Raw genomic sequence first — 57,671 nt, 5'->3', positions numbered from 1 at the left:
CGTGTCCGAAGCCGAGAATGGCGCCCTTGACGCCGGGAACCTCCCCGATCACCGGAATCGAATCCGCGACCGACGGCCGGTGGCCCATCCACTCGGTGGTCTCTTTCCAGCGTATTCCGGGGATCGCGGCCTCCACGTTCCGCTTGAGCAGCGCGAACGCGGCGCGTGACGGGGCGGCCGTCAGTCCGCCGAACTCGACGATGCCGGCGAGTCGCAGGCGGCCCTCCATCGGGGTTGCCACGAACTTGCCGGACGCGATCATCACCGGCGCGCGGGGCATGATGCTGGGCTCCCACAGGTCGAGATGGTATCCGCGTTCGGTTTCGAGCGGGACGTCGATGCCGAGCTTGCCGGCGAGCGGTCGCGACCAGACCCCCGTCGCGACCACGGCGGCATCGCAGGCGATCGTCTCGCCGCCGACGCGTACCCCGGTGACGCGGCCGCCCTCGCGGGCGATATCGCTCGCCTCGCCGATGACGATCCGTCCGCCGCCGCGCTCGACATGGGCGGCCAGGTCCTTGACGTATCGCCCCGGGTCGGCGATGCGGCCGTGGTTCTTCAGGCGCACCGCGTAGTCCATCGCCGGGCCGAAGGCCGGATCGTAGTCCGCGAAGGCCCCGCCCTCGAGGATGTCCCACGCGAAGCCATGCTCCTTGCGGACCGACCAGCCGAAAGCATCGCCCTGGAAGTGGGCGCGGTTGTCGTAAAGGAACACATAGTCGGACGGCACGACCCACCTTTCCGCGCCGGTTCCGGCGGACAGGGCCTGATGCTCGGCCAGGCTGTCGCCGATGATCGGCGCCAGCGCGGCGGCGCGTCGCTTCACGGCGGTGGCGTTGGCGTGAGAGAGATAGCGGATCAGCCACGGCGCGAGCCTGGGCAAATAGCCCCATTTCAGGAACAGGGGCTGGCTCGGATCGAAAAGCATGCGCGGCGCCTTGCCGACGAGGCCCGGCACCGTCACCGGCACAACGGAACAGGATGCCAGCACCCCGCCATTGCCGAAGCTGGTTCCTTCGCCGGGGCCGGCCCTGTCGATCAGGACGACGTCGTGGCCGTCGCGCTGCAGCCAGATCGCCGCCGAGACGCCGACGATGCCGGCACCGATGACCGCTATTTTCCTGGTCCCCGCCGTCATGCCGTTATCACCCCGGACCGCGAACAGCGTACTTGAGCACTTCTTCCATGCCCGGCGCCATCCCCGGGCCCGGCGCGTCGGTAACCGTCACCTCGCCCTCGACCGAGCCGATGCCGTGGTCGCGCCGTCCGGTGACGGGCAAGGCGCGGTGCCAGACGTCATCACCGGTCACCGTTTCGTCCGGCAGTGGTGGCGTCGTGGTCAGGCTACCCATTCGGAGACCGGCGCCTCCGCCTCGTGAAGCGGCTGCGAGACGATGTCGACCAGGGTCGGTCCGTCATGCGCCAGCGCCTCGGCGAGAACCCGGTCGAGATCATCGGGGTCCTCGACCCGCCAGGACCTGACGCCGAACGCGCTGGCGACCGCCGCATGGTCGGTGCGCCCGAAATCGACATTGTAGAACCGCTTGCCGAAGCCGGCGTTCTGTCCGGCCTTGATCCAGCCGAAGGTCGAATTGGAAAAGACGATCGAGGTGATCGGCATGCGGTAGCGGGTGATGGTCTCGAACTCGCCGCAGCAGAATCCGAAGGAGCCGTCGCCCATGGCCGCGACGGTCTTCACGCACGGCCGCCCGACATGGGCGCCCATCGCGGCCGCCAGCGCGTATCCGAGCGCGCCGTGGGCGCGGTTGGTGATGAAGCCGCGGCCGGGCCGGCGCCAGCGATAGTGGGCGGAGAAATACGGGCAGGGTGTGCCCGGATCGGCGACGACGATGGCGTCGTCGTCGAGGTGGCGCGCAAGCGACGCGATCACCCGTTCGGGGCGGATCGGTGTCTCGAGGCTCGCCGCCAGCGGATCGAATGCGGCGCGCTTGCCCCGCCAGGCGGCTTCGGCGCGTCTCGTGCCGGCCTGGCCCGGACGCTCGCCGCGGGCTTCCAGTTCGGCGACTAGCGCCGCGAGCGCGAGCCTGGCGTCGGCGCAGATGGCGACTTCGGTCGCGTAGTTGGCGCCGATCACCATCGGATCACTGTCGATATGGACGACTGTCGTCCCGGGCGCGGGGGAGCGCCAGCGTTCCGTCGTCACAGAGCCGGCCCGGCATCCGATGAAGAGCACGACATCGGCCTCGTCGACCGCCGCCCGCGTCGATGCCACGCCGCCGTTCGATCCGACGACGCCCACCGCCCGGGCGTCGGTCTCGGCGATCGCGCCCTGGCCCGATACCGTCGTCGCGACGGGCATGTCGAGAAGCGCCGACAGCGCCTTCAGTTCGTCGAATGCGCCGGCGATCACCGCGCCGCCGCCGCAGATCGCGATCGCCGATCGTGCCCGCATCAGACAGTCGGCGGCGGCGCGGACGGCGTTCGCGTCCGGTGCCGCGCGTTCGGCTGGGAACTGCCGGTGGCGTTCGTCGGCCCAGATCTCGGACTCGTCGACGGGTGCCTTCTGGGTATCGAAGGGGAAGGCGAGGTGGGCCGCCCCCGGCCTCCCGGTCGCCATCGCCCGGAAGGCCGCGCGGACCATCGCCGGCAGACGGCGCGCGTCGTCGAGGCCCGCGTTCCATTTGGTCAGGGGACGGAACAGGGCCGGCTGATCGAGTTCGGTCAGCGGATAGCGGCCACGGGCGGCCGTCGAAACGTCGGTGGTGATCGCGAGGATCGGCACCGAGCTCTCGTTCGCCTCGACGACGCCGGGCAGGATGTAGGTCGCGCCACCGCCCGAGGGGCCTTCGCACACGCCGGGCTTGCCGGTCACCCTGGCGTAACCGTCCGCCATATACGCGGCATGGCGTTCGTCCCGCGTCAAAAGATGGGTGATGCCGTGATCGAGCCGCGCCAGGGCGTCGTAGAACGGCAGGGTCGTATCCCCGCACAGTCCGAACATGTGCTCGACACCGTAGGCCTGCAGCATGCGGACCATGGCTTCGGCGCCGGTGAGCTCGTTCGGGCGGTGTGATGACATCGGGGCTCCGTGCGGTGTCTAAGGTCGGTTCGCAGCCCGCGCGGTTCGGCATCGAAAAGCTGCGTGCAAATCTGTATACAGGATTGTATGTTGATAACGTCGCCGTAGCGAGTCAACGATGTTGTCGATACCGATTGGGAGCCAGATGAGCGAAGGCCGCGTTGAAGCGCTGTATGACCAGCTCAAGGCGATGGCGGTCGATTTCCGCTTCCGGCCCGGAGAACGGATAAACGAGGTTGCCCTGGCGCGGGAGCTGGAAGCCAGCCGGACACCGCTTCGGGAGGCGCTCAACCGTCTGGTGGGAGAGCGGCTGATCGACTTCCAGCCGGGCAAAGGCTTCTTCTGCCGCCACCTGGACCCAGATACGGCGTTCGCGCTGTACGAGCTGCGGCGGATCATCGAGGAGGCGACGGTCAGGCTCGCGTGCGAGCGCGGGGAGAGCGAGGCGATCGTGGCACTGAAGCAGGGCCTTTACGCCGACGGTCTGGCCTATGTCGGCAAGACGGTGCGCGAATTGACGGCTTTCGACGAAGCCTTTCACATCGGGATCGCCGAACTGTCCGGCAACGCGGAAGTGGTTCGCCAGCTGCGCCGGATCAACGAGCGGATCCGCTACGTGCGCTGGGTGGACATGGCGGCGCGGGTGACGGAAACCAAGGCCGAGCACACGGCGATCATGCGGGCGATCGAACGCAGGGACGGCGATGGTGCCGTCACAGTCATGCGCGCCCACATCGCCAAGCGCATGGACCAGATCGTCGCCGCGGTGAAGGAAAGCTACTCCACCATCTACATGCCCGGCGCGGAGACGCTGTTTGACCGTCCCCTCGTCGCCGAGGAGGCGTGACGTGAAGGCGGTCGGCGGAAAGGCGATCTACGGTGCATCGGTCGGTATCCTCATGCTCGACGCCCGATTTCCGCGCATCCCGGGCGATATGGGCAACGCGCTGACCTGGCCGTTTCCGGTACACTACCGGATCGTCCGGTCGGCCTCGCCGGACCATGTCGTGCGCCGTGGCGGCGAAGGGCTTCTCGGTGCCTTCCTGGACGCCGCCCGTGCGCTCGCCGAGGACGGTGTCGACGGCATCACCACCAATTGCGGATTCCTGTCGCTGTTCCAGGACGAGATCGCCGAGGCGGTGCGGATACCGGTGGCGACGTCGTCGCTGATGCAGGTGTCCCTGGTGAACCGGTTGCTGCCGCGGGGAAAACGTGCCGGCATACTCACGATCTCAGGATCGACGCTCACGCCCGCGCACCTGGAGAAGGCAGGCGTGCCCGACGGCACGCCGATCGGCACGACCGAAGGTGGCCGCGAATTCACCCGCGCCATTCTCGACAATCACCTGGAACTGGATGTCGATGCCGCCCGGCAGGACAATGTCGATGCGGCCCTAGCCCTGGCACGGGCAAATCCCGACCTGGGCGCGATCGTTCTCGAGTGCACCAACATGGTGCCCTACGCCGTCGCGATCAGGGAGGCGACCGGTCTGCCGGTCTATTCGATCTACACCTTCGTCTGCTGGTTCCAGGCAAGCCTCGCGCCGCGCGGCCAGTGGCCGTGACGCACGGCTAACCATCCCGCGTGGCCTCCATCGCGAGATCCGGCCGACCTCCCGGATCGGCGGGAAACCCCGTGGTCCTCAGGACTCCACGGCGAAACAGGCCACCTGCGACCGGCCTCGGGGTTCCAGGAGAGGCCGTTCGACGCGGCAGCGATCGAAGGCGAGCGGGCAGCGGGGATTGAACGAGCAGCCCGGCGGCGGGTTGATCGGCGAGGGCAACTCGCCCTTCAGCGTGATGCGCTCCTTGCGGCGTTTGGGATCGGCGACCGGGGTCGCCGCCAGCAGCGCCCGCGTATAGGGATGGCGCGGATGGTCGAAGATCTCGTCGCGCGGGCCGACCTCGACCGGCCGGCCGAGATACATGACCATGATGTCGTCGGCGACATGGCGGACGACCGACAGGTCGTGCGAGATGAACAGGTAGGCGAGGCCGAATTCCTCCTGCAGCTCGGCGAGCAGGTTCAGGATCTGCGCCTGGATCGACACGTCGAGCGCGGACACCGGCTCGTCCAGCACCAGGATGCGGGGCCTGAGCATCAGCGCCCGGGCGACGGCGATGCGCTGGCGCTGGCCGCCGGAGAACATGTGCGGGTAGCGGCCGTAGTGCTCGGGCCTGAGGCCGACCCTAGCGATCATGTCGAGCGCCTTCTGCCGGCGGGTGGCGGCGTTGTCGCGGGTGTTGATCTCGAGCGGTTCCTCCAGCGTCGCGCCGATCTTCTTGCGCGGGTTGAGCGACCCGTAGGGATCCTGGAAGACGATCTGCACGGCCCGGCGCAGCTCGGCGGAGCGGGCGCCACCGGCCTCGTCCACGTCCTTGCCGTCGATCTTCAGGACCCCTTCGCTCGGCAGTTCGATCATGGTGACGAGGCGGGCGAGGGTGGACTTGCCGCAGCCGGATTCCCCGACCACGGCGAGGGTCTTGCCCGGTTCCAGCGTGAAGCTCACGCCGCGCAGCGCCTTGACCTCGGCAGGCTTGGAAAACATGCCGCCGCTGACCGTGTAGTTCTTCTGCAGGTCGTGGGCTTCGAGGACGGCCATGTTCATGCCATCGCCTCCTTGATCTCGCCCGGCGCCGGGTGGCCTAGGGGGACGCCGTGCTCGAGCGGATAGTGGCACAGGGCCGCCCCGTGCGCCGCGTCGGCATGCGGCGGAACGGTCGTGCGGCACAGATCGGTGGCGAAGCGGCAGCGCGGGTTGAACAGGCAGCCATCTGGCCGGTCGCCCTGTCCGGGCACGACGCCGGGGATCGACGGCAGATGGCGGCCGGTGGCGCGTTCAGGCAGGGCGGCGAGCAATGCGGCGGTATAGGGATGGTGCGGGTCCTCGAACAGCCCTTCGACGCCCTGCTGCTCGACCTGCTGGCCGGCATACTGGACGACGACACGCTCGGCCGTCTCGGCGACGACGCCCATGTCGTGGGTGATCAGGACGAGCGCCATGCCGGTGTCGCGCTGCAGGCCGATGAGAAGGTCGAGGATCTGCGCCTGGATGGTGACGTCGAGCGCGGTGGTCGGTTCGTCGGCGATCAGGAGCTTCGGCCGGCAGGCCAGCGCCATCGCGATCATGGCGCGCTGCGACATGCCGCCGGAGAGCTGGTGCGGAAAGGCGGCGAGCCGCCGCTCGGGCTCGGGGATGCCGACCTCGTTGAGGAGCTCCACGGCGCGGGCGCGGCGGTCCTGCCGGTTGAGGCCGAGATGCACCCTCAGCGTTTCCATGATCTGGAACCCGACCGTGAAGCACGGGTTGAGGCTCGTCATCGGCTCCTGGAAGATCATGGCGATGTCCTTGCCGACGATCGAGCGGCGCTGGGCCGGCGAGATCGTCAGCAGATCGTGGTCGCCGAAGCCCATCCGGTCGGCGGTGACGGTCGCCGTCCATGGCAGCAGCCCCATGACGGCGAGCATGGCCACGGACTTGCCGGAGCCGGATTCGCCGACGATCGACAGCACCTCGCCGGTGTCGACGGCGATGTCGATACAATCCACGGCGCGGAACGTGCCGACCGCGGTCTTGAACTCGACGGTGAGGTTGCGGATGTCGAGCAGAGGCATCTCGGTCAGCTCCGCTTCAGCTTGGGATCGAGCGCGTCGCGCAGGCCGTCGCCCATCACGTTGATGGCGAGCACGGTGATCAGGATCATCAGGCCGGGGAACGTGACGACCCACCAGGCGCGCAGGATGAACTCGCGCGCCTCGGCGAGCATGGTGCCCCATTCCGGCGTCGGCGGCTGGGCGCCCATGCCGAGGAAGCCCAGGGCGGCGGCGTCGAGGATGGCGTTCGAGAAGGACAGCGTCGCCTGCACGATCAGCGGCGCGGTGCAGTTCGGCAATATGGTGCGGAACATCAGCCGCATGCGACCGGCGCCGGCGACGCGCGTCGCGGTGACGTAGTCGCGGTTGCGCTCGCTCAGGACCGCGGCCCGGGTCAGCCGGACGAAGTGCGGCTGCAGGACGACGGCAATCGCGATCATCGCATTGGTCAGGCCGGGCCCGAGGATCGCCACCAGCACCAGGGCGAGAAGCAGGCTCGGGAAGGCGAGGATGACGTCCATCACCCGCATGATGACCGTTTCCACCGCGCCGCGCATGAAGCCGGCGACCAGGCCGAGCACGATTCCGACCGACAGCGCCAGGGCGACGACGAAGGTGCCGATGAACAGCGAGAACCGGGCGCCGTAGATCAGGCGCGAGAGAAGGTCGCGGCCGACGGCGTCGGTACCGAGGATGAAGCGCGGGTCGGAGCCTTCCTGAAAGAACGGCGGCTTGAGGAAGGCGTCGCGGAACTGTTCGTCCGGATTGAAGGGGGCGATCAGCGGCGCGAAGACCGCCATCAGAACGAGGGCGATGACGACGAACAGGCCGATCACCGCGCCGCGGTTTTCGCTGAAGTAATGCCAGAACTCGGCGAGGACCTGGAATTCCGCGCGGCGGCCGTTTCGGGTGATATCCGACATCGCCTACCTCTCGTAGCGGATACGGGGGTTGATCAGGCCGTAGAGCAGATCGACCATCAGGTTCACGATCATGACGATCGCGGCGATCATCAGCAGGCCGCCCTGGACGGAGGGATAGTCGCGCCGCGAGATCGAATCGACCATCCACTTGCCGACGCCGGGCCAGGAGAAGATCGTCTCGGTGAGGATCGCGCCGGCAAACAGCAGGCTGGTCTGCAGGCCGATGACGGTGACGACCGGGATGAGCGCATTGCGCAGGGCGTGGACGCCGATGACCCGCGCCGGTGCCAGCCCCTTGGCCCGGGCGGTGCGCACGTAGTCCTCCGACAGCACCTCGAGCATCGCCGAGCGCGTCTGCCGCGCGATGACGGCAAGCGGGATCGTGCCGAGCGCGATCGAGGGCAGGATCAGGTGCGACACGGCGGAGGCGAAGGCGCCCTTCTGGCCGGAGAGCAGCGAGTCGATCAGCATGAAGCCGGTGACCGGCTTGAAGAAATAGATCAACGAGATGCGCCCCGAGACCGGCGTCCAGCCGAGCCAGCCGGAGAAGACGATGATCAGCAGCAGCGCCCACCAGAAGATCGGCATCGAATAGCCCACCAGCGCCGTCGACATGACCGAATGGTCGAAGGCGGAACCGCGCTTGACGGCGGCGACGATGCCGGCGGGAAGGCCGATGAGCGTGGCCAGGAACATGGCGCACAGCGCCAACTCGACGGTCGCGGGGAACAGGGTGAGGAATTCCTGGAGCACCGGCTTCTTGGTGACGATCGAGGTGCCGAGATCGCCGTGCAGGAGCTGGTTCAGATAGGACAGGTACTGCTCCCACAGGGGTCGGTCGAAGCCGTAGGAATGCAACAGCTCGGCATAGCGGTCCGGCGTGATGCCGCGCTCGCCGGCGAGCAGAAGCACCGGATCACCCGGGAGCATGCGGATGAACAGGAAGGCGACGATCGTCACGCCGATGAAGGTCGGGATCAGGAGGCCGATACGGTTGATCAGGAAGCGCAGCATGGCGGTCGGGCGGCCTCGCGTGGCATCGGGATCATAGGCATACCGTGGCCGGGACACCCGCCGGAGGCGTCCGGCGCATCTGCGTCGCCCTGAACACCGCCGCGGTCGTGCCGGCCTTCGCTGAGATAGAAACGGAAGACATGGCCGTTGTCGACCGAGTACCGGAGGGACGCATCGGTCTTGTCCGCAATCTTCGGTCGGGCCGGTCGGTTGGTCTGGCGCATGGTGGCAGACGGAAAATCGGGGCGCCGGTCATCCCGGCGCCCCGCGAATGATGTCATCACTCGGCGAGATCGACGCCGTCGAAGCGATGGCTGCCAAGCGGATCCATCTTGTAGCCGGTGACTTCCTTGCGCATCGGCATGAACACGACCGAATGGGCAATGGTCGCCCAAGGCGCCTGCTCCTTGAACACCACCTGGGCGTCCTCGTAGAGCTTGGCGCGGGCTTCCTGGTCGCTCACGGTCTTGGCCTTCTGGACCAGCGCGTCGAAGTCCTCGTTGCACCAGTGGGCGCGATTGGCGCCGCCGACTCCGTCGCAGCCCAGCAGCACGGCCAGGAAGTTGTCCGGATCGCCGTTGTCGCCGGTCCAGCCGAGCAGAACCGCGCCGTCGCGGTCCTTCTCCTTCGACAGGTTCAGGTACTCGCCCCACTCGTAGGAGACGATCTCGACGCCCACGCCGACCTTGTCGAAGTCGGCCTGGATCAGCTCGGCCATGCGGCGGGCGTTCGGGTTGTAGGGCCGCTGCACCGGCATCGCCCAGATCTTCATCTTGAGGTCCGTCACGCCGGCCTCGTCGAGCATCGCCTTCGCCGCGTCAGGATCGTAGGGGTCGTCCTGGATGGCGTCGTTGTAGCCCCACATGGTCGGCGGGATGGGATTCTTCGCCTTGGTGCCGGCGCCCTGGTAGACCGCCTCGAGGATGGCGTCCTTGTTGATCGCCATGTTGAGCGCCTTGCGGACCTTCGGGTTGTCGAAGGGGGCCTGCATGGTGTTGTAGGCGAGGTAGCCGATGTTGAGGCCGGGCTGTTCCATCAGCTGCAGGTTCGCGTCCTGCCCGATGTCGGCGATGTCGGCGGGGTTCGGAAAGGGCATGACGTGGCATTCGCCGGCCTTCAGCTTCTGAAGGCGTACCGCGGCGTCGGTGGTGATGGCGAAGACCAGGTCGTCGATCGGCTGCTTGCCGGCCCAGTAGTCCGGATTCGCGGCAAAGCGGATCACGGCGTCCTTCTGGTAGGCCACGAACTGGAACGGACCGGTGCCGATCGGCTCCTGGTTCAGCATCGCCAGATTGCCGTCCGCGTTGAGCTTCTCGGCATACTCCTGCGACAGGATCGAGGCGAAATCCATCGCCAGATTGGCGATCATCGGTGCCTCCGGCCGGTTCAGCACGAACTTGACCGTATAGTCGTCGACCTTGTCGATCGACTTGAGCAGGTCGGGCATCGACATGGCGTTGAAGTACTCCCAGGTGCCGCCGGCATAGGAGAAGTACGGGCTGCCCTCGTCCATCTGACGCGTGAAGGTGAAGATCACGTCGTCGGCGTTGAAGTCGCGGGACGGGGTGAAGAATTCCGTCGTGTGGAACTTCACGCCCTTGCGCAGGTGGAAGGTGTACTCAAGGCCGTCCTCGGATACGTCCCAGCTCTCGGCGAGACCGGGAATGACCTTGGTGCTGCCGGCTTCGAACTCGACAAGGCGGTTGTAGACCGGCTTGGAGGAGGCGTCGAACGTCGTGCCGGCGGTATACGGTGCCGGATCAAAGCCCTCGGGGCTGCCTTCGGAGCAGTAGACAAGCGTTTTCGCCTGCGCAGCGCCCGCGAACAGGGCGGCCATGGCGGTGGTGGCAAGCAGAGTCCTCACAATACCCATTGGTGCAGATCCTCTCGTGTGGTGCGACGCCAAACCTGGGCAGACTGCCAAGCGGCGCTTCTGACCGATTTGGTAGCACGTCGCCGCGCGTGGTGGAATGGCGCGATTTTGCAAATTCAACCTCTGGTTTCGGTGTCGCGAGGGCAAGTGCATGGCGATTGCCGACCCCGGGTCTCGGCGAACGTCGAGGGGTGGCGGTTGACCGGTTGGCGGCGGTGAGTTCGTTCGATGCGCCACGCAGCCGGCCCAAGCGGCGATGCGATGGGGGCCTTCAAGGCATCCTGTTTGACGATCCTGCGGGACCACGACGCGGCAGCTGTGTGCGGCACCACCGTTGTGACCGATCCCGGCGGCGCCGATCCGGTCGCCACCGATGCGCGCAATGCGCGACGTCTCGTCGCGGGGATTTTCCGGACCCGTCGAACCCGGCGGACACGCCGCGCCAATGGCTTGTTGGGCGGAAGGGGCGGTCACCCGGTGCCAGGCCGCCGGACGTCCGCGTCAGGTCGAATAGTCGTCGATCAGCGGGCTCGGCTTGGCGAACTGTGCCAGATCGTCCACGTCGCGCAGGTGGATTGTCGGGCCGTCGACCTCGACGCCGTAGGCGCCCAGTGTCGCGAAGGCGCGCGAAAGGTTTTCCGGGGTCATGCCGAGGCGGGAGGCGAGCACGCGCTTGCCGACCCTGAGCTCGACCGTTCCGGACGCGCCATCGGTGCGGTCGGCGCGCAGCAGCCAGTTGGCGAGGCGTTCGGTTCCCGTACGCAGTTTCTGGCACTTCAGATCCTTGACGACGCTGCGATAGCAGGTCGCGAGTTCCGTCACGATCGCGTTCATGAAGGCGTTGTCGTCGCGCATCGCCGCGCGCACGTTCTCCGCCGGGATCATCAGGACGCGGGATTTCTCAAGCGTTCGGGCGGACTGCAGATAGACCTGATCCTTCAGCACCGCGGCGAGGATGAAGGTGCCGATCGGCTCGATGAAGCCGATCGTCGTCTCGCGCCCGGCCTGGGTGGCGAACATCTCGACCATGCCTTCGACGACGATATAGAGGAAATCGGCCGGATCGTTCTCGTGGATAAGAACGACGCCGGGCGGGAACCGCTGGAGGAAACCGGCCCGGATCAATGTGTCGAAGGTGTCGTCGCCGCAGTCGCGGAAAAGCGCCAGCCTGCGGATTTCGTCGGTGTCCTCGAGTCGCATCCCTATCGCCCCGCCCCCAATTCGATTTTCCTGATCTTGAAATACTTATTGATAAATGTCAATTGAAAAGCATAATTTCGTCAAAATTACGAATCTTCTGCATCAATTAGAATAAATGAATTTCTACGCCATGTATTTATTTCGGTCTCGTCCGGTTGAATCTTGACATACGTCAAGTTCAACTCTCTCCAAACGTAGCGTCGTTGTATCCGCATTCCCGCGCGGTCGTGTCCCGCGGTCGCCGATGAACCGTCAAGAACGGGGACTGAAACGATGCACAATCTAGAAGGCGTGAGCCGCAGCCAACAGACACAGATCCTCGGCATGAGCACGTTCGCTTTTGCCGTCTGTTTCGCCGTCTGGACCATCTTTTCGATCATCGGCGTCCGCATCAAGGCAGACCTGGGGCTGAACGACAGCCAGTTCGGCCTGCTGGTCGCGACGCCCATCCTCACCGGGTCGCTCAGCCGGATCTTCCTCGGCATCTGGACCGACCAGTATGGCGGCCGCCGCGTCTTCACGCTGGTCATGCTCGCCTCCGCGGTGGCGGCGTGGCTGCTCTCCACGGTCTCCACGTATCCGATGTTCCTGGTGGCCGCGCTCGGCGTCGGCCTCGCCGGCGGCTCGTTCGCGGTCGGCGTCGCGTACATCTCGAGATGGTATCCGCGCGAACTGCAGGGCACGGCGCTCGGCATCTTCGGGGTCGGTAATGTCGGCGCCGCCGTGACCAACTTCGCCGCTCCGTTCGTCCTCGTCGCGGTCGGCTGGGAACGGACAGCGCAGGTCTATGCGATCGTGCTCGTCATCACCGCGATCATCTTCTACCTGACCACCAAGGAAGACCCGGTAATTCTCCAGCGGCGCAAGAGCGGCCAGAAGGCGCGAAGCACGCTGCTCGAGTTGGCGCCGCTGCGCAATCTGCAGGTCTGGCGCTTCGCGCTCTACTATTTCTTCGTCTTCGGCGCCTTCGTCGCGCTGGCGCTGTGGCTGCCGCGCTACCTGATCGGCGTCTACGGCCTCGACATCAAGACCGCCGGCATGCTGGCCGCCGCCTACTCGGTTCCAGCCAGCCTGTTCCGCGCCTATGGCGGCCACCTGTCGGACAAGTTCGGCGCCCGCGCGGTGATGTACTGGACGTTCGGTGTGTCGCTGCTGCTGACGTTTATGCTGTCCTATCCGAACACCGACTACGTCATCCACGGCATCAATGGCCCGATCACGTTCTCGACCAGCATGGGTCTGGTGCCGTTCGTGGTGGCGATCTTCGTGCTCGGCTTCTTCATGTCGCTGGGTAAGGCCGCCGTCTACAAGCACATCCCGGTCTACTATCCCGACCACGTCGGCGCGGTCGGCGGCCTCGTCGGCATGATCGGCGGCTTGGGCGGCTTCGTCCTGCCGATCGCGTTCGGCGTGATGAACGACGTCACCGGCGTGTGGACGAGCTCCTTCATGCTGCTGTTCGCGATCGTCGGCGTCTCCCTGCTGTGGATGCACTTCGCGATCCGCAGGATGGAGCGCGGCGCGCTGGAAACGGAGCTCGGCGCGCTTCCCGAGTTCCCCGAGATGCAGGAGATCCATACCCCCGAGACGGCGATGCGCTCGCATATCCTGGAGGAATGGGCGCCCGACGATCCGACCTTCTGGGAGAAGACCGGCCGGCGGATCGCGCAACGCAACCTCTGGATCTCGATCCCCTGCCTGCTGCTGGCCTTCTCGGTCTGGCTGGTGTGGAGCGTGGTCGTCGCGAAACTGCCCGCGATTGGCTTCGACTACACCACTGGCCAGCTGTTCTGGCTGGCGGCGCTGCCCGGCCTGTCCGGCGCGACACTGCGTATCTTCTACTCCTTCATGGTGCCGATCTTCGGCGGCCGACTGTGGACGACGCTGACGACCGCGTCGCTGCTGGTTCCGGCTTTCGGCATCGGCTACGCGGTGCAGAACCCGGACACGCCCTACCTGATCTTCCTGGTGCTGGCCCTGCTGTGCGGGCTCGGCGGCGGCAACTTCGCCTCGTCGATGGCCAATATCAGCTTCTTCTTCCCCAAGAACCAGAAGGGCAACGCCCTGGCGCTCAACGCAGGTCTGGGCAATGCCGGCGTCAGCGTGATGCAGTTCCTGGTGCCGATCGTCATCACCGCCGGCGTGTTCGGCATGCTCGGCGGCGAGCCTCAGTCGACCAGCGACGGAACACTGCTGTGGCTGCAGAACGCCGGCTTCATCTGGGTGCCGTTCCTGATCGTCGCAACGATCGCGGCCTGGTTCGGCATGAACGACATCGCCTCGGCCAAGGCGTCGTTCCGCGAGCAGTCGATCATCCTCGGCCGGATGCACAACTGGGTGATGTGCTGGCTCTATACCGGCACGTTCGGTTCGTTCATCGGCTATTCGGCCGGCTTCCCGCTGCTCGCGAAGACGCAGTTCCCCGAGGTGAATTCGCTGCAATACGTCTTCCTCGGTCCGCTCGTCGGCGCCCTGTCGCGCGCGGCCACCGGCTGGGTCTCGGACAAGTACGGCGGCGGCCGGGTGACGTTCTGGACGTTCATCCTGATGATCGCGGCGGTCGGTGGGGTCCTGTACTTCATCGCCATCAAGGACCAGCCGGGCGCGTTCTGGGGCTTCTTCGCGATGTTCATGGTCCTGTTCCTGGCAACGGGCGTGGGCAACGCGTCGACCTTCCAGATGATCCCGGTGATCATGCGCAAGGACATGGATCGGCTGATGCCGGGCGCCCCGGTCAAGGACCGGGTGCGGCAGGCGGAGAAGGAATCCGCGGCGATCATCGGGTTCACCTCGGCGATCGCGGCCTACGGCGCCTTCTTCATCCCCAAGAGCTACGGCACATCGATCGCGATGACCGGCGGTGCGTCGGCGGCGCTTTGGGGCTTCCTGATCTTCTACGTCACCTGCGCCGTTGTCACGTGGTGGTTCTACACGCGCAAGGGCGGCTTCCTGCACGACATCGAGCGTGGCGGGACCCGCCCCGCCGCCCGCACCGCGCCCGCCGCGTAAACAAAGGAATTCAACGATGTCCCACTTTCTCGACCGCCTGACATTCCTGGAGAAGAACGTCGATACGTTCGCGGACGGGCACGGCGTCACCACCCGCGAGGACCGAAGCTGGGAGGAGGGCTACCGCCAGCGCTGGCAGCACGACAAGATCGTGCGGTCCACGCACGGGGTGAACTGCACCGGGTCGTGCTCGTGGAAGATCTACGTCAAGGGCGGGATCGTCACCTGGGAAACCCAGCAGACGGACTATCCCCGCACGCGGCCGGATCTGCCCAACCATGAGCCGCGCGGCTGCTCGCGAGGGGCGAGCTACAGTTGGTACCTCTATTCCGGTGCGCGGCTGAAGTATCCGCTGGTGCGCTCGCGGCTGATCAAGCTGTGGCGGCAGGCGCGCGCCACGCGGACGCCGGTCGCCGCCTGGGCCTCGATCGTCGAGGATCCCGAGAAGCGGGCCGACTACATAAAGGTGCGCGGGCACGGCGGCTTCGTCCGGTCGACCTGGGACGAGGTCAACGAGCTGATCGCCTCGGCGAACGCCTATACCGCCAAGGCCCACGGTCCCGACCGCATCTTCGGCTTCTCGCCGATCCCGGCGATGTCGATGGTCTCCTATGCGGCGGGCGCGCGCTACCTGTCGCTGATCGGCGGGGCCTGCGGCTCGTTCTACGACTGGTATTGCGACCTGCCGCCGGCGAGCCCGCAGACCTGGGGCGAGCAGACGGACGTTCCGGAATCGGCCGACTGGTACAACGCGGGCTTCCTGATGATCTGGGGCTCGAACGTGCCCCAGACGCGGACGCCGGATGCGCATTTCTACACGGAAGTCCGATACAAGGGCACGAAGTCGGTCGTCGTCTCGCCCGACTACGCCGAGGCGACCAAGTTCGCCGACCTGTGGCTCAACCCGAAGCAGGGCACGGACGCGGCGCTGGCGCTCGCCATGGGCCATGTCATCCTGCGCGAGTACCACCTCGACCGGAAGGCGGCGTATTTCGAGGACTACGTCCGCCAGTATTCCGACTTCCCGATGCTGGTGCGGCTGGAGAAGAAGGGCGACAGCTACGTTCCCGGCCGGCTCCTGCGCGCCGGCGAGTTCAAGGACGGTCTCGGCGAGACCAACAATCCGGACTGGAAGACGGTCGCCTTCGACGAGGAGACCGGCGACCCCGTCGCTCCGCAGGGCTCGGTTGGCTATCGCTGGGGCGAGACCGGCAAGTGGAACCTCGAGGAGAAGGACGGCAAGGGCCGCGAGACCAAGCTCAGGCTTACGCTTGCCGAGGACCACGACGAGATCGTCAGCGTCGGATTTCCCTATTTCGGCGGCCGTGCGACGGAGAACTTCGTCGCGACCGATCACGGCGAGGTGCTGGAGCGCAACCTGCCGGCCAAGTCGGTGAAGCTGGCCGATGGAAAGGCGCTCGTCTGCACCGTGTTCGACCTGTTCTGCGCCAACTACGGCCTCGACCGCGGCTTCGGCGGCAAGAACGTCGCCAAGTCCTACGACGAGGACGAGCCGTTCACGCCCGCCTGGGCCGAGCGCGTGACCGGACTCGACCGCGACAAGATCATCACCGTCGCCCGCGAGTTCGCCACTAACGCCGAAAAGACCAACGGCCGGTCCATGGTGATCCTCGGCGCCGGCCTTAACCACTGGTACCACATGGACATGAACTACCGGGGGATCATCAATCTCCTGGTCATGTGCGGGTGCATCGGCCAGTCGGGTGGCGGCTGGTCGCACTATGTGGGGCAGGAAAAGCTGCGTCCGCAGACCGGCTGGCTGCCGCTCGCCTTCGGGCTCGACTGGAGCCGGCCGCCGCGCCAGCAGAACTCGACGAGCTTCTGGTACGCCCATTCCGACCAGTGGCGCTACGAGGCGCTGAACGTCGACGAGATCCTGTCGCCGACGGCGCCCGAGGGCGACTGGTCCGGCACGCTGATCGACTACAATATCCGTGCCGAGCGCATGGGCTGGCTGCCGTCGACGCCGCAGCTCAAGCAGAACCCGCTGACGATCGCCGGGATGGCGGAGAAGGCGGGGATGGAGCCGAAGGACTACATCCCGAAGGCGCTGAAGGACGGCGAACTGGATCTGTCCTGCGAGGACCCGGACGATCCCGCCAACTGGCCGCGCAACCTGTTCGTCTGGCGCTCCAACCTGCTCGGCTCGTCGGGCAAGGGTCACGAGTACTTCCTCAAGCACCTACTCGGCACCTCGCACGGGGTGCTGGGCAAGGACCTGGGCGAGGAGGGCGCGCAGCACTCTAAGGAGGTGAAGTGGCACGACAAGGCGCCCGAAGGAAAGCTCGACCTGCTGGTCACGCTCGACTTCCGGATGTCGACCACGTGCGTCTATTCCGACATCGTTCTGCCGACAGCCACCTGGTACGAGAAGAACGACCTCAACACCTCCGACATGCACCCCTTCATCCATCCGCTCACCGCGGCGGTGGACCCGGCCTGGGAGGCGCGCAGCGACTGGGATATCTACAAGGGGATCGCCAAGGCGTTCTCCGAGGTGGCCCCCGAGGTGCTCGGCGTCGAGAAGGACGTCGTGATGGTACCGATCCAGCACGACACGCCGGCCGAGATCGCGCAGCCCTATGACGTGAAGGACTGGAAGAAGGGCGAGGTCGAGCCGATCCCCGGCAAGACCATGGCGCAGGTGGTGGTTGTCGAGCGCGACTATCCGAACACCTACAAGCGCTTCACCTCGCTCGGCCCGCTGATGGAGACCGTCGGCAACGGCGGCAAGGGCATTTCCTGGAAGACCGAGCACGAGGTGGAGAACCTGCGCGCCCTCAACGGCGTCGTCACCGAGGACGGCGCGTCCAAGGGGCTGGCCAGGATCGAAACCGATATCGACGCCAGCGAAGTGATCCTGATGCTCGCGCCGGAGACCAACGGCGAGGTGGCGGTCAAGGCCTGGGACGCGCTGTCCAAGGCCACCGGCCGCGACCACGCCCATCTGGCGATCCCGAAGGAGGACGAGAAGATCCGCTTCCGCGACGTGGCCGCCCAGCCGCGCAAGATCATCTCGTCGCCGACCTGGTCGGGCCTGGAATCCGAGAAGGTCTGCTACAACGCCGGCTATACCAACGTCCACGAACTGATCCCCTGGCGCACGCTGACCGGGCGCCAGCAGCTCTACCAGGATCACAAGTGGATGCTGGCCTTCGGCGAGGGCTTCTGCACCTGGAAGCCGCCGGTCGACCTGAAGACCGTGGCCAAGATCCAGGGCAAGCATCCGAACGGCAACGGCGAGGTGGTGCTGAACTTCATCACGCCGCACCAGAAGTGGGGCATCCATTCAACCTATTCGGACAACCTGCTGATGCTGACGCTGAACCGTGGCGGACCCGTCGTGTGGCTCAGCGAGACCGACGCCGAACAGGCGGGCATCGTCGATAACGACTGGGTCGAGGTCTACAACCTCAACGGCGCGCTGACGGCGCGCGCGGTCGTCTCACAGCGGGTCAATCCGGGAATGGTCCTGATGTACCACGCCCAGGAGAAGATCGTGAACACGCCGGGGTCCGAGATCACCGGCAACCGCGGCGGCATCCACAACTCGGTGACGCGCGCGACGATCAAGCCGACCCACATGATCGGCGGCTACGCCCAGCAGGCCTACGGCTTCAACTACTACGGAACCGTCGGCTCGAACCGCGACGAATTCGTCATCGTCCGCAAGATGAACAAGGTCGATTGGCTCGAGCGGCCATACTCCGACCGCAAGAAGGAGGCCGCAGAATGAAGATCCGCGCCCAGATCGCGATGGTGCTGAACCTCGATAAGTGCATCGGCTGTCACACCTGCTCGGTCACCTGCAAGAACGTCTGGACGAACCGCGAAGGCATGGAATACGCGTGGTTCAACAATGTCGAGACGAAGCCCGGCATCGGCTATCCCAAGGAATGGGAGAACCAGAAGAAGTGGAACGGCGGCTGGGTGCGCACGCCCGGCGGCAAGATCCAGCCGAAGATGGGCTCGAAGTGGCGGATCCTGGCGAAGATCTTCGCCAACCCCGACCTGCCCGAGATCGACGACTACTACGAGCCGTTCACCTTCGACTACGAGCACCTGCAGACGGCGAAGGAGAGCGAGGCCTTCCCGACCGCGCGGCCGCGCTCGCAGATCACCGGCGAGCGGATGGAAAAGATCGAGTGGGGGCCGAACTGGGAGGAGATCCTCGGCGGCGAATTCTCGAAGCGCTCGAAGGACGTGAACTTCGAGGGCGTCCAGAAGGACATCTACGGGCAGTTCGAGAACACCTTCATGATGTATCTGCCGCGGTTGTGCGAGCATTGCCTCAACCCGGCCTGCGTCGCCGCCTGCCCGTCCGGCGCGATCTACAAGCGCGAGGACGACGGCATCGTGCTCATCGACCAGGACAAGTGCCGGGGCTGGCGCATGTGCGTCTCCGGCTGCCCCTACAAGAAGATCTACTACAACTGGTCGTCGGGTAAGTCGGAGAAGTGCATCTTCTGCTTCCCGCGCATCGAGTCCGGCCAGCCGACCGTGTGCTCGGAGACCTGCGTCGGCCGCATCCGCTATCTCGGCGTCATCCTGTACGACGCCGACGGCATCGAGAAGGCCGCCTCGGCGCCCGACGACAAGCAGCTGTACCAGGAGCAGCTCAAGCTGTTCCTCGATCCCAACGATCCGAAGGTCATCGCCCAGGCCAGGGCCGACGGCGTGCCCGACGCCTGGATCGAGGGCGCCCAGCGCTCGCCGATCTGGAAGATGGCGATGGACTGGAAGATCGCCTTCCCGCTGCATCCCGAGTACCGCACCATGCCGATGGTCTGGTACGTGCCGCCGCTGTCGCCGATCCAGTCGGCGGCGGAGGCCGGCAAGATGGGCATCGACCGTGACATGCCGGACGTGCGCAGCCTGCGCATCCCGCTGAAGTATCTCGCCAACCTGCTGACCGCCGGCGACGAGGAGCCGATCGCCAAAGGCCTCGAGCGCATGCTGGCGATGCGCGCCTACATGCGGGCTAAGACGGTCGACGGCGTCATCGACGAGGAGATCGCCGCCCGGGTCGGCCTCAGGGGCCAGGACATCGAGGAGATGTACCAGCTCATGGCGATCGCCAACTACGAGGACCGCTTCGTCATCCCGACCGCGCACCGCGAGGCGGGCGAGGATACCTACGACCTGCGCGGCTCCTGCGGCTTCTCGTTCGGCAACGGCTGCTCGGACGGCATCAGCGAGGTCGGGCTGTTCGGCGCCCGCAGGAAGGGCAAGGCCCGCAATCCGATGGAGATCGCGTGATGGCCAAGACCTACAAGGCCCTGTCGGCGCTGCTGACCTATCCGACGGCGGAGCTCAAGCGGGCGGCCGGCGAAATCCGCCAGGCGATCGCGGAGGAGGGACTCGTGCCGCCCCGCGACCGCGCCGCGCTCGACACCCTGATCGAGGAGATCGCGACGCGCGACCTCTACGACCTGCAGGAGCGCTACACGCTGCTGTTCGATCGCTCGCGCTCGCTGTCGCTGCATCTCTTCGAGCACGTGCACGGCGAAAGCCGCGACCGCGGCCAGGCGATGCTGGATCTGGCCCAGCTCTACGAGAAGCACGGTTTCCATGTCGTGGCGAACGAATTGCCCGACTACCTGCCGATGTTCCTCGAGTTCCTGTCGCTTCTGCCGGCGCCGGACGCGCGGGACCTGCTCGACGAGGCGGCTCACGTCCTCGCCGCGCTCGACGAGCGGCTGAAGCAGCGCAAGTCAATCTACGCGACGGTGTTCCGGGCGCTGAGGGCCCTGGCGCGGGGAAAGTTCAGCGCGGCTGAGATCGCGCGGCGCGCTACCGGCGAAGGCGATGTCGCATGGGCCGACGAGGCGGACGTCTCCTGGGTCGACGAAGACGATCCGGAGGACCTCGAGGCGCTCGACGCGGAGTGGGAAGAGACGGCCGTGACCTTCGGTCCCGGCGATCCGATGGCGGGGTCCTGCGGGACGCCGCGGCTGGCGACGCGGCTTCGCGCGGCCGCCCGCAACATCGTCGGACAAGGCAAGATCTGAGAAGGACCGAGAACGATGCTGGACTACATCAACTACGCCGTGTTCGGCTGGTATCCCTATCTCGCCCTCACGGTGTTCCTGCTCGGCAGCCTGGTGCGCTTCGACCGCGAGCAGTACTCGTGGCGCTCCGGCTCCAGCCAGCTGCTGCGCCGCCGGCAGCTCATGTGGGGCTCGAACCTGTTCCACGTCGGCATCCTGGTCATCTTCCTCGGCCACTTCTTCGGCCTGCTGACGCCGATCTGGGTGTTCGACACGATCGGCATCAGCCACGGCGCCAAGCAGATGATGGCGATCGTGGTCGGCGGCGTGGCGGGCATCGTCTGCTTCGTCGGCCTGACCATGCTGCTGCATCGCCGGCTGTTCGATCCGCGCATCCGCCGCACCTCCAGCTTCGGCGACATCGCCATCCTGATCCTGCTCTACGCGCAGCTGATCCTGGGGCTACTGACGATCACCGTGTCGCTGCAGCACCTGGACGGCGAGGAGATGGTGAAGTTCATGTTCTGGGCCCAGGGCATCCTGACGCTGCAGCCCTCGGCCTCGCAATATGTCGCCGATGCCGCGCCGATCTTCCGGGCGCACCTGTTCCTCGGCCTGACGATCTTCCTCGTCTTCCCGTTCACTCGCCTCGTGCACATCTGGAGCGCGCCGGTCTGGTATCTGGGCCGGCAGGGCTACCAGATCGTCCGCACCACGCGGCGCGGCGTCCATCCGGCGGAGTAGGGCCATGCGTCTGTTCGACGTCAACGATCGCAAGGCCGTCGCCGAGCCGGCTCCGGCGGTCCGGATCAACGGGGTCGAGATCTCCCGAGCGGCGATCGCCCGGGAGATCCAGAACCATCCGGCCGACACGCCGGGCGCGGCCCGCGAGGAGGCCGCCCGGGCGCTCGCGGTTCGCGAGCTGCTGCTGCAGGAGGCGCGCCGCCGCGGCATCGCTGCGGAGGCCCGAACCGACGAGACCGGAAGGACCGAGGCGGACGAGGAGGCGCTGGTCCGCGCGCTGATCGAGGCCGATGTCGCCGTGCCGAGCCCGACCGAGGCGGAATGCCGGCGCTTCTACGACACGAATGCCGAGCGGTTCCGCAGTGCCGACATCTACGAGGCGGCGCATATCCTGTTCGCCGCGCCGCGTGAGGACCACGATGCCTATGACGCGGCCGACAGCGCGGCGCGCGAGGCGATCGACAGGCTCAGAGCAGACCCGGACCGGTTCGCGACGATGGCGGCGGACCTGTCGGCCTGTCCCTCGGGCAAGACCGGGGGCAATCTCGGACAGATATCCACCGGCCAGACGACGCCGGAGTTCGAGGCCGCGCTTGCCGCCATGGACGCCGGCGTGATCTCGCCGGAGCCGGTGCACACGCCCTACGGCGTGCATGTGGTGCGCCTCGACCGCAAGATCGCGGGCCGGGCGTTGCCGTTCGAGGTGGTCGGCAAGGAAATCGCCGACTACCTCGCCGACGCCGTGTTCCATCGCGCGGTGCACCAGTACATCGCGATCCTCGCCGGTCGCGCCGAGATCGAGGGTATCGATCTGAAGCGGGCGGAAGGCGGGCTCGTGCAGTAGGCGAGTGGCGGGAGGAAGCCATGCTCGGCGACATCATAGCGCGGTTGGGAGATCCGGGGGCGGCCGAAGCGATCCTCATCGAGGCGGGCGAGCTCGTGCTCCTGGCCGATATCCGCGATGCCGCGCGCGCACTCGATCTAGATGCCGGCGAATTCTCCGCGCTGGCCGTGCGACGGTTCGTGGAACGGGCCGACGACGACGCCTGGCTGCACCTTGTCGGCGTCATCGGGCGCAGCGACGCGCCGGGGCTCGATGCGCTGTCGGCGATCCTGAGACGCGCCGTCGCCGATGCACGGGAGGCGGTCGCGTGACCTCCCCCGGCAATCGGGAGCAGTCGCTTGAGCCTCTTCCGGCGCGCCTTCTGGCCCAGCCGCTCGACTTCATCGTCGCCGACCACCATCGACATCGGGTGCTGTGCCACCTGTGCGAAAAGCTGGCCGAGGACGAAACGTTCGATACCGGTCTCGCCGGGGCGATCGCCGATCACATCGAGACCGAGCATGCCGCCCATATCGCCGACGAGGAGCAGGATCTGTTTCCGCTGCTGAAACGCCGCGCCAAACGCGAGGACGAGATCGGCCGGGTGCTCGAGCAGCTCACCGAAGATCATGCGGAGGATGAGAGGCTTGCCGCCAGGATCGTCAACGGACTGCGACGGCGGATCGCGCACCCGGAGATTCCCATGTCGGCGGGGCTGAGGCGGACGCTGCGGTCGTTTGCCGTCTGCGAACGGCGTCATCTGGCGATCGAGAACGCGATCGTCATTCCGCTGGCGAAGGTCAGGCTGTCGGCGCAGGATCGGGCCGAACTCGCCGGGCGGATGACGGCGCGTCGGCAGGCGCGCGCCGCCGGACGATCGGACAAAATGCGCGACGAACCCTAGTGCGGGACCCTGTTTCGCACGGAATTCCCGATGGAGACCTCGATAATCCGATGAACGCCACCACTTCCGCGCAGCGCGCCAGGCAATGGACCGGACCGGCGCTGTTCAGTTACGGCTTCCGCCCCTTCTTCCTCGCCGGCGCGCTCTACGCCGCGATCGCGGTCGGCGTCTGGGTGCCCTGGTATCTCGGCGTCGTCACCCTGCCGACCGATTGGCCGCCGATTGCCTGGCATGCGCATGAATTGCTGTTCGGCTATGTCCCGGCGGTCGTCGCCGGGTTCCTGCTGACCGCGGTGCCGAACTGGACGGGCCGTCTTCCGGTGGTCGGCTGGCCGCTCGCCGGACTGTTCGCGTTCTGGCTTCTCGGGCGTTTCGCCATCGCGATGTCGGACTGGTTCGGTGCCGCCCTGACGGCGATCGCGACCTTGTCGTTCCTGGCCGGCCTCGGCGCGGTTATCGGGCGTGAGATCCTTGTCGGGCGCAACTGGAAGAACCTCAAGGTACTCATCATCGTCGTGATGCTGTTCGCGGCCCAGGCGCTGTTCCAGTGGGAAGTGCTCAATGATGGCCAAAGCGTCTACGGCGCCCGTCTGGCGATCGCCACGACGATCACGCTGATCGTTCTGATCGGCGGGCGCATCGTTCCCAGTTTCACCGGCAACTGGCTCCGGCAGCGCGGCGCCCAGACGATGCCGGTCCCATTCTCGCGGTTCGATGCCATCGTCATCGCCGCCAGCGTCGTGGCGCTTGCGGCGTGGATCGTCACGCCGTCCTTCGAAGGCGTCGCGATCGCGGCGGCCCCGCTCCTGCTTCTGGCGGGGATCCTGCAGTTCGTCCGCCAGGCGCGCTGGCGGCCGCTGCGCACCTTCGCCGAGCCGCTGGTGACGATCCTGCACATCGCCTATCTGTTCGTTCCGCTCGGCTTCCTGTTGGCCGCTGTCGCCGCCGTATCCGAAAGCGCCGTGCCGAACACCGCCGCGATACACGCCTGGACCGCCGGGGCGATCGGGACGATGACCCTCGCGGTCATGACCCGCGCCACGCTCGGCCATACCGGCCGGACATTGACCGCCGGCGCGGCCACCGTGGCGATCTATGGCCTCGTGGTCCTGGCTGCGCTCACCCGGATCGGCGCGGCCGTCTTTCCCGCTGGTATGGACTGGCTGCTGTCGGGTTCGGCCGTGGCCTGGATCGGCGCGTTCGCCGGTTTCTCGCTCGTCTACGGCCCGCTTCTGGTCCGCCGTCGCGGGCCGTAAGAGCCACCGGTCTCTAGTCGGCGACCTCGATCCGCGCGCCGGCCGCGGTCAGCGAGTCCGCCAGGGCGGCCGGCGGCCTGCGGTCGGTCACCAGCACGTCCATGCGTTCCGGGCCGCAGATGCGCACCAGGCTCGGCCGGCCGAACTTCGACGCATCGGCGGCGACGATCACCTGTTCGGCCTGGTCGATGACGGAGCGGGAGAACTCGGCCTCGGCCAGATGATAGACCATCAGCGAGCCGTCGATCTCCATCGCGCCGATCGACAGGATGGCGTGGCGCACGCGGAACTGGCGGGCGAAGGTCAGGGCTTCCGGTCCCAGTGCCGCGGTATCGTCGGAGCGCAGCTCGCCGCCGGCCATGAAGACGCGGTTCGACGTGTTCGTGGCCAGCGTGCGCGCGATCTCCGCCGAGTTGGTCACGACGGTCAGGCCGGAGTGCTGGCTGAGCGCCCGGGCGACGAAGGCGGTGGTGGAGCCGCAGTCGAGCATGAGGCTGTCGCCGTTCGAGACGAGGCTGGCGACCCGCTCGGCGATGCGGCGCTTGGCCTCGGCGTTCTCGAGCATGCGGTTCTGGAACGGCGGCTCGCGGCCGGCGTCGGGAAGGGTGATGCCGCCATGCACCTTGGCGAGCAGTCCCTCGGAGACGAGGGGCTTCACCGTTCGGCGGATCGTTTCGTCCGACACCTCGAGGCGCTCGGCCAGGTCGCCGATCGAGCAGGCACCGCGAAGCTGAACCAGCCGCAAAATCTCCGTCTGTCGCTGGGTCCGATGCACCCTTTAGCCCCTTGAGCGTTCGTTTCCGGCGCGCGGGTTGTTTGACGGCTGTCGCTTGCCTGCGTCTGCGCCGCGCCTTTGCGTAGAGCATATCCATCCAATTCCAAAAATCTAAGCGTCAATTCAACATCAATTCCACAAATTGTGTGATTTCCTGTTGACGTGGGCCCGATTATCGCCGGATCATTCCGTCGGGTCGGGCTTTCCGTCTGCGTATGTCCCGGCACCAGGGGAACAGGCTACGCGCTCTTACGAAAACAGAACGGAGGTGAGCGACCATGACATTTCCACGCATCGCCGCAGCGCTCGCGGGTGCCGCATTGCTCGCCACGGCCAGCGCGCCCGCGCTTGCCGAGGCGGAATCCAAGGATCCGATCAAACTGACCCTGCACGACTGGACCGGTCAGCTCATCACCACCCAGATCATGGGCGAGGTGCTGAAGCAGGCGGGGTACAACGTCGACTACGTGCAGGCCGACTACCTGGCCCAGTTCGCGGGCCTGAAGACCGGCGATCTGCATCTGGCCATGGAGATCTGGGAGACCACCGGTCGCGAGGCGCTCGACGAGGCGGTCGGCACGGGCAACGTCGAGAACCTCGGCGAGACCGGCATGCTCGCCATCGAGGAGTGGTGGTACCCCGAGTACATGAAGGAAAAGTGCCCCGGCCTGCCGAACTGGGAAGCGCTGAAGGACGAAGCCTGCGCCGAGGCGTTCTCGACCCCTGAAACCGCGCCGAAGGGCCGGTATCTCGGCGGGCCCGTGACCTGGGGCGGGTTCGACGACGAACGCGTCGAGGCGCTGGACCTTCCCTTCGAGGTGATCCACGCGGGCACGGACGCTGCCCTGTTCGCCGAGCTCGAGTCCGCCTACCAGCGGCAGGCGCCGGTCCTGCTGTGGGTCTACGCGCCGCACTGGGCGCCGATCAAGTACAAGGGCGAGTGGGTCGATTTCCCGAAATACGAGGCGGCCTGCTACGAGGATCCGAGCTGGGGCTCCAACAAGGACATGGCCTACGATTGCGGAAAGCCGCGCGGCCCGATCTGGAAGGCCGGCTGGGTCGGCATCAAGGACAAGTGGCCGGGCGCCCACGCCGCCATCAAGGCGTTCAACGTGACCAACGAGGAGATGGGCCAGATGGTCGCCGACGTCGATCTTGACGGAAAGTCGGTCGAGGACGTCGTCGCCAACTGGATGGCCAGCAACGAAGACCGCTGGAAGACGTGGATCGGAAACTGACCTTTCCGCTTGCCGGGGGCGGGCGCGGACCCGCTGCTCCCTTGGGCTGCGTCCTTCCCCGGCCGGTCCGCTCGACCGATAGTGTTCCCGAGCGGACCATCCCGACCTTCCGACCCTGATCCTCGTCCGGACGGGGCGGTGCGATCCGCCGCCATCCGGAGGCAAGCCACGATGTCCGACTCCGAAACAAAGCTGTCCTGCCGGGGCGTGTGGAAGCTGTTCGGCAGCGATCCCGAAGCCCTCCTGGCGTCCAGGTCGGCGCCCCCGAGCCTCGAGGACATCAGGGCCGCGGGCCTGATCGGCGCTGTGCGGGACGCCAATCTCGACGTCCGCCAGGGCGAGATCTTCGTCATCATGGGCCTGTCGGGGTCGGGCAAGTCGACGCTGGTGCGCTGCCTGTCGCGGCTGATCGAGCCGACGGCCGGCGAGATCCTCTTCGAGGGGCGCGACCTGCTGCGGGCGAGCGGGCGCGAGATGATCGAAATCCGCCGCCACCGCATGGGCATGGTGTTCCAGCACTTCGCGCTGCTGCCGCACCTCACCGTGCTCGGCAACGTCGCCTTTCCGCTCGAGGTGCAGGGCATCGACCGCAAGACGCGCGAACTGCGGGCGCGGCGGGTGATCGAGCTGGTCGGTCTGGAGGGACGGGAGACCTACTATCCGCGCGAGCTGTCCGGTGGCCAGCAGCAGCGCGTCGGCATCGCCCGCTCGCTGGCGGTGGAGCCGGAGCTGTGGTTCCTGGACGAGCCGTTCTCCGCGCTCGATCCGCTGATCCGGCGCGAGATGCAGGACGAGTTCATGCGCCTGCAGAACAAGCTCAGGAAGACCATCGTCTTCATCACCCACGATTTCGACGAGGCGATCCGGCTGGCCGACCGCATCGCCATCATGAAGGACGGCGCGATCATCCAGACCGGCACGCCGGAGGAGCTGGTGCTGGCGCCGGCGACCGACTACGTCGCCGAGTTCACCCGCCATATTCCCCGCGCCAAGGTGATGACCGCGGGCTCGGTGATGACGGCCTGGCGCGACGGCGCGGAGGTGGCCGGCGCGGTCGGGGCCGGCGACCGGATCGGTGATATCGCCGACAAGGTGGAGGCGGCCGACCGTCCCTTCGCCGTCCTCGACGCGGACGGCCGTCAGGCGGGGCTGATCGACGCGCGCGCGGTGATCGACGTGCTGGTCGGCCGCACCGGCCATAACCCCGCGGCGCGAGGTGACGCATGAGACGGGAGGACGCATGACGGCGCGGTCTTCCGCCCTGGCGACGCCCGCGGTCCGGTCCGCCTGGATCGGCCCGGCGGGCCTGTTCTGGCTCGCCGTCCTGGTCCTGTCGCTGTTCGCGGCCTCATGGGGCAGGGACATCACCCGGGCGCTCGACATCGCCTGGGCCTATGAATGGCCGCGTGCCTGGACGGTGCCGCTCGCCAGGTGGATCTCCGCGTTCATGTCGTGGTTGATCGACGATGCCACCTTCGGGCTGTTCACCTTCCTCGAGCTGACACGCTTCGTCTCCTGGCTGCTCGACATCCCGCTGACGATTGCCACGAGCCTGCTGTCGACCGGCTTCCTGCGCGGGCAGGGCTCCGACGCGGTGCAGGTGCTGCCGGCCTTGTCGTGGATCGCGGTGATCGCCGTCGTCGTGGCGATGGGATACTACGCGCGCGGTTGGAAACTCGCCGCCTTCGTCGGCGCCTGCTTCCTCTATCTCGCCGTCTTCGGCCAGTGGGACAGCGCCATGGTGACGCTGTCCTCGATCGTCATCGCGGTGCCGTTCGGCGTCGCCGGCGGTCTGCTGCTCGGCATCGCCGGCTACCGGTCGGCCTGGGTCGAGCGGGCCCTGTCGCCGATGCTCGACATCATGCAGACCGTGCCGGTCTTCGCCTATCTGGTGCCGATCCTGTTCCTGTTCGGCTTCGGTCCCGTCGCCGCGATGATCGCCACGATCGTCTACGCGATGCCGCCGATGGTGCGCGTCACCATGCTGTCGCTGCGCGGCGTGCCCGAGGAGATCCGCGACTTCGGCCGCATGGCGGGCTGCACGCGGCGCCAGATGACGTGGAAGGTGCTGGTGCCCTCGGCGCGCGACGGCCTGATGGTCGGCGTCAACCAGGTGATCATGCTCTCCCTCAACATGGTGATCATCGCCTCGATGATCGGCGCCGGCGGCCTGGGCTACGACGTGCTGACCTCGCTGCGGCGGCTCGATATCGGCGGCGGCATCGAGGCCGGCGTCGCCATCGTCGTCCTGGCGATCGCGCTCGACAGGCTGAGCCAGGCCTTCGCCAACCGGCCGCCGCCGGCCCATGCCGGCCTGCCGACCGGCTACGTGAGGCGGCATCCGTGGACGACGACGGTGATCGCCGTGATCCTCGGCACCGCGCTGGTCGGTCTCGTGTTTCCGCCGGCGCAGAGCTATCCCGAGGCGATGGAGGTCTCGACGGGCTCCTTCTGGGAAGGCCTCGTCAAATACATCAATGTCAATTTCTACGACCAGCTCGAGGCGGTGAAGACCGTGATGTTGGTCAACTTCCTCGTGCCGGTGAAGCGCTTCCTCACCGAACTGCCGTGGATCTGGACGGTCGGCCTCGTCGGGATCGCCGGCTGGCAGCTCGGCGGCTGGCGGCTGGCGCTCGCCGCCGTGGCGCTCGCCATGTTCATCGTCGTCACCGGCCAGTGGGAAAAGGCGATGATCACGGTCTATCTTTGCGGCATCTCGGTCGTCATCGCCTCGCTGATCGGCATCCCGCTGGGAATCGTCGCCGCCGAGAACGATCGGGCGGGCCGCATCCTCGGCGGGCTGGTCGATACGCTGCAGACGCTGCCGAGCTTCGTCTACCTGATCCCCGTGGTCATGCTGTTCCGGGTCGGCGACTTCTCCGCGATGATCGCCGTCATCCTCTACGCGCTCGCGCCGGCGATCCGCTACACCGCGCACGGCATCCGCCAGATCGACCCGCAGCTGGTCGAGGCCGGCGTCGTGTCGGGCTGCACGCGGCGCCAGCTCCTCTCCAAGATCAAGCTGCCGCTGGCCCTGCCGGAGATCATGCTCGGCATCAACCAGACGATCATGCTGGCGATCTCGATGGTGGTCATCACCGCGCTCGTCGGCACCCGCGACCTCGGCCAGGAGGTCTATATCGCGCTGACCAAGGCCGACACCGGCCGCGGCATCGTCGCGGGGCTTGCCGTCGCCTTCATCGCCATCATCGCCGACCGGCTGGTTTCCGCCGGCGCCCGGCGTACCCGGCACCGGCTCGGACTGGCGTGAGGACGACGATGACGGACGCCCGCACGAAAGCCGCCTCGCTGTCCCTGTGGTCCGGATCCGTGGATCCGGTCCCGCTCGGCGGCGGCATCACCAACATCAACTTCGTCGTCGCGGACGGGGCAGAGAAATACGTCGTGCGCATCGGCGACGACATCCCGGTGCACCAGGTGATGCGCTTCAACGAGCTCGCCGCCTCCCGCGCGGCGGCCGAGGCCGGCGTCTCGCCAGAGGTGGTGCATCACGAGCGCGGGGCGCTGGTGATCCGCTACATCGACGGCAAGACCTACGCCGAAGACGACGTACGCAAACAAGAGAACCTGGAGCGGATCCTGCAGGTCCTCCTCAGGTGCCACCGCGACATGCCGAACCATGTGCGCGGCCCGGTTCTGATGTTCTGGGTGTTCCACGTGGTGCGCGACTATGCCGGCACCCTGCGTGACAGCGGCAGCGCCCATATCGACAGGCTGCCCGGTCTGCTCGACACCGCCGCCACCCTCGAAAAGGCCGTCGGGCCGATCGATATCGTCTTCGGCCACAACGACCTGCTGCCGGCCAACTTCATCGACGACGGCAGCCGCATCTGGCTGATCGACTGGGATTATGCCGGGTTCAACTCGCCGCTGTTCGATCTCGGCGGGCTTGCATCCAACAACGGCCTGACGCCGGCCCAGGAAGACTGGCTGCTGGAAGCCTATTTCGACCGCACCGTGACCGACGACCTGCGCCGCCGCTACACGGCGATGAAGGGCGCGTCGCTTTTGCGCGAGACCATGTGGAGCATGGTCTCGGAGATCCATTCCGAACTCGCCTTCGACTACGCCGCCTATACGGCCGAAAACATGCAGCGCCTGGATGCGGCGCTGGCGACCTTGAACGAGATGTGAGGACGCGATGCCGCTGAGCCACGATCCTCGCCGCGACCACCGCCTGAATCCCGATACGGCCCGCGTGCCGGATGCCACGCTACGACTGAGGAACCGCGTCAATGGCTGACCTGCCGACAGAAGCAAGAGCCGTCGTCATCGGCGGGGGCATCGTGGGATGCTCCACCGCCTATCATCTCGGCAAGCTCGGCTGGACCGATACGATCGTGCTGGAGCGTGCCAAGCTCACCTCGGGCTCGACCTGGCACGCGGCCGGGCTCGTCGGCCAGCTGCGCACCAGCGCCAACATCACCCAGCTCCTGGGCAATTCCGTCGCCCTCTACGACCGCCTCGAGGAGGAAACGGGACTGGCCACCGGCTGGAAGATGAACGGGGGGCTGCGGCTCGCCTGCAACTCCGACCGCTGGACGGAAGTGCGCCGCCAGGCGACGACGGCCCATTCCTTCGGTCTCGAAATGCACCTGCTGACGCCGAAGGAGGCGCAGGATCTCTGGCCGTTGATGGATATCGGCGATCTCGTCGGCGCCGCCTACCTGCCGACCGACGGCCAGGCGAGCCCGTCCGACATCACCCAGGCGCTGGCCAGGGGCGCGCGCATGTCGGGCGTGACGGTCTTCGAGGATACGCCGGTCACCGGCATCCTGATCGAGGACGGGCGCATCAGGGGTGTCGAGACGCCGCGCGGGACGGTGAAATGCGAGGTCGTCGTCAACTGCGCCGGGCAGTGGGCGCGGGACATCGGCCGGCTCGCCGGCGTCAACGTGCCGCTCGTCTCGGTCCAGCACCAGTATCTGATCACCGAGGCGATCGATGGCGTTGCCGCGAACCTGCCGACGCTGCGCGATCCCGATCGCCTGACCTACTACAAGGAGGAGGTCGGCGGTCTCGTCATGGGCGGCTACGAGCCGAACCCGATCCCCTGGGCGAACGACGGCATTCCCGATGGCTTCGAGTTCACCCTGCTCAATTCCGACTGGGACCACTTCTCCGACATCATGGAGCTGGCGCTCGGCCGTGTGCCGGCGCTGGCCCATGCCGGCGTCAAGGAACTCCTGAACGGTCCGGAGAGCTTCACGCCGGACGGCAACTTCATTCTCGGCGAGGCGCCGGAACAGCATGGCTTCTTCGTCGGCGCCGGATTCAACGCCTTCGGCATCGCGGCCGGCGGCGGCGCCGGCATGGCGCTCGCCGAATGGATCGTCGCGGGCGAGCCGCCGTTCGACCTGTGGCCGGTCGACATCCGTCGTTTCGGCCGCCCGCATTTCGATGCCGACTGGGTGCGCACGCGCACGCTCGAGCTCTACGGCAAGCACTACACTATCGCCTGGCCCGGCGAAGAGCACGACAGCGGCAGGCCCTGCCGCCGCTCCGCGCTCTACGACCGGCTCAAGGCGGCCGGCGCCTGCTTCGGCGAGAAGCTCGGCTGGGAGCGGCCGAACTGGTTCGCCGATCCGTCCGCGGGGGAAGCGCCGCAGGACGTCTACAGCTTCGGCCGGCCGAACTGGTTCGAGGCGGTCGGGCGTGAGCACGCCGCGACCCGCGAGGCCGTCACCGTCTTCGACCAGTCCTCCTTCGCCAAGTTCCTGGTCGTCGGCCCGGACGCGGAGGCCGCGCTCACCTGGATCTGCGCCGGCAATGTCGCGCGGGCGCCGGGCAGGCTCGTCTATACCCAGATGCTTAACCCGCGCGGCGGGATCGAATGCGACCTGACCGTCGCCCGCCTCAGCCCCGACCGCTACTACATCGTCACCGGCACCGGGTTCGCGACCCACGATCTCGACTGGATCCGCCGCAACATTCCCGCCGGCCTCAACGTTCAGGTCGTCGACGTCAGCTCCGGCTACGGCGTGCTGTCGGTCATGGGGCCGAACGCGCGCACGCTGCTGTCGCGGCTGACGCGCGACGATCTCTCCAACGACGGTTTCCCGTTCGGCACGGTGCGCGAGATCGGCATCGCGGGCGCGCCGGTCATGGCGCTGCGCGTGACCTATGTCGGCGAACTCGGCTGGGAACTGCATGTTCCCACCGAGTATGTCGTCAATGTCTACGAGGCGCTGATGGACCAGGGCGGCGACCTGGGCGTGCGCCCGGCCGGCTATCGCGCCATCGAGTCGCTGCGCCTGGAGAAGGGCTACCGCGCCTGGGGCTCCGACATCGGCCCTGACCACACGCCGCTGGAAGCGGGGCTCGGCTGGGCGGTGAAGCTGAAATCCAACCAGCCGTTCCTCGGCCGCGAGGCGCTCGACGCGCAGGGCCGGGGGCCGCTGAAGAAGCAGCTTGCCGGTTTCACGGTCGATCCGGCTATCGTGCTGCTCGGCCGCGAGACCATTTATCGCGACGGCGAGCGCGTCGGCTGGCTGACCAGCGGCGGCTACGGCTACACCGTCGGCCAGTCGATCGGCTACGGCTATGTCCGCAACCCCGACGGCGTCGACGCGGCCTATGTGACGTCGGGCGCCTACGAGCTGGAGGTCGCGACCGAGCGCGTTCCCGCCAGACTGTTCCTGCAGCCGCTCTACGATCCGGCCATGAGCCGGGTGAAGGCGTGAGATGAGCGGTACCCAGGCCCGCATCGTCATCATCGGCGGCGGCGCGATCGGCTGTGCCATCGCCTATCATCTGGCCCGCTCCGGCGAGCGCGACGTGGTGCTGCTGGAAAAGGCGCAGCTCACCCACGGTTCGACATGGCACGCGGCGGGTCTCGTCGGCCAGTTGCGGTCGAAGAAGAACCTGACGCGGCTGATGCAGAACTCGGTCGCGGTCTACGACCGGCTGGAAGCCGAATCCGGCCAGGCCATCGACTGGAAGAAGGCGGGGTCGCTGCGGATTGCCGCGAGCGAAGAACGGCTCGCCGAGATCCGCCGCTCGCTGACCCAGGCCAAGGGCTTCGGCTTCGAGGCCCACGAGATCGCGCCGCGCGAGGCGATGGAGCGCTTTCCCTGGATGACGGGCGACGGCGTGGTCGGTGCCGCCTGGATCCCCAGCGACGGCTATATCGACCCCTATGCGCTGACGCAGGCCTACGCGAAGGTGGCGCGGGCCGGCGGCGTGAGGATCCGCGAAGGCGTTCTGGTCACCGGCTTCGAGCGGGAGGGGCGGCGCATCACCGGCGTCGTCACCGACCACGGAACCATCGCCTGCGAGATCGTCGTCAACGCGGCCGGTATCTGGGCCAAGAGGATCGGCGAGATGGCCGGCGTCGCGCTGGCCGCCGGCGCGGTCGAGCATCAGTACGTCGTCACCGAGAAGAAGATCGACGTCACCGCAGAGACGCCGACGTTCCGCGACCCCGACCGCATCTTCTACCTGAAGCCGGATGTGAAGGCCTTCGCCATCGGCGGCTGGGAGCAGGGGGCGCCGGCGTGCTGGCCTCGGGGCGTGCCCTTCGACTTCGGCCGCGAACTGTTTCCAGAGAACCTCGACCGGCTGGAGCTGTTCATGCTGCCCGCCGCCGAGCGGCTGCCGATCCTGAACGAGATCGGCATCCAGACCGTCATCAACGGGCCGATCCCGGTGTCGGCCGACGGCGAGCCGGTCATGGGCCTCGCGCCCGAGCTCGACAATTTCTACGTCGCCTGCGGCTTCACCGCCGGCATCGCCGCGTCCGGCGGGGCCGGCGAGGCGATGGCCAACTGGATCCTGCACGGCGATCCGGGCATGGACCTGTGGCCCTTCGACGTGCGCCGGTTCTCGCCGCACCAGGCCAACCGGCGGTATCTGGCGCAGCGGTCGAGCGAGGCCTATGGCGATTACTACGCGATCCACTGGCCCGGCGCGGAACTGCACACAGCGCGCGGCGGACGCCTGAGCCCGATCCACCATCTCCTGACGGCGAACAAGGCGGTTCACGGCTCCAAGGCCGGGTGGGAGCGGCCGCTATGGTTCGATACCGGCGCGGTGGCCGCATCCGAGACCCCGAGCTTCGAGCACAAGCCGGGCTGGTTCGAGGCGGTCGGCCGCGAGCACGCCGCCGTGCGCGAGGGCGTCGCGCTGATCGACCAGACGTCGTTCTGCAAGTTCGAGGTGACCGGTCCCGGAGCCCTCGCGGCACTGCAGCGCATCGCCGCCAACGACCTCGACCGAGCCGACGGTACCTGCGTCTATACCCAACTTTGCAACGACCGAGCCGGCGTCGAAGCCGACCTCACGATCATGCGCCTGGACGCGCAGCGCTTCTATATCGTCACCGGCAGCCAGTTCGGCGTGCGGGATTCCGGCTGGATCGCACGCCACCTGCCCGGCGACGGCGCAGTGCAGCTTCGCGACGTGACCCCGGCCTACGCCGTCATCAATCTCGTCGGTCCGAAAGCACGGCGCGTGCTGCAGGAGACGACGGACGACGACGTATCCAACGAGGCCTTCCCGTATCTCGCCGTGCGCGACATCGAGATCGGCCTGGGCCGCGTCCGCGCGGCCCGCGTCGGCTATGTCGGCGAACTCGGCTGGGAGCTGCATGTCCCTTCCGAACAGGCGCCGCATGTCTACCAAACCCTTCGCAACGCTGGCGAAAAGCACGGCATCGCCGATGTCGGATACCGGGCGATCGAGTCGCTCAGGCTGGAGAAGGGCTACGTCTACTGGTCGGCCGAGGTAACGCCGGACACCGATCCCTACGAGGCGGGGCTCGGTTTCTGCGTCGCGCTCGACAAGGGCGGTTTCATCGGCCGCGAGGCGCTCGCGCGGATCAAGGCAGACGGCCCGTCGCGGCGGCTCGTGACGCTTACCGTCGACGGCTTTGCACCGCTGATCGGCGGCGAGGCGGTTCTTTGCGAAGGCCAGGTCGTCGGCACCACGACGAGTGCGGGCTACGGCTACACGGTCGGCAGGACCATCGCCTTCGCCTACGTGCCGGCCGCGCTGGCCCGGGCGACCGACTTCGTCGTCGAGGCCTACGGCATAAGCTATCCCGCGATCCGTGGTCCGCGCACGCTGCATGACCCGAAATCGGAACGACTGAAGAGCTAGCAGAAAAGGGGGCACCATGAGCGAAACCGACGCGGCCCGGACAGCGCTTTCCGGCATTGCCGCCTTTGCCGGGAAAAACGTCGCGGCGGCCTCGCTCACGCGGCTCGGCGGGCTCACCAATCTGGTGTTCCAGGTGGATCTCGACGGCGAACGCTACTGCCTGCGCCTGCCCGGCGAGGGAACCTCCGAGTATATCGACCGCAAGGTGGAGGAAACCAACGCGAAAGCCGCGGCCGCCGCCGGGGTGTCGCCGGGGGTGGTTCACTTCGGCGCCGACGGTGTCATGGTCACCCGCTATGTCGATGGCTCGACGACCATGAGCGCCGACTTGTTCGCGACGACGCCGGGCGCCATCGAACGTGCCGGCAGGGCGTTCCGGAAACTGCATGACAACGCGGGCAAGTTCGACTTTCGCTTCGAGCTGTTCTCGATGATCGACGAATATCTCGGCCACCTGAAAAGGCTCGGCGCCGCGGTCCCGGATGGCTATCACGACGTCGTCGCGGACGCCGAGACGGTACGCGGCGCCTTGTCGGCGCATCCGCTGCCGCTGGCCCCGTGCCACTGCGATCCGCTGTGCGAGAATTTCCTCGATACCGGCGACATCATGTGGATCGTCGACTGGGAATATTCCGGTATGAACGATCCGATGTGGGATCTGGGCGACCTATCGGTCGAAGGCGGCTTCGACGCCGACATGGACCGCCGGCTGATCGAAGCCTATTTCGGCGGCCCGGCGACGGCTGTCGATCGCGGTCGCATGGTCATCTACAAGGCGATGTGCGACCTGCTCTGGACGCTGTGGGGCCTGATCCAGCACGCCAAAAACAACCCGGTCGAGGATTTCTGGGCCTATTCCATCAACCGGTTCGAGCGCTGCAAGGCGCTGATGGCGACGCGGGACTTTGCGCGCCACGTGGACGCCGTGCGCGAAGGCTGATCCGGCACCCAGAACCACCCGATTACGATGTCGGCACGAACGTGCCGGCCGCGGAGAACGACACTTTCGCGCGGCCCGCCGGTCGATCTCAGGACCCGGATTTCCCGGGGGTATCGGATGTCGCTCCGTCGTAGCCGATCGCCTGATCGGCCTCGTGGGACATGATGAAGCCGATGGAGCGTTGGGATTCCTCGTAGAGATGCGCGACGAGGCCGGCGGCGCGGGCCAGTAGAGGCACGCCCTTGAGCGCCTCCAGCGGCCAGCCGGCGTCCAGCATCAGCGCGGGAATCGCGCCGGAGACGTTTATCGGCAGCGGACGATCCATGATCGCGGGCGCGAGCTCCCCGAGGAGCCGCAGCGCGCGGACATAGTCGCCGGAGACGCCGTTGTCGTCGGCGAGCGTCAGCAGCGCGTTGGCGCGCGGATCGCCGGCGCTGTGCTGCGGATGGCCGAGCCCGGGGACCTTCCGGCGTGCCGCCTTCAGCTCCTGCAACGTCTCGCGGCAGACGTCCTCGATATCGCGACCGGTGCCGCGGCTTTTCTCCAGGAGTTCGGCGAGACAGCGCCCCGCCTCCTCGGAGCTGCCGGCGACGACCGATCCCATGCCGAGCAGGCCGGCGGACATGGCGCCCTGCCAGGCTTCGGGAGCGGCCGCGAGCGTCATGCGCGCGGCCTGGACGCTGGGGACCAATCCATGCTCCGCGATCGCGACGAGACAGGCGTTCGTCACGAGGCGTTGTTTGTCGTCGGGGCGCTCTCCGGTGACCAGCAGCCAGAAATAGTCGGTGAAATCGATCTTGCCGATCAGATCGTTGCACAGATCGTTCCCGCGAACGGTGACCGAATGTTTATTCGAGGTGGCGATCGCCGTAAAGGCTTGGTCTTGCTTGCCTATTCGCATTTGTATTCCAGTCTTCGCGATCCGGGATTTTCTCTTGCCGAAGTACTGATGGGCCGTCGGGCGCCGCTGTCAAGGTCTACCCCCGGCCCTTGGACCGATCGTCGACGGCCCGGGCCGGAACGGAAAGTCCGGCGGGCACACGCGCCGGCGAATTTCGACGCGTTCACCGTAACCGATGCGGAGATGAATTGGGTCAGCCGAATTGTCGAAGCACGCGCGAAGGCCCCGGCCGCCTCGGGATGCTCCGATACTGTGCATCCGGATATGACGCCGGGCCTGTCGGTTCGGCGAAAGGTTCAACGACTGCTTGACCGACAATTTGTTCCATTTTATTTTTATTAAGTTCCGCAATACGGAACAAATTCCGAAATCGATATGAAAACGAATACGAGACGGATTGGAGGACAACGAGCACTGGCGGGAAAAAGCGAAGAAAATCGCTCTTCGTGGTCTTCAGCCGACAATACAATCCAAAAAACAACCGTTTCGCCTGACGGAAGATGCATCGCGCCCAAACCCGGACGCGGTCGTTGACCGGAGGCGATCGACAATGATCCACGCAGCGCGGTTCGGATGCGCTGGCGTGGCAGGGACAGGGAGACTCCAAGGGTGCCGGCCGGCCAATCCACACGTGCCTCCAATCTGAACATCGAGCGCCTGAAGGCGCAGTTCGGCCAGATGTGCCGGATCCGAGAGTTCGAGCGCGCTGCCATCACGGCGTCGACCGAGAAACTGGTCCTCGGCGCCATTCATCCCTCCATCGGACAGGAAGCGGTCGCCGCCGGCGTCTGCGGAAACCTGAAGCGCGACGACATCATCCTGTCGACCCATCGCGGTCACGGCCACACCATGGCCAAGGGCGCCGATGCGCTCGCCATGATGCGCGAGCTGTTCGGGCGGGCCGGCGGCACCAGCGGCGGTAAGGGTGGTTCGATGCATATCGCCGATTTCTCGGTCGGTATGCTGGGCGCCAACGGCGTCGTCGCCGCCAACATCAACATCGCCGCCGGCGCGGCGCACGCGATCAAGCTGAGGGGCGAGGACAAGGTCGTCGTCTGTTTCTTCGGCGACGGTGCGATCAATCGCGGACCCTTCCTCGAGGGGCTGAACTGGGCCGGCGTATTCAAGCTGCCGATCCTGTTCGTCTGCGAGGACAACGGGTTCGCGGCGACGACGCGCACCCATGCGATGACCGCCGGCGGCGGCCCGGCGGCCCGCGCGGAATCGATCGGCATCAAGGCGGAGATCGTGGACGGCAACGATGTCGTGGCGGTCGACGAGATCGCCCGTGCGCTGATCGAGGAGGCGCGCCGGGGCACGCCGCGGTTTCTTCTGGCGAACACCTATCGCCTTACCGGCCACACCAGCGCGGACCCAGCGCCCTACCGGGCGGAGGAGGAAGTGCAGGAACGCTGGCTCAACGATCCGATCGAATACGCCCGCGACGTGCTCGTCCGCGCCGGGGTCGCGCCGGCCGAGCTCGACGCGATGCACCGGGCGGCGGAAGCGGAGATGAGGCAAGCCTACGAAACCGCAAAGGCAACGGAGTGGCCCGACACCGCCCTCGCTTTCGCGGACGTCCAGGATATCGGCGATCCGCGCGAGGAGGCGTTCTGATGGCCCGCGTTACCTACATGGAAGCCGGCCGCCAGGCGGTCGCGGAGGAAATGCGCCGCGATTCGCTCGTCTGGGCCGTCGGCGAGGATCTCGGCCGCGGTGGTGTGTTCGGCCAGTACAAGGGCCTGGCTGACGAATTCGGCTCGGACCGGATCTCGGACGCGCCGATTTCGGAATCCTGCATCCTGGGCGCCGCCGTCGGCGCGGCGATGACGGGTACGCGGCCGATCGTCGAGATGCGGTTCTCCGACTTCGCCCTGTGTGCCGTCGACGAACTCGTCAACCAGGCCGCCAAGGCCCGTTACATGTTCGGCGGCCAGACGCGCGTGCCGATCGTGGTACGCGAGCCCATCGGCATGTGGCGCTCGTCCGCGGCCCAGCATTCGCAGTCGCTGGAGGCCTGGTATGCCCATATTCCCGGCCTCGTCGTCGCCGTGCCGTCGACGCCGGCCGACGCCAAGGGGCTGTTGAAATCCGCGATCCGTTGTGACGATCCGGTCGTGTTCATGGAACACAAGAACCTGTGGCCGCTCGAGGGCGAGGTGCCGGACGGCGACGTCGTGGTCGACTTCGGCAAGGCACGCATGGTTCGCGACGGCAAGGACGTTACGATCGTTTCGTGGTCGGCGGCGGTGCATACGGCCGCGGAGGCCGCGAAAGCGCTGTCGGGCGAGGGCATCGAGGCCGAAGTCATCGATCTGCGCACGCTGTGGCCCTGGGACAAAGCTGCGGTGCTGAAAAGCGTGGAGACGACGGGTCGGCTCCTGGTCGTCCAGGAGTCGGTTTCGGTCGCCGGATTCGGCGCGGAGGTCGCGGCCACCGTCGCCGAGGCCCTGCACGGTGCTCTGAAGGCGCCGGTGAGGCGGCTCGGCGCGCCGCGCATCCCGATCAGCTACGCCCCGCCGCTCGAGGACGAGGTGCGGGTCACCGCGGACGCCGTCGCCGCAGCCGCGCGCGATCTCGTCACACCGTAACAACAGGTAAAAACGTACCAACGAAGGGAGAATGCTCATGCGTATCTTGAAAGTCGCTCTGCTTGCCGGCCTGGCCGCCCTGACGGCGATGCCGGCTGCCGCCGAGTACAAGGAAGAGTACAAGATCTCGACCGTCGTGCCGGCGCCGTTCCCGTGGGGTATCGCGGCGGAGAAATGGGCCGAGCTCGTCGGCGAGCGCACCGACGGCCGCATCAAGATGAAGGTCTATCCGGGTGCCCAGCTCGTGTCCGGCGACCAGACCAAGGAATTCACCGCGATGCGTCGCGGCATCATCGACATGGCCGTGGGCTCGACGATCAACTGGTCGCCGCAGATCAAGGAACTGAATCTCTTCTCGTTGCCGTTCCTGATGCCCGACTACGAGTCGATCGACGTGCTGACCCAGGGCCCGGTCGGCGAGAAGCTGTTCGCGATCCTGCGCGAGAACGGCGTCGAGCCGCTCGCCTGGGCGGAGAACGGCTATCGCGAGGTATCGAACTCCAAGCATCCGATCCGCACCCCCGACGACCTCAAGGGCCTGAAGATGCGTGTCGTCGGCTCGCCGCTGTTCAACGACACCTTCACCGCGCTCGGCGCCAATCCGACCCAGATGAGCTGGGCCGACGCCAAGCCGGCGCTGACGACGGGCGCCGTCGACGGACAGGAGAACCCGCTGTCGGTCTTCACCATCGCCAAGATGCACGAGATCGGACAGACGAACCTGACGCTTTGGCACTACGTCGCCGATCCGCTGATCTTCGCGGTCAATCAGGACGTCTGGAACGCGTTCTCGCCCGAGGACCAGGCCATCGTCCGCCAGGCGGCGCTGGATGCCGGCGCGGTCGGCATCGAGGTCGCACGCAAGGGCCTGACCGGCGGCGACAATTCCGCCATCGAGGAAGTCCGCGCGCTCGGCGTCGAGGTGATCGAGCTGACGCCGGAAGAGCGCCAGGCCTTCGTCGACGCGACGCGGGGCGTCTACGCCGACTGGAAGGAAAAGATTGGCCCCGAAATCGTAGAAATGGCCGAAGAGTCGATCGCCAATCGCTGATCGGACGACGGGAGCGGGCGCGCCAGCGCCCGCTCTCCCCAGTTTCGATGAACAGGGCGAGACCCGTGTCAGACACCGGCGCAGACATTCCCGAGAAGCCTGGCGCGAAACACGCGCGGGTGCCGATCTCGCTCGAGCGGGCCGCCGGCGCCGTCGCCATGGGGCTGATCTGCCTGATCAGCTTCGCCAACGTGGTGGTGCGCTACGCCACCGACGTCTCCTTCGCCTTCACCGAGGAATTTTCCGTCTTCCTGCTGGTGTTCATGACCTTCGTCGGGGCCTCGCTGGCCTTCGCCACGAACGAGAACATCCGCATCACCTTTCTCGCCGACAAGCTGTCGCCGCGCGGTCGGCTGGCCTGCGAGGTGGTCGCCGCGCTCGCCTCGTTCCTCATGTTCGCCCTGGTGGTCTGGTACTCGGGCGAACTCAGCTGGGATGAGTTCCGCTTCGGCGAGACCTCGCCGGGCCTCGGTTATCCGACCTGGATCTACACGGTCTGGCTGCCGATCCTGGGCATCGTGATCCTGCTCAGGATCCTCGGCCGGCTGATCGCCACGCTCAGGGGCACGGCGTCATGATCGCGGCGAATTTCGTCCTGATCGGCGTCTTCGTCGTCCTCCTCGCCGTCGGCACGCCGATCGCCGTGGCGCTGGGGCTCGCGGGCGCGGCGGCCGTCGCCATCGGTCTCGACCTGCAGACGGTCGCGATGATCGGCACCAATACCTACACCTCGATCGCGAAATATCCGCTGATCGCGATCCCGCTGTTCATTCTGACGGGCATGGTGTTCGAGCGCTCCGGCGTCGCCGGCCGGCTCGTTACCTTCGCCCAGGCGATCGTCGGGCCGCGCCGCGGCGGGCTCGCGGTCGTCGCCACGCTGGTGTGCATGATCATGGGGGGCATGTCGGGGTCCGGCCCGGCGGATGCCGCCGCTGTCGCCACCATCATGATCCCGTCGATGATGAAGGCCGGCTATCCGCGCGAATTCTCGGCCAGCGTCATCGCCGCCTCGGCCTCGACCGCGATCCTGATCCCGCCGTCGATCGCGCTGATCGTCTATTCGATCCTGGTGCCGGGCATGGATTTGCGGGCGCTGTTCGCCGCCGGGCTCGTCCCGGGCGTCCTGGCGGGCGCCGCGGTGATCCTGCCGACGCTGATCCTGAGCCGGCGGCACGATTTCGGCGCGCAAGAGCTTGCGGAACGGCCTGAGTTCTGGAAAAGCCTGTGGCAAGCGGTTCCCGGCCTGCTCGCGCCCGTGATCATCCTCGGCGGCCTGCGCTCGGGCCTGTTCACGCCGACGGAAGCCGCCGCCGTGGCGGTCGCCTACGGTTTCCTCGTCGGCGTCCTGATCTATCGCAAGATGGGTTGGCGCGACGTCTGGTCGGTGCTCGCCGACAGCGCCGAGACCTCGGCGGTGATCATGGTCATCATCTCTCTGGCCGGCCTGTTCGCCTGGGCCGGCTCGACGCTGGGCGCCTTCGACCACGCGGCGCAATCGATCCTGGCGGTGAGCGACTCCGGCCTGGTTGTGCTGATCCTGGTGATGGCGGTGTTGTTGGTCGCCGGCATGATCCTCGACGGCGTGTCGATCTACCTGATCACGCTGCCGCTGCTGGTGCCGATCGCGATCGCCTTCGAGTGGAACCTGACCTGGTTCGGCGTGCTGATGGCCATGAACATCGCCATCGGCCAGTTCACGCCGCCGGTCGCCGTCAACCTGATGGTCACCGCGCGCATCGCGCGGGTGCCGATCGAGGCGACGGTGCCGTGGATCCTCTGGCTCATGCTGACGATGGGCACGGCGATGCTGCTCGTCATCCTGTTTCCGGAAATCGCCCTGTGGCTGCCCAAGATGCTGGGCTACCGGGTATGACATGCCTCTAATACGCGTAGGAGACGTGCGGTGAGTACCAACGAGATGACCGGCGGCGAGGCGATGGCCCGCATGCTGAAGGCCTGCGGCACCGGGCCGATGTTCGGCATGGGCGGCTTCCAGCTCCTGCCCTTCTACGACGCGGCGCGGCGGATCGGGCTCGATCACAACCTGATCAACGACGAGCGTTGCGCGGTGTTCATCGCCGACGCCTATGCCAAGGTTGCCGGCCGCGTCGGCGTCTGCGACGCCACGCTGGGGCCGGGCGCCACCAATCTCGTCACCGGTCTCGTCGAGGCGCTCAACGCCGGCTCGCCGCTCGTCGTCTTCGTCGGCGACACCCACCGCCTGCACGCCTGGAAGAACATGACGCAGGAGACCCGGCAGATCGAGATCCTCCGGCCGGCCTGCAAGGAGCTGATCCGCATCGAGATGGTCGAACGCATCCCGGAGTTGGTCCGCCGCGCCTTCCAGGTCGCGACCTCCGGGCGGCCAGGCCCTGTCGTCGTGGACGTGCCCGAGGATGTCTGCCACGGCACCCATCCCTTCGACGAGGCGGAGTTCGCGGTCGACCCCGGGATATCGATGGCCCCGTCGCTGCGCTGCCGTCCCGCCTCGGAAGACCTTACGCGCGCCGCGGCGATGCTCGCCGGCGCCAGGCGGCCGCTGATGCTGTGCGGCGGCGGCGTCCATATCAGCGGCGCCACGGCGGCGGCGGAAGCGCTGGCGCACGCGATCAACCTTCCGGTCGCCCACACCATGACCGGTAAGGGCGCGATCGCCTGTTCCGACCCGCTCAATGCCGGCCTGTTCGGGCGCTACGACCGCATCGCCAACGCCCTGATAGATGCCTCCGACTGCCTGCTGGTCGTCGGCTGCAAGCTGGGCGAGATCGCGACCAAGCGGTACACCGTGCCGGCCGCCGGCAAGACCGTGATCCATCTCGACAACGTGGCCGAGGAATTCGGCCGTACCTTCCAGCCGACGCTCAGGCTTTGGGGTGACGCCCGCGAGGGCCTGCGCGACCTGGCCCTGGAACTTGCCGGCGAGGCGGACGAGATCCGCGCGCGCCAGCAGGGATATGCCGACGAGGTCGCGGCGAAGATGGCCGAGTGGCGCGGGTCGGTCGAGGCGCGCCTGACCTCAGACGAGCGGCCGATCAACATGGCGCGGCTCCTGAACGAGTTGAACGCGGCGATGCCGGCCGACGGCATTCTCGTCGCCGACGGCGGATTCGCCGCGCATTGGGGCGGGCTGCTCTACGATACGAAGCAGGCCGGACGCGGCTTCGTGCCCGATCGCGGCTTCGCCTCGATCGGCTACGGCCTGCCCGGCGCGATGGGGTGCGCGCTCGCCGCGCCGGGGCGTCCCGTCGTGGGGCTGACCGGTGACGGCGGTTTCAATATGGTGATGGGAGAGCTGGAAACGGCGCGCCGGCTCAAGCTGCCGCTCACCGTCATCGTCGTCAACAACGCGGCGTCCGGTTACGTGAAGGCGCTGCAGCACCTGATGTATGGCGCGGGCAGCTACCAGTCGAGCGACCTCGCCGAGGTCAACTATGCCCGCGTCGCCGAGTCGCTCGGCTGCACCGGCATCCGCGTCGAGGACCCGGCCGACATCGCCGCCGCGCTGCGGCAGGGCATCGCGGGCGACGGACCTACGCTGATCGACATCGTCGTTACCCGCGATCCGGCGCATATGCTGCCGGGCGTCGATAATCGCACGGTGCAGGTGAAGAAGGGCGACCGGGTCGCCTGACGGCACGGTCGCCGCGCAAGATCTGACATGCAGCGAGGTCGAGGCGGCGAAGATCGCCCGGCCGGTTCAGGGGGAGTACGGCCATGACCGAGTTCAGGTACAAGGACGCATTCAGCGCGACCGGCCCGGAGCCGGCGGCGCGCTTCACCGGCCTGCCGAAATACAATTTCGTCTACGGCCACAACGATCCCGCCCAGGTGCCTTCGGAGGCGCTTGCCGAGGCGGCCGCCAGGGTCATTCGCGAGAACGGGTCGCGGCTGGCCATGTATCACCTCGGCGACGGACCGCAGGGCTATCGGCCGCTGCGCGACTTCGTCGCCCGCAAGCTCGGCGCGACGCGCGGCATAAGCTGCACCGCGGACGACGTGGTCCTCACCTCCGGTTCGCTGCAGGGCATGGATCTGGTCAACGCGACCTTCCTGGACGCCGGCGACACCGCGATCCTGGAGGAATTCACCTATGGCGGGGCGATCGGCAAGCTCCAGCGCCTCGGCGTCGAGGTGATCGGCGCGCCGCTCGATTCGGACGGCATTCGCATGGACGCGCTCGAGGCCATCCTGAAGGACCTCGCCGGGCGCGGCGTGACGCCGAAATTCATCTACACCATACCGACGGTGCAGAACCCGACCGGATCGGTGATGCCGATCGACCGACGCCGGCAGCTGCTCGCGCTTTCCGCCGAGTACGGCGTGCCGATCGTCGAGGACGAGTGCTACACCGATCTCGCCTGGGAGGAGGGCCAGCCGCCGGCGCTCTACGCGCTCGATCCCTCGCGTGTCGTCCATATCGGCTCGTTCTCCAAGTCGCTGGCGCCCGCGCTCCGGGTCGGCTACGTCGTCGGCGGCTGGGACGTGCTGTCGCGTGTGCTCGCCCGCAAGACCGATGCCGGGTCTCCGGCGATCGAGCAGATGGTCATCGCAGAGTATTTCGGCGCGGCGTTCGATCAGCACGTGGCGAGCCTGAAGACCGCGCTGCGCCGCAAGCTGGACGTGATGGTGGAGTCGCTGGAACGGGAGTTCGGCACGTCGGCGGAGCTGTTCGTGCCGAAGGGCGGCATCTTCCTGTGGCTGAAGCTGCCCGACCATGTCGACGTCAGGACCTTCGCCCAGTCGGCGCTGGATCAGGGCGTCGCCTTCAATCCGGGGCCGGAATGGGCCTGCGATCCGGACGCCGCCAAGAGCTACATGCGGCTGTGCTTCGCCCTGCCGGCCGAGCACATGATCCGGGAGGGCGTCGCGGAACTGGCGCGGATCTGTTTCGAGCATACCGGGGTGCCGGAGCGCCGCGGCAACGTGCAGCAGACGTCCTAGGAGCCGGCCATGACGGTTCGTTCAGACACCCGGGCGCACGACCTGCCCGACGGGGTCGTCGTCGCCGATACGATCACCAAGCTGCCGGCCGGGGCCGCGGGCGGTGTCGTCGTGTCGGGCTCGCATGGCGGGCGCTATCCGGGCTATCTGGCGGCGGCGGGCGGCGTTCGCGCCGTGATCCTGTGCGATGCCGGCATCGGCAAGGACGAGGCCGGCATCGGTGCGTTGCCGTATCTCGGCGCTCTCGGCATCGCCGCGGCAGCGGTGTCGCATCTGAGCTGCCGGATCGGCGATACCGGCGACATGCTCGCGCGGGGAACGATCAGCCGCGCCAACCCGGTTGCCGCGCGCCTCGGCGTGCGGGCCGGCGATACGACGCGCGATGCGGCGGTCAAACTGCGCGCCGTGCCGCGCGTCGTCGTGACGCCCGAACCGCAGGGCGAAGGGCGCGCCTCTGTCGACCAGCCCGGGCCGCGCCGGATCGCGCTCGTCGATTCCGCGGCGATGGTGGGCCCGGAGGACGTCGGCCAGATCGTCGTGACCGGCTCGCACGGCGGCCTCGTCGGCGGCAATCCGACGATGGCGCTGCGGGTCGACGGCTTCGCCGCCGTCTACAACGACGCCGGGATCGGCATCGAGGACGCCGGCATCGCCCGATTGCCGGCGCTGGATACGCGCGGCATCGCCGCCTTCACCGTGGCCGCCGACTCAGCCCGGATCGGCGAGGCGCGCTCGACATTCGAGGACGGGGTCATCTCGGCGGTGAACCGCACGGCGGCGGCGATGGGCGCACGGGTCGGCGCGCCGGCGCGCGATATCCTGCTTGTCTGGGCGGCGGGATGAGGCGGTGACGTGAGCGGCGACCGAACCGTCCAGTCCGTTCAGCGCGCGGCCGAGATCCTCAAGCTCCTCGCCGGCGAGCCGACCGCCGGCTGGCGCCTGTCCGACATCGCCCGCGCGTCGGGCCTGGGCAAGGCGACGACGCATCGTCTGCTGTCGGCGCTGTCGGATGCCGGTTTCGTCTATCAGTCGCCCGACACGCGGCGCTATCTCATCGGCTATGCGCTCGTCCGGCTGGTCCGGCAGGCGACGCGCTTCGACATCGGCGACCTGGCGCGGCCGTCTCTGCTGCGGCTCGCGCGGGAGACCGAGGACACGGTGTTCCTTTCCGTGCGCGAAGGGCTCGACGCGCTGTGCCTGGAACGCGAGGTCGGCGCTTTCCCGATCAAGACGCTGACGCTCGACGCCGGCGACCGGCGCCCGCTCGGGGTCGGGGCCGGCAGCCTGGCGCTGCTCGCCTTCCTGCCGCCGGAGGAGATCGCCGAGGTGATCGCCAGCAACGCGCCGCGGCTTGGCAGCTATCCGCGTTTCGGTCCGGCGGAGCTCGGCGCGCTGGTGCAGGAGGCGCGCCGCCGGGGCTATTCCTTCAACGAGGGCCGCATCGTCTCGGCCATGTGCGCGGTCGGCGTGCCCGTGTTCGATCCGGGCGGCCGGGTGGTCGCGTCAATCAGTGTCGCCGCGATCCGCGAACGCATGGACGAGGACCGGGTCGCCTGGATCGTTTCGCGGCTGACGGCGGAGGCGAACAGCCTGCGGGCAAAGCTTGGCGGGCCGTCCGGGCGGGCCGCCGCCGGCGAGACCGCCTGAGCCGGCTCAACCGACGGGGGCGCCAGCGCGTCACGCTTCGGCGAGTTTCAGGCCAATATAGCGGTCGAGGACGGCGTGATCGTCGAGCAGCTCCCTGGAGGGGCCGCGATGAGCGATGGCGCCGCGCTCGATGACGAGCGCCTGTTCGGTCAGCGACAGCGCGATCTCGGCATGCTGCTCGACCAGGATCAGCGCGGTCTTCTGCGCCGCGCTCATCCGCTCGATGGCCGACGACAGTTCCTCGACGACGACGGGGGCGAGGCCCTCCAGCGGCTCGTCGAGAAGCAGGATGGCGGGATTGGTCATCAGCGTGCGGGCGATGGTCAGCATCTGCTGCTCGCCGCCGGAGAGCTGGTTGCCCATGTTCTGGCGTCGCTCGGCCAGGCGCGGAAACAGGCCGTAGACGGCGGCGAGATCCCAATGCCCGGGGCGGGCGGCTACCGTCAGGTTCTCCTCCACCGTCAGCGTCGCGAAGACGTCGCGCTCCTGCGGCACCCAGCCGATGCCGGCGCGCGCCCGGCGGAACGGGGCCCTTCGCGTGACGTCCCGACCGCGCCAGCGGACGGTGCCGTGCTCCACGGTGGTGTAGCCCATGATGGTCAGCAGCAGCGTCGACTTGCCGACGCCGTTGCGGCCGAGCACCGCGAGGCTGCCGGTCTCGGGCACCTCGAAGGAAATTCCGTCGAGCACGACGGACTCGCCATAGCCGGCGCGAATATCGGACAGCGCGAGCAGCGGTTCAGCCATGCCGGGCTCCGTGCGGCTGCGTGCTGCCGAGATAGACCTCGCGGACCCGAGGATCGGACGAGATCTCCTGCGGTGTGCCCTCCACCAGCGTCGCGCCGCCGACCAGCACTATGATGCGGGAGGCGAAACGGAACACGATGTTCATGTCGTGCTCGATGAACAGCACGGTGATGTCGTCGGGCAGGCCGGCGATCGCCTCGAACAGGGCCGCGCTCTCGCCGCTCGGGACGCCTGCGGCCGGCTCGTCGAGCAGGAGAACCTTCGGTCTCGTCGCCAGCGCCAGCGCGATCTCCAGCAGCCGCTGCTGGCCATAGGCGAGCGCGTGCGTCGGACTGAGGCAGACCGGGCCGAGCTGCATCGCGGCGAGGATCGTGTAGGCCTCGTCGACCGCATCGGCATGGTTGGGCAGCGGCCGCCACCAGTTGCCGGCTTCGCCGCGGCGTTCGCAGACGGCGAGCGTGACCGATTCCAGCGCGGTCAGATGCGGGAACAGGGTGTTGATCTGGAAGGTGCGGGCCAGGCCCTTCTTGACCCGCGCATCCGGCTTCAGCGCGGTGATGTCCTCGCCGCCCAGCAGGATGCGGCCGGAATCGGGGCGCAGCATGCCTGTTATCATGTTGATCAGGGTCGTCTTGCCGGCGCCATTGGGCCCGATCAGCGCGTGGCGCGCACCCTTCGGCAGGCTGATGTCGATCGACTGGGCGACCCGCAGCGAACCGAACTGCTTGTCGAGGCCGCGGGTGGCCAGCGCCGGCGCGGTCACGGTTTCCTCCAGCGCGGGGGCACCAGCCGGGCGAGGCCGCCGACGATGCCGTCGGGCAGGAACAGCACGACGGCCATCAACAGGAGGCCGATCCAGAAATACCAGTATTGCGGGTTCATGTCGGCGAGCTGGTCGCGGGCGATCATGAAGATGGCCGCGCCGACGATGGCGCCGTACAGGCGGCCGGTGCCGCCGAGGATCAGCATGACGGCGAGGTCGGCGGAGCGCTGGAAGCCGAGCACCTCGAGCGACGCGAATTCGGTGGTCTGGGTGAGCAGCGCCCCGGCGACCCCGGCGATCGCCGCGGAGATGACATAGACCTTCTGCAGGCGGCGCTGATTCGGCGCGCCGATCGCCGGCATGCGCACCGCGTTCTCGCGGATGCCGCGCAGGGACAGGCCGAAGGGCGAATGCACGAGGCGGCGCGATACGACGAACAGGATGAACAACACGACCAGCGCATAGACATAGGCGGTCCGGCCCCACAGATCGAAGTCCCAAACGCCGAAGATCGGCCAGGTGTCGACGCCGAGCAGGCCGTCGGCGCCGCCGGTCAGCCAGGCGGCGCTGTTGGCCAGCTCGACGGCGATGAAGCCGAGGCCGAGCGTGATCATCAGCAGCGCCAGGTGCTGCACCCGCACGATCAGGAAGCTCGTCAGGTATCCGACGACGGCGGCCACGAAGGCCGAGATGAAAAGGCCGCTGATCGGCTCGCCCCAGCCGTATTTCGAGATGATCCCGGCGGTATAGGCGCCGACGCCGAAATACACGGCGTGGCCGAGCGAGATGATGCCGGCATAGCCCAGGATCAGATCGAGAGAGAGGGCGAACAGCGCGGTGATGGCGATCTGGCTGGCCAGGCTCAGATAGGTCGGCAGCAGGAAGAACGGCAGGATCGCGGCAAGCCAGAACAGGACCTCGAAGACGCTCCAGCGGGCCTGTCCCGCAAGGAAGGCGCGCGGATCGACGCCGGCGCCGGCGCTGAACGCCGGGGCCGTCGCCGCTTCGGTCTTCGCCGGCGTCTCGGTCATCGTCACGCCCGCTTGCCGAACAGACCGAGCGGCACGAAGAACAGGATGCCGATCATAAGCCCGTAGATCAGGAAGGCGCCGATCTCGGGCACGTAGTACTTGCCGGCGACGTCGCCGATGCCGAGAAGCGTGGCGGCGACGAAGGAACCGCGGATCGAACCGAGGCCGCCGACGGCGACCACGATCAGCATGTAGACGAGGTAGTGGAAGGCGAAGGAGGGATCGAGGCCGACGATCTCGATCGATAACGCGCCGCCGAGACCGGCGAGGCCGCTGCCGAGCGCGAAGGTGATGGCGAACACCGTCTCGACGTCGATGCCCAGCCCGCTGGCCATGCGCTGGTTGTCGACGGCGGCGCGCACCATGGCGCCGAAGCGGGTGTATTCGAGGCCGATGACCAGCAGCGCGGTGATGACGAGGGCCACGGCGATCAGGAAGATGCGGTAGACGCCGAAGGTGTAGTCGATCGCCTCGATCGACCCGCGCAGATAGTCGGGCACCCGCACCGGCTGGACCTCGGTGGTGAACAGGTAGGCGGCAATCGCGGAAATGACGAAGACAAGGCCGATCGTGAACAGAACCTGTTGCAGCGGATCGGACGTGTAGAGCCGGCGGAACAGGGTGCGCTCGAGCGCCACGCTGACGATGGCGGCGGCGAGGAAGGCCATCGGCAGGGAGGCGAGGAACGGCCAGCCCAGATAATTCATCAGGGTGACGGTGACGTAGCCGCCGATCATGGCGAAGGCGCCATGCGCGAGGTTGATGAAGTTCATCAGCCCCAGCGTCACCGACAGGCCGACGGACAGCAGAAAAAGAAGCATTCCGTAGGCGAACCCGTCGAAAAGAACGCCCAGGATCTGCGCGCCCATGCCCCGCTGCCTGTTTTTTGCGTCGTTTCAGGGATGCGGCGACCGGACCAGTGGCCCGGCCGCCCGTTCTGTACGGCCCTGGCGGGACTACATCCGCGCCTTGACCGGGTCCTTGACGTTCTCGACCTTGTCGAACTCGACGTTGATCAGCTTGCCGTTCGGGCCCTTCTCGACGCGGCGGATATAGATGTTCTCGATGACGTCGCGGGTTTCGGGATCGATCGACATCGGGCCGCGCGGGCTTTCCCATGCCATGCCCTTGGCGGCGTCGATCAGCGCCTCGCCGTCGGTTTTGCCGTCGGTCTTCTCCAGCGCCGCGTAGATGAGGTGCATGCCGTCATAGCCGCCGACCGAATAGATGTCCGGGTTGCGGCCGAACATCTCGTTGTACGCCTTCACGAAGGCGGCGTTCATGTCCGACTTGTGGGCGTAGTCGTAGTGGAAGCCGGTGATGATGCCGACCGCGCTGTCGCCCATCGATTCAAGCGCCGACTCGAAGGTGAGCTCGCCCTGACCCATGATCATGGTGTTCTGGGGCGTCAGGCCGCGCTCGGCGAGGGCCTTGCCGAGGGCGGCGGGCTGGGCGCCGCCGGGGATGAACACCCAGATGCCCTGCGGATTGGCGTCCTTGGCGCGCTGGACGAACGCCGAGAAGTCCGGGTTGGCGACCGGGGTCTTGTCGGCCCCGACGATCTTGCCGCCGGCGGCCTCGAAGGCCCGCTGGAAGGCGGACTGGGCGTCGTTGCCCGGCCCGTAGTCGGCGTTGATCGTATAGGCTTCCTGGACGCCGTTGTCGTAGGCCCATTTGCCCAGGACCTCGTTGACCATCGGCGTGGTCATCGAGACGCGGGCCATGTAGGGCGACTTGGTGGTGATGATCGAGGTCGCGGCGTTCATCACGACCATGAATTTCTTGGCTTCCTCGGAGATCGGCCCGACGGCGAGCGCATTCGGCGTCAACGCGAAACCGGCGAGGATGTCGACCTTGTCGCGGACGACCAGTTCCGTGGCCAGACGCTTGGCGACGTCCGGGGCGATGCCGCCCACGTCCTTGGTGATGATCTCGACCGTCTTGCCGGCGACGGTGTCACCGTTCTCCTTCATGTACAGCTTGATGCCGTTGTCGACCTGAATGCCGGTGTCGGCGAAGGGGCCGGTCAGGGGCAGGATCACGCCGATCTTGACGGTCTCCTGCGCCTGGGCGGTTCCGAAGCCGGCAAGGCCGGCCGCGAGTACCAGGACGACTGCATTGGCCTTCCACATGGTTCTCTCCCTTGATGGCGATTGCCTATTGTAATTTTGGTATCAAACTATGTCCCTTGATCTATGCGGTCAATTTCGACGGCTAGAAAATCCGTGTTGTCGGATAGTTGAAAAACCGGGCGAATCCGGCGCGTGGCGCGCCGTTGCTTCGGGCGGCGGGGCGTCCTGGAGGGCGAACGCGATTTCGCCGCCGGTCGCATGGACCGTGGCGGGCGGCTGCGGTGTCACCCGTACAGGATCATGATGACGCCGAGCACGAGCAGGCCGATGCCGACGGCCTCCATGCGCGACGTCTGTTGCCGGAACAGGCGCCGCGACACGATCTGGGCGAACAGGATCTCGATCAGGCCGAGGGTGCGCACCGGGGCGGCGTGCTGGATCGCGAAGGCGAGAAACCAGAACTGGGAGGCGAGCGCGCCGAGGAACCCGGCGGTCATGGACGGCCGCCACATCCGAAGGATCGACCGCAGGGTGTCCGGCCGCCGCAGCAGGAGCAGCGCGGTGACCGTCGCCGTCTGCAGGGCAAGCGCCACCACGAGGGTGCTGGATGCGGCGACGATGAAGCTGTCGGCGGTGCTGGCCTGGATGCCGCCGCGATAGGCGACCGCCGACAGGGCGAACATCGCGCCCGAGCCGACGCCGAGCGCGCTCGCGCGGGCGATGCCGTCGCGGTTCGCCGTCTTGGTCGGCCACGACATCAGCAGGACGCCCGCGGTGGCGATAACGACGGCGAGCACGACCGTGCCGGTCGGCAGCTCGGACAGGAACACGACCGAGAAAAGCAGAACCAGAACCGGTTCGGTCTTGGTGTAGGCGATGGCCACGACGAAGGAGCGCAGGTCCATCGCCGCCAGCATCAGCGCGGTCGCACCGAACTGCATGCCGGCGCCCACGGCGGTCCAGGCCAGGGCGTTCGCGCCCGGCAGCGGCGGGGCTTCGCCGGTGACGGCAACGACCGCGATCAGAAACACGACGGCGAACGGCAGGCCGAACAGAAAGCGCACATGCGTCGCGCCGACCGTGCCGAGCGTCGCGGTGAGTTCCTTCTGCATGGCGTTGCGCATCGTCTGCGCACCGGCGGCGGTCACCGTGAAGACCGCCCAGAGCCATTCTCCGAACATGATTCAAACCATTGAGGATTGGAAGGACCGTTGCCCGTCCCTAGCCGCGGCCGACGAAAGGCATCTTGGTGGCCATCACCGTGATGGTCTGGACGTTGGCGTCGAGCGGTAGCCCGGCCATGTAGACGATCGCGTCGGCGATATGGCTGGAATCCATGGTCGGCTCGGGCATGGTCTCGCCGTTCGCCTGTGGCACGCCTTCGGAAAACCGCGCCGTCATCGGCGTCGCGGCATTGCCGATGTCTATCTGGCCGACGGCGATATCGTATTTTCGCCCGTCGAGGGACGCCGACTTGGTGAGGCCGGTCACGGCATGCTTGGTCGAGGTGTAGGGGGCGGAGTTGGGCCGCGGCGCGTGCGCGGAGATCGAGCCGTTGTTGATGATGCGGCCGCCGCGCGGCGACTGGTCCTTCATGTGCCTGAAGGCCTCGCGGACGCACAGGAACATGCCGGTGAGGTTGACGTCGACGACCTGTTTCCACTGGTCGAGCGTTAGGTCCTCGAGCATAACCGGGGGGGCGCTCATGCCGGCATTGTTGAACAGAACGTCGATACGCCCGTAGCTGTCTTTCGCGGCCTTGAACAGGGCGGCGACCGAGTCGGCGTCGGTGACGTCGGCCGGCACGGCCAGGGCTTTTCCGCCGGCTCCGGCGATTTCCGCAGCGACCGTCTCGAGTGGCTCCTTGCGCCGTCCGGCGAGCACCACCGCGTATCCGGCCTCGGCGAGCGCCAGCGCGGCCGCCTTGCCGACTCCGGTTCCCGCACCGGTCACTAGGGCAACTTTCTCGGCCATGAGGTTCTTTCCTCCCAGCTCAGGCACGGCGCGGCGTGCGACTCGTTTGCGGCGCAACGTATACACGGGGGCTGCGCGATTCCAGAGGAACTTGGCGGGCGGCGTTCATCGGCCCGCGGGGCGGCGTCGCCTCAGTACTTGAGGTCGACGTTGTCGAAGGGATGGCGGCCGAGCGGATCCATCTTGAAACCGTCAACCTCCTTGCGCGCGGCCATGAAGACCACCGAGTGGGCGAGCGGAACCCAGGGCGCCTCCCGCTTGAAGATCTCCTGCGCCTTGCCGTAGAGCTTCTCCCGGACTTCCTGGTCGTAGCTGAGCTTGGCCCGGGTGACGAGGGCGTCGTACTCGTCGTTGCACCAGCGCGCGACGTTGTTGCCGCCAATGCGCGCGGCGGTGCAGCCGAGCAGGACATGCAGGAAGTTGTCCGGATCGCCATTGTCCCCGGTCCAGCCGTAGAGCGCCATAGAGTGCTCGCCGTCCTGCAGGCTGGTGCGGTAGGCGCCCCATTCCTTGGTGACGAGTTCGGCGCGCACGCCGATCCTGGAGAGATCGGCGCGGATCATCTCGGCGATCCGCTTGGCGTCAGGGCTGTAGGGCCGGCTCACCGGCATGTACCAGAGGTCGGTCTCGAAGCCGTTCGGATACCCGGCTTCGGCCAGCAGTCCCTGGGCGGCCGCGGGGTCGTAGGGATAGTCCTCGATGTCGTCGTCGTAGGACCAAAGCGTCGGCGGCACCGGGTTCTTCGCGACCACGCCGGCACCGGCATAGGCGCCGTCGATGATCGCCCGCTTGTCGATGGCCATATTGATGGCGCGGCGGACGCGCACGTCGTCGAAAGGCGGCTTCTGGGTGTTCAGCGCCAGATAGCCGATGTTGAAACCCTCCTGCTTCAGTAGCTTCAGGTTCGGATCGTCGGCTATGCGCTGGGTGTCGGTCGGATTCGGGAAGGCCATGACATGGCACTCCCCGGCCTTCAGCTTGGTCAGGCGTACCGCCGGGTTCGGCGTTATGGAGAAGACCAGCGTGTTGATCGGCTGGGCGCCCTCCCAATAGTCGGGAAACACGCGGTACCGGACGGCGACGTCGCGCTGGTATCCGGCGAAGGAAAACGGGCCGGTGCCGACCGGTTCCCGGTCGAGCAGTTCGGGCGTGCCGGCGGCGAGCAGCTTGTCGGCGTATTCGGCCGAAAGGATCGAGTTGAAGGGCATCGCCATGTCGGCGAGGAACGGGGATTCCGGTCGCGTCAGCTGGATGCGCACCGTCATGTCGTCGACCTTGTCGATCGACTTCAGCAACTCCGGCATCCCCATGTCCTTGAAATAGGCGTACTCGGCCGCCGACACGTTGTGGAAGGGGTGATCCTCCTTCCACTGCCGGTGCAGGGAAAACAGAACGTCGTCGGCGTTCATGTCCCGCGTCGGGGTGAAGTCCTCGGAGGAATGGAACTTCACGCCGGGGCGCAGGTGGAAGAGGTACTCGGTGCCGTCGGGCGAGATCTGCCAGGATTCGGCGAGCGCCGGCCGGATCCGGGTGGAGCCGGGCACGAACTCGACCAACTGGTTGAACATCGGCCGCGCCGCGTTGAGGCCCGTCGTCGTCGTGACGATCTGCGGATTGAGCGCTTCCGGATTGCCTTCCGAGCAGAAGACCAGCGTCTTGGCGCCCGCCGGCGCCGCCGCTGCCGCCAGCGCGGCGGTCATGACGGCGATCTTGATCGAAACCCTCATATCTTCCTCCTTCAGGCCACGGTCGCGACGCGGTCAGGAACGGAATCGGCGACGGAGGCCGGTATCTCGACGATGAACGTCGTGCCCTTGCCCGGGGTGCTCTCGACGTCGATCTTGCCCTGCAGGGTGCCGGTCACGAGGTTGTAGACGATGTGAAGTCCGAGCCCGGTGCTGCCGAGCCGGCGGCCGGTCGTGAAGAACGGGTCGAAGACCTTGCCGACATCGTCGGCGCCGATGCCCTTGCCGTCGTCGGCGAAGACGATCCGTATTTGGTTCTCGGACGGCTCGCTCACGGCAACCGATATCATTCCCGCCTGCTCCGCGTCGTAGGCATGGGTGAGGGCGTTCATGATCAGGTTGGTCAGAACCTGGCCGAGGGTGCCGGGATAGGTATCGAGTACGAGCCCGTCCCTGCACGAGAACGTCACCGTGTGCCGCGACTTGCGGAGCACTGGCCCGAGGCTGGTCATCAACTCCTCGAGCCAAACGCGCATGTCGAACTGGCGCCGTTCCCCGCTTGCCTGGTCGGCGGCCACCTGCTTGAAGCTGTGCACGAGCTCGGCCGCGCGGTTCAGGTTCGCGAACAGGAGGCTCGCGCCTTCCTTCATGCGATCGACGAAATTGTGCAGTTGCGACCGCTTGATCTGTCCGGATTCCGCGATTTCGGAGAAGCGCTTGACCTCCTCGCTGATCTGCGTGCCGGTCGTCAGCGCTATGCCGACGGGCGTGTTGATTTCGTGGGCGACGCCGGCGACGAGCTGGCCGAGCGAGGCGAGCTTCTCGGCCTGAATCAGCTCGGCCTGGGTGCGTTGCAGCTCCGACAACGCCAGGTCGGCCCGTTCCTTGGCGCGGCGCAGGTCCTGCTCCCGCTTGCCGATCTCGGCGACGAAGAAATTGGCCGAGCGCGCCATTTCACCGAGTTCGTCGGCGCGTTCGGCATCGGCGACGGGACCGGCCATCGGGTCGGCGGCGAGATGAACCATGCCCTGCTGCAGCCGAAGAAGGGGCCGGGTGATCGAGCGGGCGACGAAATAGGCCGTCGCGGCGCCAAAAAGAAGGCCGGCGGCCGCGCCGAACACCAGGATGTTCCGGATGGTGTTGCCGATCTTCTCCGCATCGGCCGTGAACAGGTCGTTGAGGGCACGGGCGCCCTCAATCATCGTCACCGCGGACCGGTCCATGTCGGCGATCCGCTCGTTCTGCTGGCGCAACACCTCGGTCGCGGTGCCGAGCCCTTCGCGCCACTGGTCGATCGCGTCGATCATCTCGGACTGGATCAGGGGCGAGATCGGCAGCGCGGCGACGGTCTGCGGCAGCGTGGCGCTCTCGGCGAGAATCGTCGCGGTCGCTTCGGGATCGCGTTCCACGAGAGCGGCGGCAGTGCGCTGACCGAGCTTGAGGACCTCGATGGCGACATTCTGGGTGGCGCGCTCGGTCTCGTTGGCCTCGACCGAATAGGCGACGAGCTGGGCGATCTCCTCGTAGAGCGCCCGCTGCTCCGTGGCCTGGACCTTGAGCAGCCGGTCGGACCAGTCGGCGAGTGCCTTGCTGTCGTTGGCCAGCGACCTCTCGTCCGAGATAACCGGCTTCCGGTCTCCTTCCAGAAGCGCGGCGATCGCTTCTTCATAGGTCGTCGCGAGGGACTGCAGCTCCACCATCGCGGAGGAATCCGCGCTGGCGAGCGAAGCGGAAAGACGCACCGTGGCGTTGCGCAGCCGGCCGATATCGAAACCGAGCTGCAACGTGTTCTTGTCGATGTCG

At 67.1% G+C, this 57,671-nt stretch carries 47 protein-coding genes (2 of these 47 only partly in view); 27 read left to right on the top strand and 20 right to left on the bottom strand.

Translation table 11 applies throughout. The features are described from left to right. The 3 genes in view from ACSF9G_RS21500 to ACSF9G_RS21490 are tightly spaced (at most 7 nt apart) and all read right to left on the bottom strand, a layout consistent with a single transcriptional unit that may run on beyond the window. On the bottom strand, positions 1–1,138 hold the 5' portion of the coding sequence (locus ACSF9G_RS21500) for an NAD(P)/FAD-dependent oxidoreductase (RefSeq protein ID WP_436644201.1). Its footprint begins 113 nt before the window's first position; 1,138 of the gene's 1,251 nt are visible here — the first part of the coding sequence; its start codon is at positions 1,136–1,138; the stop codon falls past the left edge of the window. A gap of 7 nt (positions 1,139–1,145) precedes the next feature. Next, on the bottom strand, positions 1,146–1,352 hold the full coding sequence (locus ACSF9G_RS21495) for a hypothetical protein (RefSeq protein ID WP_436644200.1): 207 nt from the start codon (positions 1,350–1,352) through the stop codon (positions 1,146–1,148). Then, positions 1,340–3,040 carry a thiamine pyrophosphate-binding protein gene (locus ACSF9G_RS21490; protein ID WP_436644199.1) on the bottom strand — a complete coding sequence of 567 codons (1,701 nt, stop codon included), beginning with the start codon at positions 3,038–3,040 and terminating at the stop codon, positions 1,340–1,342. The genes ACSF9G_RS21495 and ACSF9G_RS21490 overlap by 13 nt, the downstream gene beginning before the upstream one ends. 145 nt (positions 3,041–3,185) lie before the next feature. On the opposite strand from ACSF9G_RS21490, the gene ACSF9G_RS21485 reads away from it, so the two are divergent. After that, positions 3,186–3,887, top strand: a complete 702-nt coding sequence (locus ACSF9G_RS21485) for a GntR family transcriptional regulator (RefSeq protein WP_436644198.1) — start codon at positions 3,186–3,188, stop codon at positions 3,885–3,887. A gap of 1 nt (position 3,888) precedes the next feature. Beyond that, positions 3,889–4,605 carry an aspartate/glutamate racemase family protein gene (locus tag ACSF9G_RS21480; RefSeq protein WP_436644197.1) on the top strand — a complete coding sequence of 239 codons (717 nt, stop codon included), beginning with the start codon at positions 3,889–3,891 and terminating at the stop codon, positions 4,603–4,605. 78 nt (positions 4,606–4,683) lie between these two features. On the opposite strand, the gene ACSF9G_RS21475 is transcribed toward ACSF9G_RS21480, so the two are convergent. From ACSF9G_RS21475 to ACSF9G_RS21450, 6 genes are all read right to left on the bottom strand, one after another. After that, complete coding sequence (locus ACSF9G_RS21475) at positions 4,684–5,649, bottom strand: peptide ABC transporter ATP-binding protein (RefSeq protein ID WP_436644196.1); 966 nt, start codon at positions 5,647–5,649, stop codon at positions 4,684–4,686. Continuing rightward, complete coding sequence (locus tag ACSF9G_RS21470) at positions 5,646–6,656, bottom strand: ABC transporter ATP-binding protein (RefSeq protein ID WP_436644195.1); 1,011 nt, start codon at positions 6,654–6,656, stop codon at positions 5,646–5,648. Before ACSF9G_RS21470 ends, ACSF9G_RS21475 begins: the two co-directional genes overlap by 4 nt. A gap of 5 nt (positions 6,657–6,661) precedes the next feature. Continuing rightward, positions 6,662–7,558, bottom strand: coding sequence for an ABC transporter permease subunit (locus tag ACSF9G_RS21465; protein ID WP_436644194.1), 897 nt, complete (start codon positions 7,556–7,558; stop codon positions 6,662–6,664). 3 nt (positions 7,559–7,561) lie between these two features. Continuing rightward, on the bottom strand, positions 7,562–8,572 hold the full coding sequence (locus tag ACSF9G_RS21460; RefSeq protein ID WP_436644414.1) for an ABC transporter permease subunit: 1,011 nt from the start codon (positions 8,570–8,572) through the stop codon (positions 7,562–7,564). 280 nt (positions 8,573–8,852) lie between these two features. Then, on the bottom strand, positions 8,853–10,445 hold the full coding sequence (locus tag ACSF9G_RS21455; protein WP_436644193.1) for an ABC transporter substrate-binding protein: 1,593 nt from the start codon (positions 10,443–10,445) through the stop codon (positions 8,853–8,855). Positions 10,446–10,946: 501 nt separating this feature from the next. Further along, positions 10,947–11,645 (bottom strand): cyclic nucleotide-binding domain-containing protein, encoded by a 699-nt coding sequence (locus ACSF9G_RS21450; RefSeq protein WP_436644192.1) that lies wholly within the window; start codon positions 11,643–11,645, stop codon positions 10,947–10,949. Between the two features lie 273 nt (positions 11,646–11,918). Here ACSF9G_RS21450 and ACSF9G_RS21445 point away from each other — a divergent pair, with 273 nt between their 5' ends. From ACSF9G_RS21445 to ACSF9G_RS21405, 9 genes are read left to right on the top strand one after another with little or no spacing between them, the layout of a single operon-like run. Next, positions 11,919–14,654 carry a nitrate/nitrite transporter gene (locus ACSF9G_RS21445; protein ID WP_436644191.1) on the top strand — a complete coding sequence of 912 codons (2,736 nt, stop codon included), beginning with the start codon at positions 11,919–11,921 and terminating at the stop codon, positions 14,652–14,654. Positions 14,655–14,670: 16 nt separating this feature from the next. Continuing rightward, positions 14,671–18,411 carry a nitrate reductase subunit alpha gene (locus tag ACSF9G_RS21440; RefSeq protein ID WP_436644190.1) on the top strand — a complete coding sequence of 1,247 codons (3,741 nt, stop codon included), beginning with the start codon at positions 14,671–14,673 and terminating at the stop codon, positions 18,409–18,411. Continuing rightward, a complete protein-coding gene (gene narH, locus ACSF9G_RS21435) occupies positions 18,408–19,934 on the top strand; it encodes a nitrate reductase subunit beta (RefSeq protein ID WP_436644189.1) in 1,527 nt (508 codons plus the stop codon). Before ACSF9G_RS21440 ends, narH begins: the two co-directional genes overlap by 4 nt. After that, positions 19,934–20,686: a nitrate reductase molybdenum cofactor assembly chaperone gene (narJ, locus tag ACSF9G_RS21430; RefSeq protein ID WP_436644188.1), complete on the top strand. Its 753-nt coding sequence runs from the start codon at positions 19,934–19,936 to the stop codon at positions 20,684–20,686. The genes narH and narJ overlap by 1 nt, the downstream gene beginning before the upstream one ends. Before the next feature lie 15 nt (positions 20,687–20,701). Then, positions 20,702–21,409: a respiratory nitrate reductase subunit gamma gene (gene narI, locus ACSF9G_RS21425; RefSeq protein ID WP_436644187.1), complete on the top strand. Its 708-nt coding sequence runs from the start codon at positions 20,702–20,704 to the stop codon at positions 21,407–21,409. A gap of 4 nt (positions 21,410–21,413) precedes the next feature. Beyond that, a complete protein-coding gene (locus ACSF9G_RS21420) occupies positions 21,414–22,253 on the top strand; it encodes a peptidylprolyl isomerase (protein WP_436644186.1) in 840 nt (279 codons plus the stop codon). Positions 22,254–22,273: 20 nt separating this feature from the next. After that, on the top strand, positions 22,274–22,564 hold the full coding sequence (locus ACSF9G_RS21415) for a hypothetical protein (protein ID WP_436644185.1): 291 nt from the start codon (positions 22,274–22,276) through the stop codon (positions 22,562–22,564). Further along, positions 22,561–23,136: a hemerythrin domain-containing protein gene (locus ACSF9G_RS21410; protein WP_436644184.1), complete on the top strand. Its 576-nt coding sequence runs from the start codon at positions 22,561–22,563 to the stop codon at positions 23,134–23,136. Before ACSF9G_RS21415 ends, ACSF9G_RS21410 begins: the two co-directional genes overlap by 4 nt. Positions 23,137–23,186: 50 nt before the next feature. Further along, a complete protein-coding gene (locus ACSF9G_RS21405) occupies positions 23,187–24,392 on the top strand; it encodes an NnrS family protein (protein WP_436644183.1) in 1,206 nt (401 codons plus the stop codon). Positions 24,393–24,405: 13 nt separating this feature from the next. Here ACSF9G_RS21405 and ACSF9G_RS21400 read toward each other — a convergent pair whose 3' ends face one another. Continuing rightward, on the bottom strand, positions 24,406–25,167 hold the full coding sequence (locus ACSF9G_RS21400) for a DeoR/GlpR family DNA-binding transcription regulator (protein WP_436644182.1): 762 nt from the start codon (positions 25,165–25,167) through the stop codon (positions 24,406–24,408). Positions 25,168–25,445: 278 nt separating this feature from the next. Here ACSF9G_RS21400 and ACSF9G_RS21395 point away from each other — a divergent pair, with 278 nt between their 5' ends. The 7 genes from ACSF9G_RS21395 (at position 25,446) to ACSF9G_RS21365 (ending at position 36,465) form a co-directional block, all read left to right on the top strand. Continuing rightward, positions 25,446–26,405, top strand: a complete 960-nt coding sequence (locus ACSF9G_RS21395) for an ABC transporter substrate-binding protein (RefSeq protein WP_436644181.1) — start codon at positions 25,446–25,448, stop codon at positions 26,403–26,405. 171 nt (positions 26,406–26,576) lie between these two features. After that, the gene (locus ACSF9G_RS21390) at positions 26,577–27,632 is read left to right on the top strand and encodes a quaternary amine ABC transporter ATP-binding protein (RefSeq protein ID WP_436644180.1); all 1,056 of its coding nucleotides are present in this window, start codon (positions 26,577–26,579) and stop codon (positions 27,630–27,632) included. A gap of 13 nt (positions 27,633–27,645) precedes the next feature. Then, positions 27,646–29,676 (top strand): ABC transporter permease, encoded by a 2,031-nt coding sequence (locus ACSF9G_RS21385; protein ID WP_436644179.1) that lies wholly within the window; start codon positions 27,646–27,648, stop codon positions 29,674–29,676. Positions 29,677–29,684: 8 nt separating this feature from the next. Continuing rightward, complete coding sequence (locus tag ACSF9G_RS21380; protein ID WP_436644178.1) at positions 29,685–30,560, top strand: phosphotransferase; 876 nt, start codon at positions 29,685–29,687, stop codon at positions 30,558–30,560. A 101-nt stretch (positions 30,561–30,661) separates the two neighbouring features. Beyond that, the gene (locus ACSF9G_RS21375; protein ID WP_436644177.1) at positions 30,662–33,109 is read left to right on the top strand and encodes a GcvT family protein; all 2,448 of its coding nucleotides are present in this window, start codon (positions 30,662–30,664) and stop codon (positions 33,107–33,109) included. Position 33,110: 1 nt separating this feature from the next. Then, complete coding sequence (locus ACSF9G_RS21370) at positions 33,111–35,525, top strand: GcvT family protein (protein WP_436644176.1); 2,415 nt, start codon at positions 33,111–33,113, stop codon at positions 35,523–35,525. A gap of 16 nt (positions 35,526–35,541) precedes the next feature. Next, positions 35,542–36,465, top strand: a complete 924-nt coding sequence (locus tag ACSF9G_RS21365) for a phosphotransferase (protein WP_436644175.1) — start codon at positions 35,542–35,544, stop codon at positions 36,463–36,465. Between the two features lie 88 nt (positions 36,466–36,553). Here the strand turns inward: ACSF9G_RS21365 and ACSF9G_RS21360 are convergent, their stop codons facing one another. Further along, positions 36,554–37,366 carry a citryl-CoA lyase gene (locus tag ACSF9G_RS21360; protein ID WP_436644174.1) on the bottom strand — a complete coding sequence of 271 codons (813 nt, stop codon included), beginning with the start codon at positions 37,364–37,366 and terminating at the stop codon, positions 36,554–36,556. 609 nt (positions 37,367–37,975) lie between these two features. On the opposite strand from ACSF9G_RS21360, the gene ACSF9G_RS21355 reads away from it, so the two are divergent. The 9 genes from ACSF9G_RS21355 (at position 37,976) to ACSF9G_RS21315 (ending at position 47,596) form a co-directional block, all read left to right on the top strand. After that, entirely contained in the window at positions 37,976–38,983 is a 1,008-nt protein-coding gene (locus tag ACSF9G_RS21355) for a thiamine pyrophosphate-dependent dehydrogenase E1 component subunit alpha (RefSeq protein WP_436644173.1), read from the top strand. Continuing rightward, positions 38,983–39,957 carry an alpha-ketoacid dehydrogenase subunit beta gene (locus ACSF9G_RS21350; RefSeq protein ID WP_436644172.1) on the top strand — a complete coding sequence of 325 codons (975 nt, stop codon included), beginning with the start codon at positions 38,983–38,985 and terminating at the stop codon, positions 39,955–39,957. Before ACSF9G_RS21355 ends, ACSF9G_RS21350 begins: the two co-directional genes overlap by 1 nt. A 37-nt stretch (positions 39,958–39,994) precedes the next feature. Further along, positions 39,995–41,008, top strand: a complete 1,014-nt coding sequence (locus tag ACSF9G_RS21345) for a DctP family TRAP transporter solute-binding subunit (RefSeq protein WP_436644171.1) — start codon at positions 39,995–39,997, stop codon at positions 41,006–41,008. Positions 41,009–41,073: 65 nt separating this feature from the next. Next, the gene (locus ACSF9G_RS21340) at positions 41,074–41,586 is read left to right on the top strand and encodes a TRAP transporter small permease (RefSeq protein WP_436644170.1); all 513 of its coding nucleotides are present in this window, start codon (positions 41,074–41,076) and stop codon (positions 41,584–41,586) included. Further along, entirely contained in the window at positions 41,583–42,881 is a 1,299-nt protein-coding gene (locus tag ACSF9G_RS21335) for a TRAP transporter large permease (protein ID WP_436644169.1), read from the top strand. The genes ACSF9G_RS21340 and ACSF9G_RS21335 overlap by 4 nt, the downstream gene beginning before the upstream one ends. A gap of 30 nt (positions 42,882–42,911) precedes the next feature. Beyond that, the gene (locus ACSF9G_RS21330; protein WP_436644168.1) at positions 42,912–44,639 is read left to right on the top strand and encodes a thiamine pyrophosphate-binding protein; all 1,728 of its coding nucleotides are present in this window, start codon (positions 42,912–42,914) and stop codon (positions 44,637–44,639) included. Positions 44,640–44,722: 83 nt separating this feature from the next. Beyond that, the gene (locus ACSF9G_RS21325) at positions 44,723–45,949 is read left to right on the top strand and encodes an aminotransferase-like domain-containing protein (protein WP_436644167.1); all 1,227 of its coding nucleotides are present in this window, start codon (positions 44,723–44,725) and stop codon (positions 45,947–45,949) included. Between the two features lie 9 nt (positions 45,950–45,958). Continuing rightward, the gene (locus ACSF9G_RS21320) at positions 45,959–46,792 is read left to right on the top strand and encodes a hypothetical protein (protein WP_436644166.1); all 834 of its coding nucleotides are present in this window, start codon (positions 45,959–45,961) and stop codon (positions 46,790–46,792) included. Between the two features lie 9 nt (positions 46,793–46,801). After that, positions 46,802–47,596, top strand: a complete 795-nt coding sequence (locus ACSF9G_RS21315; protein WP_436644165.1) for an IclR family transcriptional regulator — start codon at positions 46,802–46,804, stop codon at positions 47,594–47,596. Between the two features lie 30 nt (positions 47,597–47,626). Here the strand turns inward: ACSF9G_RS21315 and ACSF9G_RS21310 are convergent, their stop codons facing one another. The 9 genes from ACSF9G_RS21310 to ACSF9G_RS21270 all read right to left on the bottom strand — a co-directional run. After that, complete coding sequence (locus ACSF9G_RS21310) at positions 47,627–48,343, bottom strand: ABC transporter ATP-binding protein (RefSeq protein ID WP_436644164.1); 717 nt, start codon at positions 48,341–48,343, stop codon at positions 47,627–47,629. After that, positions 48,336–49,106 carry an ABC transporter ATP-binding protein gene (locus ACSF9G_RS21305; RefSeq protein WP_436644163.1) on the bottom strand — a complete coding sequence of 257 codons (771 nt, stop codon included), beginning with the start codon at positions 49,104–49,106 and terminating at the stop codon, positions 48,336–48,338. The genes ACSF9G_RS21310 and ACSF9G_RS21305 overlap by 8 nt, the downstream gene beginning before the upstream one ends. Beyond that, positions 49,103–50,137, bottom strand: a complete 1,035-nt coding sequence (locus ACSF9G_RS21300) for a branched-chain amino acid ABC transporter permease (protein ID WP_436644162.1) — start codon at positions 50,135–50,137, stop codon at positions 49,103–49,105. The genes ACSF9G_RS21305 and ACSF9G_RS21300 overlap by 4 nt, the downstream gene beginning before the upstream one ends. A gap of 2 nt (positions 50,138–50,139) precedes the next feature. After that, on the bottom strand, positions 50,140–51,006 hold the full coding sequence (locus ACSF9G_RS21295; protein ID WP_436644161.1) for a branched-chain amino acid ABC transporter permease: 867 nt from the start codon (positions 51,004–51,006) through the stop codon (positions 50,140–50,142). Positions 51,007–51,093: 87 nt separating this feature from the next. Then, positions 51,094–52,269 carry an ABC transporter substrate-binding protein gene (locus ACSF9G_RS21290; protein ID WP_436644160.1) on the bottom strand — a complete coding sequence of 392 codons (1,176 nt, stop codon included), beginning with the start codon at positions 52,267–52,269 and terminating at the stop codon, positions 51,094–51,096. 224 nt (positions 52,270–52,493) lie between these two features. Continuing rightward, positions 52,494–53,390, bottom strand: coding sequence for an EamA family transporter (locus ACSF9G_RS21285; protein WP_436644159.1), 897 nt, complete (start codon positions 53,388–53,390; stop codon positions 52,494–52,496). Positions 53,391–53,430: 40 nt separating this feature from the next. Beyond that, positions 53,431–54,183, bottom strand: coding sequence for an SDR family oxidoreductase (locus tag ACSF9G_RS21280; protein WP_436644158.1), 753 nt, complete (start codon positions 54,181–54,183; stop codon positions 53,431–53,433). Between the two features lie 131 nt (positions 54,184–54,314). After that, on the bottom strand, positions 54,315–55,910 hold the full coding sequence (locus ACSF9G_RS21275; protein ID WP_436644157.1) for an ABC transporter substrate-binding protein: 1,596 nt from the start codon (positions 55,908–55,910) through the stop codon (positions 54,315–54,317). A gap of 11 nt (positions 55,911–55,921) precedes the next feature. Then, a protein-coding gene (locus ACSF9G_RS21270; protein WP_436644156.1) for a sensor histidine kinase crosses the window boundary here: on the bottom strand, positions 55,922–57,671 show its 3' portion. Its footprint extends 602 nt past the window's final position; only the last 1,750 of its 2,352 coding nucleotides appear in the window; the start codon falls outside the window, past its right edge — the gene reads right to left on this strand; its stop codon occupies positions 55,922–55,924.

This window comes from Microbaculum mangrovi (genome assembly GCF_051390635.1).
GTDB lineage: Bacteria > Pseudomonadota > Alphaproteobacteria > Rhizobiales > Tepidamorphaceae > Microbaculum.
This window is presented reverse-complemented; position numbering and strand designations above follow the sequence as displayed.

Bases quoted from the DNA above. Each gene is read 5' to 3' on its own strand.
- ACSF9G_RS21470 (WP_436644195.1), bottom strand. From the start codon at position 6,656: ATGCCTCTGCTCGACATCCGCAACCTCACCGTCGAGTTCAAGACCGCG.
- ACSF9G_RS21350 (WP_436644172.1), top strand. From the start codon at position 38,983: ATGGCCCGCGTTACCTACATGGAAGCCGGCCGCCAGGCGGTCGCGGAG.
- ACSF9G_RS21485 (WP_436644198.1), top strand. From the start codon at position 3,186: ATGAGCGAAGGCCGCGTTGAAGCGCTGTATGACCAGCTCAAGGCGATG.
- ACSF9G_RS21345 (WP_436644171.1), top strand. From the start codon at position 39,995: ATGCGTATCTTGAAAGTCGCTCTGCTTGCCGGCCTGGCCGCCCTGACG.
- ACSF9G_RS21290 (WP_436644160.1), bottom strand. From the start codon at position 52,269: ATGTGGAAGGCCAATGCAGTCGTCCTGGTACTCGCGGCCGGCCTTGCC.
- ACSF9G_RS21460 (WP_436644414.1), bottom strand. From the start codon at position 8,572: ATGCTGCGCTTCCTGATCAACCGTATCGGCCTCCTGATCCCGACCTTC.
- ACSF9G_RS21475 (WP_436644196.1), bottom strand. From the start codon at position 5,649: ATGAACATGGCCGTCCTCGAAGCCCACGACCTGCAGAAGAACTACACG.
- ACSF9G_RS21420 (WP_436644186.1), top strand. From the start codon at position 21,414: ATGCGTCTGTTCGACGTCAACGATCGCAAGGCCGTCGCCGAGCCGGCT.
- ACSF9G_RS21445 (WP_436644191.1), top strand. From the start codon at position 11,919: ATGCACAATCTAGAAGGCGTGAGCCGCAGCCAACAGACACAGATCCTC.
- ACSF9G_RS21360 (WP_436644174.1), bottom strand. From the start codon at position 37,366: ATGCGAATAGGCAAGCAAGACCAAGCCTTTACGGCGATCGCCACCTCG.
- ACSF9G_RS21370 (WP_436644176.1), top strand. From the start codon at position 33,111: ATGAGCGGTACCCAGGCCCGCATCGTCATCATCGGCGGCGGCGCGATC.
- ACSF9G_RS21490 (WP_436644199.1), bottom strand. From the start codon at position 3,040: ATGTCATCACACCGCCCGAACGAGCTCACCGGCGCCGAAGCCATGGTC.
- ACSF9G_RS21320 (WP_436644166.1), top strand. From the start codon at position 45,959: ATGACGGTTCGTTCAGACACCCGGGCGCACGACCTGCCCGACGGGGTC.
- ACSF9G_RS21385 (WP_436644179.1), top strand. From the start codon at position 27,646: ATGACGGCGCGGTCTTCCGCCCTGGCGACGCCCGCGGTCCGGTCCGCC.
- ACSF9G_RS21285 (WP_436644159.1), bottom strand. From the start codon at position 53,390: ATGTTCGGAGAATGGCTCTGGGCGGTCTTCACGGTGACCGCCGCCGGT.
- ACSF9G_RS21405 (WP_436644183.1), top strand. From the start codon at position 23,187: ATGAACGCCACCACTTCCGCGCAGCGCGCCAGGCAATGGACCGGACCG.
- ACSF9G_RS21415 (WP_436644185.1), top strand. From the start codon at position 22,274: ATGCTCGGCGACATCATAGCGCGGTTGGGAGATCCGGGGGCGGCCGAA.
- ACSF9G_RS21365 (WP_436644175.1), top strand. From the start codon at position 35,542: ATGAGCGAAACCGACGCGGCCCGGACAGCGCTTTCCGGCATTGCCGCC.
- ACSF9G_RS21390 (WP_436644180.1), top strand. From the start codon at position 26,577: ATGTCCGACTCCGAAACAAAGCTGTCCTGCCGGGGCGTGTGGAAGCTG.
- ACSF9G_RS21325 (WP_436644167.1), top strand. From the start codon at position 44,723: ATGACCGAGTTCAGGTACAAGGACGCATTCAGCGCGACCGGCCCGGAG.
- ACSF9G_RS21495 (WP_436644200.1), bottom strand. From the start codon at position 1,352: ATGGGTAGCCTGACCACGACGCCACCACTGCCGGACGAAACGGTGACC.
- ACSF9G_RS21375 (WP_436644177.1), top strand. From the start codon at position 30,662: ATGGCTGACCTGCCGACAGAAGCAAGAGCCGTCGTCATCGGCGGGGGC.
- ACSF9G_RS21450 (WP_436644192.1), bottom strand. From the start codon at position 11,645: ATGCGACTCGAGGACACCGACGAAATCCGCAGGCTGGCGCTTTTCCGC.
- ACSF9G_RS21465 (WP_436644194.1), bottom strand. From the start codon at position 7,558: ATGTCGGATATCACCCGAAACGGCCGCCGCGCGGAATTCCAGGTCCTC.
- ACSF9G_RS21295 (WP_436644161.1), bottom strand. From the start codon at position 51,006: ATGGGCGCGCAGATCCTGGGCGTTCTTTTCGACGGGTTCGCCTACGGA.
- ACSF9G_RS21455 (WP_436644193.1), bottom strand. From the start codon at position 10,445: ATGGGTATTGTGAGGACTCTGCTTGCCACCACCGCCATGGCCGCCCTG.
- narH (WP_436644189.1), top strand. From the start codon at position 18,408: ATGAAGATCCGCGCCCAGATCGCGATGGTGCTGAACCTCGATAAGTGC.
- ACSF9G_RS21310 (WP_436644164.1), bottom strand. From the start codon at position 48,343: ATGGCTGAACCGCTGCTCGCGCTGTCCGATATTCGCGCCGGCTATGGC.
- ACSF9G_RS21275 (WP_436644157.1), bottom strand. From the start codon at position 55,910: ATGAGGGTTTCGATCAAGATCGCCGTCATGACCGCCGCGCTGGCGGCA.
- ACSF9G_RS21440 (WP_436644190.1), top strand. From the start codon at position 14,671: ATGTCCCACTTTCTCGACCGCCTGACATTCCTGGAGAAGAACGTCGAT.
- ACSF9G_RS21280 (WP_436644158.1), bottom strand. From the start codon at position 54,183: ATGGCCGAGAAAGTTGCCCTAGTGACCGGTGCGGGAACCGGAGTCGGC.
- ACSF9G_RS21380 (WP_436644178.1), top strand. From the start codon at position 29,685: ATGACGGACGCCCGCACGAAAGCCGCCTCGCTGTCCCTGTGGTCCGGA.
- narJ (WP_436644188.1), top strand. From the start codon at position 19,934: ATGGCCAAGACCTACAAGGCCCTGTCGGCGCTGCTGACCTATCCGACG.
- ACSF9G_RS21395 (WP_436644181.1), top strand. From the start codon at position 25,446: ATGACATTTCCACGCATCGCCGCAGCGCTCGCGGGTGCCGCATTGCTC.
- ACSF9G_RS21335 (WP_436644169.1), top strand. From the start codon at position 41,583: ATGATCGCGGCGAATTTCGTCCTGATCGGCGTCTTCGTCGTCCTCCTC.
- ACSF9G_RS21300 (WP_436644162.1), bottom strand. From the start codon at position 50,137: ATGACCGAGACGCCGGCGAAGACCGAAGCGGCGACGGCCCCGGCGTTC.
- narI (WP_436644187.1), top strand. From the start codon at position 20,702: ATGCTGGACTACATCAACTACGCCGTGTTCGGCTGGTATCCCTATCTC.